This is a genomic window from Sulfurospirillum diekertiae (assembly GCF_011769985.2).
In the GTDB taxonomy this organism is placed as follows: domain Bacteria; phylum Campylobacterota; class Campylobacteria; order Campylobacterales; family Sulfurospirillaceae; genus Sulfurospirillum; species Sulfurospirillum diekertiae.
In genome coordinates, this window is record NZ_CP039734.2 from 402,240 (window position 1) to 459,910 (window position 57,671).

Sequence of the window (57,671 nt, forward strand, 5' to 3'; positions counted from 1 at the left end):
AATCAACTGCTCCTGTTACTGTTTACCCTGTTATTATTGAAAATTCAGAATGTATCGTTTTTTGGGGAGCTGATCCAATCAACACGAACCAAATTGCATGGGGTGTTCCTGATCATCAATCTTATATGTATATGAAAGAGCTTAAAGAAGCTGCTAAAAAGCGCAATATCAAGTTTTATATTATTGATCCTGTATACAACAACACAGGGTTGTATTTTGGTGCAGAGCATATTCAAATTCGTCCAACAACCGATGTTGCACTGATGCTTGGTATTGCAAATTATCTTTATACCGAAAATCTTTATGATAAAGATTTTGTCCATAAATATACCATAGGGTTTGATGAATTTGAAAAATACCTTGTAGGTGAAAGCGAAGATATGGTCGCTAAAACACCTGAGTGGGCAGCTAAAATTTGTGGCGTCAATGCCAGTGTGATTAAAATGCTTGCCAAAGAGTTTGTGAGCAAACGTACCATGCTGATGGGTGGATGGGGAACACAAAGGGCACATCATGGAGAACAACCTAATTGGATGATGATTACCTTAGCCAGTATGATTGGACAAGTGGGACTTCCTGGTGGAGGATATGGCATGAGTTATCACTATTCAGATGGGGGTGTTCCAATGCCTGCGGCCGCTTCTGGTAATGCCCTCAGCGAAAAACCTATTAATGGCTCTGTAGGTGCCGTAGCAGATACTGAGAATGTTGCTGCTTCTCCTGGACTTTCTGGTATCAGTATCAACTCCAAAATGGATGGACCATGGAAACAACGAAAAATCAATGTCATCCCTGTATCACGTATTGTTGAATGCTTGGAAAATCCGGGGAAAGAGTACAATTTTGATGGTAAAGCGTATAAATACCCCGAAATTAAAATGGCATACTGGGCAGGTGGCAATCCTTTCCATCATCACCAAGATCGTAACCGTATGGTTAAAGCATGGCAAAAACTCGATACATTTGTCGTCAATGAATGCTTTTGGACAGCAACAGCACGTATGGCAGACATCGTTCTTCCCGCAACAACTGAGCAAGAGCGCAATGACATCTCCAAATCACATTCAAACAGTTACATTTTTGCAATGAAACAAGCCGTTAAACCCGCTGGTGAAGCAATGGATGATTTCGATATTTTTGTTAATATCCTAAGACGCTTTGGTGCGAATGAAGTGCTCGCTTTTACTGAAGGAAAAACAAAGATGGAGTGGGTTGAGGCTTTCTACGCAGAATCCTACGATAAAGCCATCAAATCAGGTGTTAAAATGTTGCCATTTAAAGAGTTTTGGGAAAAAGGTTTTGTCAAATTTGAAACACCTGAGAGTGCTAAAAAATTTGTTAAACATGCTAAATTTAGGCAAAATCCTGTTATCAATCGTCTTGGAACACCTTCAGGTAAAATCGAGATTTTCTCTAAGAAAATTGCAGGTTATAACTATAAAGAGTGCAAAGGTCATCCAATGTGGTTTGAACCAATGGAGTGGTTGGGAAGTAAAGTCGCTAAAGAGTTTCCACTAAACTTGGTTTCTCCTCATCCAAAATATCGCCTTCACTCACAACTCAATAATACATGGTTACGTGATCTTGAAGAGGTTGAAGGAAGAGAGCCGATTTGGATGCACCCTAAAGATGCTGCCAAACGTGGTATTCAAAATGGCGATATTGTGAGAGTATTTAACAAACGTGGTCAAGTTCTTGCAGGAGCAGTCGTGACTGAAGCGGTCATGCAAGGGGTTGTGAGAATGCAAGAAGGTGCGTGGTATGATCCAGCAGAACCAGGAAAAGTGGGCACATTGTGTCGTCATGGGGATGTTAATGTCCTGATACCTGATGTGGGAACCTCAGAACTTGCTCAAGGTAACCAAGCAACAGCATTGGTCGAAATCGAGAAGTTTAAAGGAGAAGTTCCAGACATTGGAATTTTCAAAGCTCCAAAAATTAAAGGTGTATGATGCGTATAATGAAATTTTTAGCACCATTATGTGCTGCAACAATGATGTTTGCGGCGGGGAATTCATTTTTAAGTAAAAATGCACAACTTTTTTCAGATGCAAAAGAGGGATCAGCTCTTGGAGAGCTGGTCGTCTCCTCGGCAGTCAAAGAACTTTCAAAAAGCGGTGATTTTACCGAAGTAGAGTTTGTTGGTTTTATGCCTGAAGGGAGTACGATTGCGTATGAAAAAACAGGTGTCCTTATGATAGGTTTTGAAGCGACGAAAGCCTCTGTTTATAAAGTGATTGGTCAAACTAAAGATGAGTACGATACGGTATGGTTAAACGTTTCGGTAAAATGCTTTGTTAAAAGCGACGCACTTGGAAATGATAAATCAAAAATATTAGGCGAAGGAAAAACACTGTTTCAAGCTAAGTGTAGTACCTGCCATGCCTTGCATGCTGAAGATGAGTTTGAGCCCAATGTTTGGCCGAGCATCTTAGAAGCAATGGGTCAGCAAGCAGGTCTTTCTAAGGCTGAGAAATTTAGCATTGAAAAGTACCTTCAAAATTTTACGAAATAGTTCTTCTGACGCTTCGTTAGTCTTTTCTAGCGAAGCGTTTTTAATGGTAATCCACTCATCATGCCAAAAGACAAAATTGGCTAAAATCTTTACATGTAAAGTCATTTAAAAGGAGCGTGAATGGAACTTTGGTTGGAAAAACTCAAATCTTTACGATTGCTTTATGCGGAAGATGAAGAGGGAATTCGCAAACCTATGGCCAATACACTCTCATATTATCTAAAAGAGGTACTTGAAGCACGCAATGGTGAAGAGGGGTTGGATATTTACTATGAACAGCGCCCCGATATCATTTTAACCGATCTTAGAATGCCCAAAAAAGATGGGCTTTATATGGTCAAAGAGATCAGAAAGAGTGATAAAAAAACCCCTATTTTAATGATTACCGCACATACTGATAAAGAGTATCTCCTTAGTGCCATTGAACTCAAGATCGAAAAATATCTGATTAAACCGATTGCACTGGATGAACTTTTGGGGGCGTTGAAACTCTGCATCAGCGAGATAGAACTAGGGCGATCTCTTTTTCTTGAGTGTAAAAATTGTCAGTTTGATTTTAATAATAAGCGCATTGTTCACAGCGATGGAAGTGAAGTTGAACTGACACATAAAGAGTCTGATTTTTTAGAGCTACTGTTGCGTAAAAAAGGGATGATCGTTAGCTACGAAGAGATAGAAATGAATGTTTGGAAAGAGGAGTATATGAGTATTGCTGCCCTTCGAACATTGGTCAAGTCTCTACGTAAAAAGCTTCCCAATAGTTTTATTAGAAACCATTCTCAAACAGGGTACAGTTTTGAGGTTTAAACAGTTTTTTGCTCTCTTAATCGTACTTGGAACACTGTGTGTGTATGCCGTCGAAACGGAGTATCATGAAGATTCAAGTGCTCAAAGAGCTTTACATGTAAAAGACCCAAGATCGCACATCAAGATATTTTTACCTGCAATGCCTTACGTCAGCGTAGCACGTTTAATCAACGAAGGTTTAGTTAGGCTTGCTGATAATGAGCAAGGATGGGAGTACTCTTTAGCCACACAATGTTTAAAAAAAACGCCTCTTCTTTATGAATGTGATTTACGCCAAGGTGTGAAATTTCAAGATGGAACAGCTTTCAATGCTGATGCCGTCATCAATAACTTTCACTATTTTATGGCACAACCTATCAATTATACGGATATCAACCATCGCCTCAAAGGCGTTGAAAAACTCTCTGATTATAAGATAAAAATAGAGTTGTATAAGCCTTATGGGATGCTGTTTCGAGACCTTGCGCGTATTAATTTTTATACGGAAGCGTATTTGAAAAAATTTGCATGGAGAGGTGCAGCAACAGGTCCAAATATTGAAGAGGCAGGACCTTATGGCTTAGGACCTTATGTCTTGGTTGAAGGCGTCATCACAGGACGAAAACAAACACCCAAAGTCATTTTAAAAGCAAATCCGTACTATTGGGAAAAAGGGTTTCCTAAAATTGAAACGATTACGTTATATACACAGCTTGAAACCGATAAAGCACTTAAAATGATGACAGAGCATGAAGGGGAGCTTGATTTTATGCCCATTCCCTTTAATAAAAAAATAGAGACTATGCTTTCGGCGTATTCTAAATTGGTTATTTTGCCTTCAACCAATAATTTTGCACTTTATTTTAATTTAATTAAAAAAGATTCACCCGTATACGATAAAAAAGTACGTCAAGCCCTTAATTGTGCTTTAAATCAATATAACCTTTTAACTTTTACCTATAAACAAGAAGGTTCCTTAAATCGTGAAGCATTGCGTGTCAACGAGTGTCCTTTAAATCATGAAGAGATATCAGAAGCCCTTAATAATAAACACTTCAAGATCGTTACACAAGATTCACTTCTGTTTTTATGGAAAGGCATTGAGTACCAACTCTCTCAGTACAATGTTACATTACACTATACGATTACCTCTGATGAAAAGATGGTTTATGACTTTTTGCTTTCTAACAATGAGACTGTTCAAGATTGGGATATTTTGAGTCAAAATACCATAGATTGGTATGGTCGTCATCCTTGGTTAATATTTTTTAATTACCAAGAGGGAAACCCCTGGAGTTTTGTACGAGGAGATAAGATCATGCAATCGTATATATCCGATTTTTTTGGACTTGAGCAAAATACACCTGAATTTAATGTGTTATGTGAAAAGATACGCCAACGCGCTAAAGAAGAGGCTTATATGTTGTTTGTTCCTACACCTAACAATGTATTTGCTATGAATAAAGAGTTGGTTTTTGAGCCGTTAGGCATTGGTATGCAACCTTTTTGGAAAGCCAATATTACCGATCAACACTGGTCCATTCGTGGAGATAAGCCTTATCCCAAAGAGCTTCAAGTCCCTATCTTTCCAAAGCGACTACCATGAAAAAGATCCAGATAAAATATAAACTGTTTTTATTGTTTAGCGTTTCATTCATTGGAATGTTGATCCTTGCAGAGCGTTCGTTTAAACTTTCACAAGAGAACATCAGCAATGCTACGACCATTTTTGAAAACTCACAAAGTACACAGCATTTGCAAGAGAATTACATTGAGCCTATTAATGCTTTGCGTGAAATGAGTCTTTCCTTAGTCATGTCACCGAATGAGGATTATCGCAAAACGATTGAAGTTGATATTATGAAACAGAAAGAGCGCCTTGAAGAGAATTTTCTCAAACTTGATTCAAAAACATATGATTTTTGGAAAGTATATGCTAGCAGTGTGGAAAAAACGTGTGGTTATCTTGCCGCACATTTTGAGGAGGGTGCATTTGTCTATGTTAATTCCATTGAACGTGACCACTACTATGCACTTTTAAATCGTCTCAAGGCGCTCCAGCATGATGCTGTAAATCAAGCAGAACACAATTTTGCGGACATTCAAACCAGTGCACAGGCTTTGAAATATGAATTGGCCATCTTGATTCTTGCTCTTTCCAGTCTAGTCTTTACTGTAGGATATTTGCTCTCCAACCATATCGTCTCTTCGATTTTGAAGTTGCAAGAAGGGCTTAAAGATTTTTTTGGTTACTTGGAAACAAAAAGTGTATCACCAAAGCCGATTGAACTGACTAGTCGAGATGAGTTAGAGGATATGTCACAACTGCTCAATCGTAGTATTGCTAAAGCTTCTGCCAACATTGAACAAGACATTGTTTTTGTCGAAGATGCTATTAGTGTGGTCAATGATCTTAAAATGGGAAAACTCTCCTCACGTCTGCATGCGACAGCACAGGCTCAAGAATTGCGACTGCTCAAAGATGTCGTCAATGCCATGATCGATAATTTGGAATCTAAGATTAATGAAGAGATTTTCAAACGCAGTGAACAAGAAAAACTGCTCATTCAACAAAGTAAGCTTGCCAGTATGGGTGAGATGATTGGCAATATTGCGCATCAATGGAGGCAACCCCTTGGAGAGTTGAGTGCCCTTTTGATTAACCTTCAAGTGAAGCATGAATTCAATGATCTGGATGATGCCTATATGCTGACATCCATTCAGCAGTGTGTTAAAATCAATGCGTTCATGTCAGGAACTATTAGTGATTTTCAAAACTTTTTCAAGCCTTCTAAAGAGAAAGAGGTTTTTGAAATCAGTGAAGCATGTGAGCGAGCTATTTCTATTTTACAAGCCTCACTGAAGTACCACGGTATTGAATTTTCATTTGATATCTCCGAAAAAATGGAAGTGCTTGGTTATCCCAATGAGTTTGCTCAAGCATTGCTCAATATTCTCTCCAATTCCAAAGATGTTCTCAGTGAACGTGAGATCAGCAACCCCTTTATTCGGTTGTATCTCAAAAAAGGGTACAAATACATTTTGATTGTGATTGAAGATAATGGCGGAGGAATTGCCAGCGAACATATGGACCGCATTTTTGAGCCTTACTTTACCACCAAATATGCAAAACAAGGTACCGGTATAGGGCTTTATATGACAAAGATGATTATTGAAAATAATATGGGTGGCGTTATCAATGTTAAAAATACAGAATCAGGGGCTCTTTTTACCATTAAATTACCGAGTGTTATGGACGCGGACACTGTTGACTTAGCCTAAAACAAAGTTTACATGTAAGGAAAATCCTTACATGTAAAAAGAGTTACGCCTTAGTATTTTTTTCTGCAATCATGGCATCGAGGGTGACAAAAAGTGTTTTACTCTCATTTTCAATCTCTTTAAAGTAGTTGATAATTTGTACTTTTTCATCTAAGAGATTAGAAGAGGTAGCATGAATCAATTTAGCGACTTCGAGAACATGATTGTGGAAGTTCTGATGCGGTTTATAAAGCTCTTTAAAGCTTTTAGTTTCTCCAAAAATCTTCTCACCATCATGGTGATACCACTCGCCAAGACTGCACGTCTCATGGTTCTGGAATACCACATCTTTATCATTGACATAAACGGCACTGTAAGCATTAGATTTAAAGATAGCATGGTTCATCTTCGCCAAGGTAATGAAGATCGTTTGCTGAATGGTATTGATATTGATCGAAGTGGTATTGGAGTGGGATATAAGGCTATTGAAAGTCGTACTTAATTTATCAAGTGTTTTCGTGGAAGCATCGGCATCGCTTTTCATGGCTTCAGCATTGGTTTCAAGACCCGATGTCTCTTGTTGGAGCATCTTAATGGATACTGCAATTTCAGCCGTTGCCTTTTGTGTTGTTTCAGCCAGTTTGCGAACTTCATCCGCAACTACGGCAAAACCACGACCATGTTCTCCCGCTCGTGCTGCTTCAATGGCGGCATTGAGCGCCAATAAATTGGTTTTATCAGCAATATCGTTGATCATATCAACCACATTACTAATGTCGCGGGTACGTTGCGCAAGGACTCCAATACTCTGTTCATTTTGATTTACAAATTCAACCAATGAGGTGATTTTAGCAATCGTATCACGTAGATTTTGGTAACTGCCCTTGGTCTCATCTGCATAGATTTCACCGTCGTGTGCAATCTCTTTAAGACGCTCTACAATGGTGGATAAGTTGGATTGTACGGTCGAAAAGTCATGCGATCCACTGCTGATTTGCGCAAGTTCAGCGTTGAGGGTATTTCGTGCAATAAATTCGTGCGTTTGCTGCATAGCACGAACGGATTGATTGACCATATTGGTCTGCTCCCTAAATTCACCATGCATTCCCTTTTGTAAAATTTTACGGCTAAAATCTTCTTTGGATGCTGCTAAAATGGTAGATTTTATCTCTTTGGTAACCAGTTCAAAATTATCTAAAAGGGAGTTCATATTGGAGCAGAGAAGTTTGAGTTCGCCTCCATCATTGACATTCACAATACGACCATGCAAATTACCGTGTTCGCTCTCTTTGACAATATCGGCTAACGCATGAATGGTCTTTTGCACTTTACGAATATTGATAAACATGAACCAACCCAATCCAAAATTACAGAGATTGATAATTTGAATCCAGTGGAAGCCATTAACCGTAACCTCTAAACAGAATGCAATAAAAAAAATAACCAGCGAAATAAGGTTGGCATCTTGAATTTTGGCTAGAGAAGATCTATTCATAAGAGAGGATGAAGGCATCATAACTGACCTTTAACTGAGATAGGGTAGTGTCTAAAAGTGCGCGAGAAGCTTGTACACCACCTGTTTGTTCTGCATCAAGCATTCTTTTATATAGAGGAATAATCACTTCAAGCCCTTTTGGACTTGGTGCACGGCGTACAGAGTGATAACCAATGATTTGATTTGTTTTGGTATCGGTAACGGGAGTAATATACGCATGAACCCAATAGTAATAATTGTTTTTCGTACGATTTTTGACGTATGCAAAAACTTCATTTCCCGCTTGCACACGGTCCCATAAAAGTTTGAAAATAGCTTTAGGCATATCAGGATGGCGCAAGATATTGTGTGGCATGCCGATAAGTTCTTGTTCTTTATAACCAGAAATCTCAATAAAAAGATCGTTGGCATAAGTAATTCTACCTTTTAGGTCAGTTTTGGAGACAATAAAAAGGTTTTCGTCAAAGTAAAGTTCTTCACCTTTTTGAGTAATAGACACGGCAGTAACTCCTCTAAATCCAATTAAAATTAAAAAAACTAGTATAACCAAAAAAGGGATAACTCATCACCATCTAAATGATGAATATCTATTCACTTTTCAAAAGATTACCTTTAGTAACAAATGTAATTTTGGTATTTTATTTGTCGGTTTTAAATGAAAAAACGGCTCCCAAACTGTGCCTATTTTGATTGAGAATCACATTGGCTTGCCAGATCATATTTCCCATAATACATGTAGGAAGCATTCCCTCTCCCTCAAAGATGCCTGTAGCAGTTTTCGTGAGATTAATGGTATGCAATCCCATATTCATATTGGTTGCAAAAAGTTTTATTTCAATCGTCGGAAGATCACTTGGTGTGGTTACTTTAAAGTGCAATGGCTTCATTAAAGGGATGCTTTTAGGTTCTATATCCAAACGAAGGAGTGATCCATCGCTCAGCGTTACTTCACAGGCATTCTGATGTAGATCGCATGCTGGATCGGCACTGACAAAATTCGTTTCTCCCACCCACCATTGGTAGACATCTTTGGCATCAATCAGAACATATGCTGCAATGAGTACAACCGCTAAAATTTCTACGGCGAGAAATTTAAAAAAACGAGGGGATGGCATGTATCTATCCTTCAAAAAAAGTGAGAAGAGTTTAACATCTCTTGAGTAAATTTTGAGTAAATCTTTTTTAGGTGTGCGAGAAGTTTTGTGCCAGTATGAGAGAAAATTAAGGGCTCATTTTCTTTTCACGCGGTTGTTCTGAAATAAGTTCCGCAAGAACGCTAGTAAACTCGCTTCGACAGCTATTTTAAAGTATATGCTCGCTAGAATTGAGGCATAACGTCCAAATGAGGATAGCAATTTTATGGCGCATATTACGGTAGATGGAACGGTATTAGAGGTTAAAGAGGGTACTTTGTTGATTGAAGAACTGCTCGCAAACAAGATTAATATTCCCCATTTTTGTTACCATCCAGCTCTTGGAAAAGATGGTAATTGCCGTATGTGTATGGTCGAAATTGAAGGACAAAAACGTCCGCAAATCGCATGTGATACTCCTATTAAAGATGGCATGATTATTCGCACAAAAGGTGCTTCTATTGATCGCGTTAAACGCTCTATTTTAGAGCTTGAGCTTATCAATCATCCCATTGACTGCCCTATCTGCGACCAAGCAGGTGAATGCTCTTTACAAAATTACTATATGGACGTGGGGCTTTATGAGAGTCGTTTAAGCACCCCTAAAACGAGGGGAGAAAAGCATGTTGATTTAGGCGCTAATGTTGTGCTTGATCAAGAGCGCTGTGTGCTCTGTACACGGTGTGTTCGTTTCACTAAAAATATTACGAAAACCAATGAATTAGGTGTCCTTTCGCGTGCCGACCACTCCGTTATCACCACGTTTCCAGGCTCTAAACTTTCCAATCCGTATGCAATGAATGTGGTCGATCTCTGCCCTGTGGGTGCACTTACGAGCAAAGACTTTCGTTTCCATAAACGAGTTTGGTTTTTACACAGTGAAGAGGCGATTTGCAACCACTGTGCCAGAGGGTGTTCCATTTTTGTGGATCATCACAAAGAGAAGTACAAAGACGAGATGGTTTACCGCTATCGCCCCCGCCTAAATGAGAAGATCAATGGCTATTTTATCTGTGATGAGGGGAGACTGAGCTATACCAAAGAAAATGAAAACGCTGACTTTAATCCTTTGATTCGTGGTATGGTAAGTGAATATGAATATGCAGAAGGGAAACTGTTACGTCTGCTCAAACGTTATCTTGGTAAGATGGTTTTTGTGATCTCTTCCAATCTTTCTTTAGAAGAGATGGTCAGGGTACAGAAGCTTTCCAAGCTTTATGATGGTACGCTTTGTGCCTATGAAGAGACCCGTTTTGATACTCACTTTGGCGATGATTTCTTAAAATGCAATGACCGCTCCGCGAATGCCAGAGCATTGCCTCTTCTTGGAATTAATGATTCCAAAGGAGCACTGCAAAATGCGTTGGTTGCAGCAGAGCTTGTTGTGATGGTAGGACGTAGCGATGCACAACTCCTCAAATCCATGGAATATACCAAGAGTGTTGTTGTTCTGTGCTCTGCATGTGAGTTTACATGTAAAGAGGTTGAGCTTGTTTTACCGATTGCTTCGCATACCAAAAGAGAGGGTAGTTTCATCAATGTGGATGGCTATGTTCAGTACAGCGCTTCAGCTATTAAAAATGAGCATGGGCATAAGTCCCTGCTTGCTATTTTAGCACCTATTCTGGGGGATACACTCTTTACATGTAAAGAGGTTTGGGAAGCAGAATTGTTCTTTTATGAGGTGCTTCGTGAACTCTCTTTTGACTCCTTAAAACATACGCCAAAGATAACGTTATGAGTAATCTTAGCATCTCTATCGTCATCATCAATATTATCTTAGCACTGCTTTTCTCTTTGGGGGCTGCTCCTATTTTGGTTTGGATCGAGCGTCGTGTTGCGGGGTTGATCCAAGATAGGTTGGGACCTAACCGCTGTCATATCAATGGTATTCGCTTGGGCGGGCTTATACAGTCGTTTGCCGACATGCTCAAACTTGTTTTTAAAGAAGATTTTCAAGCTAAAGCCATCAAGGAGCGTTTTTTCTTTTCACTCGCTCCTGTGATCGTTTTTTCCTCCGCCTTTCTAAGCTTTATGGTCATGCCATTTGCAGATGACCTCGTCATTAACGGTGAGCGTTTCATTATGCAGGGTTTACCGATAGACTTGGGCATACTGTGGTTTTTAGCGTTTGCGGGGCTGAGTGTTTATGGCATTATGCTTGGCGGTTGGTCTAGTCGCAATAAATATTCCCTGTTGGGCGCGATGCGCGCAGGTGCACAGGTCATCAGCTATGAAGCAGCGATGGGACTTTCCGTGGTTTCACTGCTTATTACCTATGGGTCGGTTCATTTAGGTGACATCGTTGCATACCAAGGTGAGCTTCTTTTTGGATTTATCCCTGCATGGGGCATCCTTGTTCAGCCTCTTGCAGCGCTTATTTTTATTGTCACCGCGTTTGCGGAAGCCAATCGTACACCCTTTGATCTTGCAGAAGGTGAGAGTGAGATTGTCGGAGGGTATCACACCGAATACAGCGCGATGCGATTTGGACTCTTTTTTGTGGGTGAATATGTCGCAATGAGCGCCTCTTCTGCGTTGATCGTGACACTCTTTTTAGGCGGTTATCATCTGCCGTATCTCAATACGCAAACACTTCAATCGTTTATGCCTTGGATTTTAATGTTCGTCATCCTTGCACTTCCTGTAGCAAGTTTTTATACAATGCGTTGGATTCAGAAACACAACCGTTGGCATAAAGCGGGGGATGTGCGAAACCGCGAGAGTGCTTTTCTACAAAAAGGGCTTATAGGAGTTAATGTGCTCTTCATCGCAGGGCTTGGAGCATTGCTTTTGTTAGGACTCACTCAAACCTCGACCAATGTTGCAACAGCGGTCATCCAAATTGCCACATTTGCTCTGAAACTTCTTTTGATGAACTTTGTTTTTGTCTGGGTACGTTGGACGCTTCCTCGTTTTCGTTACGATCAGTTGCAAACACTCGGATGGAAAGTGCTGATGCCTTTGGCGATTTTTAATATCATTGTAACAGCAACTATTGTTGTGATAAAGGGGCTGTAAGATGGGCATCAAAATCGTTACACGCCACGGCAATACGTTTAAAGAGAAGCTGTATATCCCTGCCATTTTTGGTGGTATGAAAACAACCCTTTCACATTTTATTACCAATTTAAGTGATCATCCAAAGATTCAAACCATCAATTACCCTGAAGAGCTACCGCATGACATTAGCGAGCGCTATCGTGGGGTGCATCGCCTGACCAAACGAGACGATGGCAGTGTGCGCTGTGTTGCCTGTTTTATGTGTGCAACAGCGTGCCCTGCAGAGTGTATTTTTATTGAAGCGGAAGAGCGAACAGATGGTGTCGATGAGAAGATGCCCAAACGCTTTGACATTGACCTTTTAGAGTGTGTCTTTTGCGGCGCATGTGTGGAAGCGTGCCCGTGTGATGCGATTCGTATGGACAGTGGTATTTTTAGTTTTATTGGCAAAAAACGCGAAGAGTTTGTACTGACCAAAGAGCAACTTTTAGCCAATGAGGAGAAAAAGCAATGATGGATATTCTCTTTTTACTCCTAAGTTCTTTCACGATTTTAGGCGCCGTGGGCATGGTGAGTTTTCATCAACCGGTGCACAGTGCGCTCAGTCTTATCTTAACTATTATGGCGTTAGCAGGACTCTTTGCGCTTCTGAGTGCTTCATTCCTTTTTATGGTACAAATTATCATCTATGCAGGAGCGATTCTCACACTTTTTATTTTTATCATTATGTTTTTAAATGTCAAAGAAGCCAATTTACCGAAAGAGCCCAATAAGGCTATGACACTTTTTCTAGGCTCGCTTGCACTTTTACCGCTGAATTTTTTGATTTTGCGTGCTTTTTATAAAATGCCTTTACATGTAAACCCTGTTGCAAGTGATTTTGGTAAAATAAAACCCCTTGGTATGGAGCTTTTTACCCACTGGCTCTTGCCGTTTGAACTGATCTCAATTTTGCTCCTCGTCGCTCTTATTGGTGCCGTTGTCTTGGGTCGAAAGGACGAAGCATGATCGCTCATACGCTTTTTGCATATATTTTTGTTGCCATGATCCTTTTTTCCATCGGTCTTTTAGGGGTCATTAGCCGCAAAAATATCTTTGTGATATACATGTCAATCGAACTGATGCTTAATGCAATTAACCTGATGTTTGTCGCACTGAGCCATTATCATCACGATATGGGTGGGCAAGTGATGGCAATGATGGTGATCGCCATTGCCGCCGCCGAAGCGGGAGTCTTTTTATCGCTGATAGTGGTACTGTATCGTCGTAAAAAATCTCTGGATTCCGATCTGTTTAGAACCTTGTCGCAAAAGGAGGTCGCATGAGCCTTTTACTGGCCCTGATTGTTCTCATCCCTTTGCTCTCTTCCGTGCTGATTGGGTTTTTGTACCTCTATTCCATTACGCAAAAGAGACTTGCTACCCTTTGGTTTACCATCCCCGCTCTGTTAGCGCCGTGTGCAAGTTTTGTTTTGGGCGTAGTTTCCTTTGTCTATGTTGCTAAGGGCGATATCCCACTTCATTTTCAGCCCTATTTGTGGCTAGGCGTGGGCGGACATAATATCTATATGGGATTTTTAGGCGATAAGCTTTCCCTTTTTATGGTGCTTTTTATCACGTTTGTCGGGTGGTTGATTCATCTTTATGCTACATCGTATATGCGTGAAGATGAGGGCTATGGTAAATTTTTCTTTTACTTCAATCTTTTTCTAAGCTCGATGCTTCTGCTTGTCCTTGCTGATGGTCCTCTCATTATGTTTATTGGGTGGGAAGGGGTAGGACTTTGTTCGTATTTGTTGATTAGTTTTTACTTTCTGGATAACTCCAATGTCGTTGCGGGTAATAAAGCCTTTATCGTCAACCGAATAGGGGATCTTGGCTTCTTAATCGGTTTGGCGATTCTCTTTTTTTACTGTGGAGAGGCAGGATTTGATTATGCAAGCATTGCGGACAAAGTAGCCACCATGCCGGTGTGGTTGCTTCAAGTCGTGGGTATTGCACTTTTTATCGGTGCCATGGGTAAGTCCGCACAAATTCCACTCTACGTCTGGTTGCCTGATGCGATGGCAGGTCCAACCCCTGTTTCGGCACTCATTCATGCCGCAACAATGGTGACAGCGGGTGTTTACATGGTAGCACGCTTCTCCTTTTTATATGAATTAATCCCGCATGTCGGACTTTTTATTGCGTATATTGGTGCCTTTAGTGCCCTGTTTGCGGCAGTCATTGCGACCAAACAGAGCGATATTAAAAAAATACTGGCATATTCAACGATGTCGCAACTCGGCTATATGTTTATTGCCGTTGGGCTGGGTGCGTATAGCAGTGCACTTTTCCATGTATTCACTCATGCTTTTTTCAAAGCACTTCTCTTTATGGGGGCTGGCGCTGTCATTATTGCACTACATCATGAACAAAATATCTTTAAAATGGGTGGGATGAAGCGAGTCACACCAGTGGTTTATATCACGATGTTGATGGCAACATTAGCGATCAGTGGTATTCCGCCTTTTGCTGGATTTTTTAGTAAAGATGAGATTTTATTGACAGCTTTTGCGAGTGGGGAATATCTTATTTGGGGCATTGCCGTGTGTAGCGCCGTTTTGACTGCTTACTACATGTTCCGACTCTTTTTTGTTGTTTTTGAGGGTAAAAATGCTTTACATGTAAACCATCCCCATGATGTCTCTTGGGTGATGAAAGCCCCTTTAGTTGTGTTAGCGTTTGGCTCACTTTTCGCCGGTTTTATGGGCTTACCTTCCCTTTTAGGTGGAAGCCATCTTATCGGGACGTGGTTGGGCGAATGGGGAAGTAGAGCTTTACATGTAAGCCATGAAACGGAGTGGATGCTGCTAGGCCTGAACATCGCTGTTTCCCTTTTGGGTATAGGTATCGCCTATAAGAAGTTTCGTTTTTATGATCTTTCAAAACACAAAGAGTCGACGCAAGGGATTGTGTACAATAAATTTTATGTGGATGAACTTTACCATCTGCTCTTTGTTCGCTCCATTCAAAAATTGAGTGAATTTATTGCTGTTAACTTAGATGTCAATCTGGTTGATCGTTTCATCATGGGACTCAGTCATGGATTTATTAAATTGGGAAATGTGGTTGGTGTTGTTCAAAATGCGAATGTGCGTTTTTACGCACTGATCATGATGCTCGGCATTAGTGCGGCATCGTGCTATTTGATCTTTACATTAGGGTAGATGATGAGCATAGGAATTCTTTCAATTATTATTTTTTTACCAATGCTAACCGCTTTACTGTTGATGGTAGTGCCTTTGCATTCTCGCGCTACACGCAATGTTGCTTTTGGCGTATCGCTCTGCATTTTTGCATTGGCACTCTATGTGTATACTCATTTTGACCTGACCGGAGCACTTCAGTTTAAAGAGAGTTATGTCTGGATTAAAAGTTATGGTATTACGTACAGTGTAGGTATAGATGGTTTTTCACTGATTATTTTGATGCTGATTGCAACACTGATTCCCAGTGCGTATCTTCTTTTGTGGAATAATTCTCGCTCCAAAAGTTACTGGATCAATATGCTATTCATCCAAGCGGGTGTGAGTGGAACACTCTTCTCGCTCGATCTATTTTTATTCTACTTTTTTTGGGAAGCGATGTTATTGCCAGTGTTTATGATTATCGGACTGTTTGGCTCAGGCAATCGTGTCTTTTCAACGCTGAAAATCACGATTTACACCATCATGGGTTCACTTTTTATGTTTGTCAGTATTCTCTATTTGGGTGTGGCGCATTACTATGAATTTGGAGTATGGAGTTTCGCTCTCTCTGATTTAGTCAATATCAGCACCCTCGCACGTGAGCAAAAAATACTTCTCTTTTTTGGCTTTATGCTTGCTTTTGCGATTAAAATTCCGCTTTTTCCTTTTCATTCATGGTTATTGCAAACCTATTCAAATTCGCCAACGGGTGGTGTTTTTTTGCTCTCTTCCATCATGGCAAAACTGGGAGTGTATGCGCTGGTGCGCTTTATGATGCCACTTTTCCCTGATTTATTTGTTGAATTTTCCATCTATTTTGTAGCCCTTGGTATTTTTGGATTGGTCTATTTTGGTATCGCCGCAATCAGTCAACTCAACATCAAAAAGATGTTTGCTTACTCGTCAGCTTCGCACTTAGGGTTTATTACCGCGGGAGTGTTTGCGCTCAATATTCAAGGTATGATGGGAAGTGCCTTTTTGATCGTAGCACACGCCATTGCAACCGGTGGACTTTTCTTGCTTGTCGGTGTAATGGAGCGACATCTGGGCATTCGCTCCTTAAATGGGTTGGGTGGCATTGCGACCAAAGCCCCTTGGTTTACACTCTTTTTTGCGATTATGCTCTTTTGTACAGTGGGAATTCCAGGAACAAACGGCTTTGTCGCCGAGCTTTTGATCGTGCTGGGTATTTTTCATTACAATCCTTATTTAGGTATGCTTTCGGCTCTTACCGTTTTAGTTGCAGCAAGTTATATGTTTTGGGTGTTTCAAAAGGCCGTTTTGGTTAAAAGTGATAACGATGTCTCCAATATGAAAGATTTAAGACTTCATGAGATTCTAGGACTGGCGCCTTTAGCGGTACTGATTCTTGCGATGGGTGTTTACCCCGATCTCTTTTTATATAAAATTGAGCCAACGTTGCAGCACTATCTCATCGATATTTTACATGTAGGAGTAAAGTGATGCATTGGATAGAACTGAGTTATCTTTTGCCCTTGATTATCATTGCAAGTGGAGCCGTTGTGTTGATGCTTCTCTCTCCGCTTGAACGATTTTCGATGGAGCGTTTTTCACTCTTTACTTTTCTCATTTTGCTTGTGGCATTGAGTACTGATTTATACTATTTTGGAGATCTCTTTACCGCTTTTCCACTACAAGATATTTTTTCTAAAATGCTGATTGTCGATAGCTATTCAGTCTATTTTGATGCACTTATCCTCAGTGGTGCTCTGGTGACTTCTTTGATTGGAACACACTATTTCCAAGCGAAGCGTTATTTTAAAAAAGAGTTCTTTTCCCTTTTTCTTTTTTCTGTTTTTGGCATGATGCTATTGGTACACGCCAATGAGCTTATAACGGCGTTTATCGCCCTTGAGATTGCGTCACTTTCTCTTTATGTCATGATAGGTTTTCAAAAAATACATGACAAACGTGTGGAAGCCAGTTACCAATACTTAGTGCTTGGCTCTATCTCTGGCGCATTTTTCCTCTTAGGTTCTGTATTGATTTATGCAGGGCTTGGTACAACCATTTTAGGTGATCTTGGAAAAGCCTTGGATATCCTGATGGGTAAAGATGTTTCCCTTATTGTCATTGGGGGCACATTTATTCTCGTGACATTTTTGTTTAAAATTTCCGCATTTCCCTTTCAAAACTGGACGATTGATGTCTATGATGGCTCACCACTACCTGTTACAGCGTTTATGGCGGCAACGTTTAAAGTGGCTATTTTTGGCTTTGTACTTCGCTTAATGCTCATTGACCTTGACCCGATTCGTGACATGTGGGATACACTCTTTGTCGTGGTTATTTTAGCGACGTTGCTTTACGGAACATTTTTAGCGATCATTCAAGAGAGCTTGAAGCGAATGCTTGCCGCTTCGAGCATTGTGCATACAGGCTATTTGCTCATCGCTTTTGTCTCCATTGGCTACGCGGGCGAGAGCGCTTCTTCATCTATCATCTTCTATCTCGTAGCTTATTTTCTCTCCGCAATGGGTGCGTTTGGACTCATTTCGTACATTGCCGCTGATGAGCATGTCCGTGTTACGTATGAGGATTTTCGTGGCTTTGCGCATGTGCATCCTTATATGGCGGCAATGCTCAGTATTTTTATGCTCTCTTTAGCAGGAATTCCCAGTACCATTGGCTTTGTGGGTAAGTTTTACATCTTTACCGGGGCGATTGAAGCTGGGTATACCTTTCTTGCTGTGTGCGGTATCATCGCCACATTCATTTCCATCTACTACTATTTTAAGCTCATTGCGCTCATGTACTTTTACCCCGCATGTGAAAAAGAGGGAGCTCAGATTCCAACGCTTAGCGGCATTACGCCTATTACCATTGGAGTGATTGCCATAGCCGTTATTTGGGGCGGTATCGGTAACACCTTCATCGCTTATTTCCCAGGCGTGGACTTCTTAATCGATACGGCGAGACTTTCATATATGTCGTTGTTTATCAAGTGATTTATTATGTGTTCTCATTGTAAAAACAGCTTTTATGACGTCCGGTTTGTTTTGCTTCATATAAGGCACTATCCGCATTTTTGAGAATAATCTTAGCATCTTGAGTCCCTGTAAAGAGTATGCCACCTAAAGAGATACTCAGTGAATAACTTTTTTCATTATAGATAAAAGGATCGATAAAGGCATCTTGAACTTTTTGTGCCAAAGCTTTCATATACTGAGTTGCAAACGTTTTCGTGTCTCCAAGATCTTCGAGCAGGATAACAAACTCATCCCCACCGAGCCTTGCGATACTATCGCCTTGTCGTAAAGAGTTTTGAAGCCTTCTTGCCATATCTTGTAGCAGTAAATCTCCCACATCGTGCCCTAATTCGTCATTAATACGTTTGAAATAATCTAAATCTAAAAAGAAAATGGCACCAAAGGTTTGATAGCGTTTAGCACTAACGATAGCCCGTTCAATTCTATCCATAAGGAGTCTTCTGTTGGGAAGGTCGGTTAATGGGTCATAAAAGGCAAGATGTTCCATCTCTTCTTCGGCACGTTTACGATCACTAATGTCTTCCTTAATCGCAATGAAATGTGTAATATTTCCATGATCATCGCTAACAGGGGTAATCTGTAATGATTCATAGTACAGTTGCCCATTTTTTCGTTTATTGATTACTTCTCCATGCCATGGTTGATTGGAAAGAATCGTTTCCCACATATGGGTATAAAATATTTTTTCTTGCTTTCCTGAGCCAACAAGTTCATGGGGCGTGTGACCAAGCGCTTCCCCTAAATGATAACCTGTAATTTCCTCAAAACCTTTACTGACCCATTCTATAATGGCATCTTTATTGGTGATAACCACCGCATTGGTTGTCGCCTCTAAGGCAGTTGATAAGAGTTTCATCTTCTCTTCCAATGCTTTTCTCTCTCCAATATCTCTAAAGGCAAAAACCATGCCGAGTGCTTGATTCTCATAAACAATGCTATTGCCAAAAATTTCCACTGGAATCATTCGAGAATCTTTACATGTAAAATATTCCGTATCATTTTTCCAGGCACTTTTGGTTACAAGCGCTTTATACATAGGGCACTCTTCTAGAGGGATAATAGCTCCATTAAGAGTGTGTGAATGGAAAAGCCTATGCGCTTGTTTTCCTATCATCTCTTCTTCGGTATAACCAAGAATAGAGCATGCCTTAGCGTTGACTAGTAAAATAATTCCCTCTAAATCAACAGCATAAACACCTTCATCTAAAGAGTTGATGATCGTCTCAATCCAGTGTTTCCTTTGTTTCATTTCATCTGATGTGTCTTGCAACTCTTTTTGTGTTGTTTTGACTTTTTCGATCATGAGATTAAAAGCATTCACAACTTTTGCTGTTTCCCTGAGCCCACCTTGAAGTTGGATAGGTGCAAAATAGCCATTACCAAGGTCTATCGTTGATTGCTCTAGAGCACTTAATTGTTCTAAACTACGGTAGAGTGTTAGCCAAAGCCCTAAAAAATCCAAAAGAATAATGGCAAACATAACACCAAAATGGACTCTAAAATCATTCCATATGCGATTGCTAAAGCTTTGGATACTGAGTCTCACCGCAATGGAACCATAGTCAATCCCGCCTATTGAAATGTGGGTTTGTCCATAACTATCACAAAGTCCAAACAGAGTTTCAAACCATTGTGGGGTATCTTTTGGCTCATCAGCATCACTGCTTTGAAGTGATTTCCCCTTTGCATCATAAAATACAATATTTTGCACATAAGGAGAAGTGACGTAACCATTGAGTTGTTGTTGGATAGTTTCATAATCGCCAATAACGATTGATTCAGATAAGAAAATAGGAAGCATTTTTAACGTTTGTTCTTTTTGCATCTCTAAATCATGAAGAGCATCTTTTGCATCTTGCTTGGTTAACATAATTAAGATAAGTCCACCTGCAAAAAGAAGCGAAAAACTGATTGCAATAAAGATACGATGGGCAAAAGATAAATGAGCCCATATAGATATGAAAATTCTTTTCATGGCTTCTTCTTTATGAAGGAATGAGCATAAAAATCACGGTAACTTTGGTATTCATTAGTAGAAGAATATGTAAAGCCAAAAGGTGAATCTTGTGTAATGAGCCTAGCAGACGCTTCAAGAATTTTGATTCCTTCTGGGTCGCTATTCATTTGCTCGAAAGCATTTTGAATCGCCTGAATGACATCCTGAGGTATGCGAGGATGTGCTGAAATTGGGATATTGAGAAATTTTTGGGATTCCCATAAAACGCGATACGATATATTTTCACGACGGGCATAAGCACTCATCACTTGACTGTTAACAGCCGCAACCATTACTTTTCCTACTTTAAGTTGTGCCATAATGCCCTCTTGATTGCCTCCGAAAAGGGGATGACATTAATCCCTTGATGTCTTAAATAGTCCGTAGGAACGGCATATCCGACAAAAGCAGTTAAGGAAGGGAATCCTACTTCTTTGCCTTCAAGATCCTGAAGTGCAGATAAAGAAGAGTTGGTTAACGTGACAATTTGCCCTGTGATTGCTTGGTCTCTTGGGCGTAAAATGACTTGATAATTTGCCTCTGCCATTTTAGGGCTAAAGATGGTATTGGAGTAAACAAAGTCATAGGTACCTTTTTGGATTGCCAAATTTGACTCAGGGGCTGTGCGTGCAACTTTGAGAACAAGGAGTACACCACTTTTAGATGAGACGTAGGTCAAAATAGGGTTCCAATATTGTGCTGTTAACAGAGCATTCCGTTGAGCAAGAACCCCAAAGGTATAAGGAGTATTTTCAGCAGCGACTAAGAAGAAGAAACTGAAACAATATAAAATCATTGTTATGCGTTTTAAAAACATCTGTATGTCCCCTCTCCAAGAGGCTCAGATTCATCTTTTACAAATGAATGAACCATTTACATGAATACAAGCGTAACAATAATTAGCTTAATATTGTCAAAATCAAGGGGTGTTTCAATGGAGCAGCGCCTCAAACTCCTCACGAAATTTTTTAAGATAACTCTGCGCGATAAAAGCTACCGATGGGGCAAAAACACAGATGGTTTTACCATTGAGCATATCGCACGCATCAAGAATGGTATCGAAGTCTTCTTTAGTTCCTTTGCCAGCCAAAATTTTGGCTAAAATACGATCCACCCAGCCTGTACCTTCACGACAAGGAGTGCATTGACCACAAGATTCATGGTGGTAAAACTCAAAAAGATTTTTCATCACTTCAGGGATGCTGACATCTTCATCCATCACTATGATTCCGCCTGTACCTAAAGCTGAGCCGTGGGCTTTAAGGTTTTCGTAATCAAGCGTTATATCGTCGATCTCATCAGCTTTTAAAATTTGTACCGACGAGCCACCAGGAATAATAGCTTTGAGTTTCTTGCCATTTTTAATACCACCACACAGATCGTAAATGACCTCTTTCATTGAAGTGCCATACGGCAGTTCATAAACTCCCGGGTGCTCTACATGCCCACTGACGCCAAAGAGCATCGTGCCGGGGGATTCTTTGGTGCCATACATTTGGTACGCACCATAGCCTTCATTGATGATGTACGGCACACTCGCAATGGTTTCAACATTGTTCACGACCGTTGGATTGCCAAAAAACCACTCAGGCTCTTTACCTTTGGGCTTAAGCCTAGGATGTCCGCGTTTGCCCTCAAGAGATTCTAAAAGGGCTGTTTTTTCACCACAGATGTACGCACCTGCCCCTTTGTGAATCGTTACATGTAAAGCATAATTGTTCCCGAGAATGGTCTCACCCAAAATGCCTGCCTCATATGCTTCGTTAATCGCTTCTTGCAGACGATTCATCCAAAAGACGTATTCACCACGAATATAAACATACGCATGATGCGCGCCAATGGCATAGCTTGAGCAGATGATGCCCTCAATGAGAAGATGCGGGTCAAACTCTAAAATCTGACGGTCTTTAAATGTACCAGGTTCTCCTTCATCGGCATTGATCACCAAATAAACAGGTTTATCACCGTTTTTAGGAATCAGCCGCCATTTATCACCGGTATGCGCTCCACCACCGCCTTTGCCACGGAGTCCACTTTTTTCGACTTCTGTCGTGACTTCATCGGGGCTCATTTTAAAAAGTTTTTCTAAAGAGGCGTATCTTCCATTTTCTCTAGCAACGCAGAGTGTGTATGCTTCAGGAATATCAAAATTTTTACTGACCAATTTCACCATCATTTTGAGAGTTCCTCCAAAAGCGCATCGAGCTTTTCAATCGTGAGGTTTTCAATGTAATCATCATTGAGGCGCATGCAAGGGCTCGTACCACATGAGCCTAGACACTCGACTAAAGAGAGGGTAAATTTGCCATCTTTACTTGTTTCACCAGCTCGTATACCAAGACGTTCTTGCAAATGTTCTTGCAATGTTTTAGAGCCTGCAAGCATACAAGAGAGTGTTTTGCACAGTTGCAAATGGTATGTTCCGATAGGTTGGAGGTTGAACATCGTGTAAAAAGAGGCAACGGAGTAAACATCCATCGCGGAACATTCCAGTTTTTTAGCAATATATTGCATGGCATCCAAACTGATCCACCCTTCTTGGTACTGAACCATCCATAAAGAGGGAAGCATAAGGGAGTTTTTATCGGGGTAACGCTCTAAGAGGTCACTGAATTTTTCCTCATTTGCGTGATTGAATGAAAACGTATTCATCGATCTAACTCCCCTGCAATGATATTAAGACTTCCTAAGGTTAAAACGGCATCTGCAATCATAGATCCTTCGATAATGCGAGGATACGCAGCCATCGCGTAAAAACAAGGAGGTCTGACTTTGACTTTATAAGGTGTGCCACTGCCATCACTGACAATAAAAAAGCCAAGCTCTCCGTTTGCTCCTTCTATCGCTCGATAATACTCGGAAGCAGGTACTTTAACACCTTCATAAATGAGCTTAAACTGGTTCATTAAGCCTTCAATGTTGGTGTAAACCTCTTTTTTAGGCGGTAAAGAGATCGCATGGTCTTGCACGCAAATAGCACCCTCTGGCAATCTTTGCATCGCTTGATGAATGATGCGTGTACTCTGTTTGATCTCTTCAAAACGTACCATCATGCGGTCATACACATCTCCAACACTACCCAGTGCGATGTCAAAATCAAACGTCTCATAATGATAATAAGGAGCTGTGACACGAAGATCGTAAGCAACACCACTGGCTCTAAGATTGGGCCCGCTAAGTCCTCGATTGATGGCATCCTCTTTACTGATAATGCCTACATTTTGTGTGCGATCATGAAAAATACGGTTGTGTTCAATAAGTTTTAGCGTTTCACCCACACCTTGTTCGATCTCTTTAAGGCAGACGTTTAAGTCATTTTCAAAACCGTCATACAAGTCATGACTCATTCCTCCAATGCGCATATAAGAGTTCGTAAGGCGCGCTCCTGTCAGTTTTGAGAGAAGATCATACACTTTTTCACGGGGATTATAGAGGTACCAGTAATTGGTAAGTGCTCCCATATCGACTAAGATAGCCGCCAAACAGACCAAATGGTCGATGATGCGAGAAAGCTCTCCAATGATAACGCGAATAAATTTAGCACGCTCTGGTAAATCTACCCCTAAAATGCCCTCAACCGCGTGTGCATAAGCGATGTTGTTCAAAATGGCGGAACAGTAATTGAGCCTATCGGTATAGGGAATGATTTGGTTGTAGGTATGGTTTTCGCATGATTTCTCAAAGCCTCGATGCAAGTAACCGATCTCACTCACCGCACAGGTGATGTTTTCGCCATCCAGTGCCACAAAGGTACGAATGGTTCCATGACTCGCAGGGTGCGCAGGACCTAGGTTCAGAAACATCAACTCATCTTGTGGAGTGAAGCCTTTGGTTTTCAAACAAGGGGTCATTTCATCCATAAGATCATCGCTTTGATGACAGAGTTGCCCTTGTGTAATAGGATAGTCTTTACGTAATGGATGTCCCTTAAATTCTTTGTGATTTAAAATGCGTTTGAGATTCGGATGGTTTTTAAAATGAATGCCGTATTGATCCCAAATCTCTCGCTCTGCCCAGTTGGCACTTTTAAATAAAGAGGTAATACTCTGCGTGGCAAGCGAACTATCGATATACGTTTTAAGGGTAATGAGGTTGTTAAAATTTTGATCGCGCAAAATATAAACAATGGCAAAACGCTCCGATTGATTCTTTACATGTAAATAATCAATGGCGGTCATATCAACTAAAAAGGTGTATTTATCTTCCTCAAATAGCGTTTGCAATGCTTTTAAAATAAGCTCTTTATCTAAGACAAATGCGCCATGTCTATCTATTGTATAAGCGTCCGCAAACGTTTCTTTAAAAGTTTTAGGCATCCAGTGCTCCTTTAAAGACGCGTTTGGCACGATCTTCTAAAAGACTTTGTGAGGCTTGTATTTTTTGAATTTCCAAGAGAGCATCTAAAAACGCCTCTGGTCGAGGAGGGCAGCCTGCGACATAGACATCCACAGGAATGATGCTATCAATACCTTGAAGAGTGGTATAGTTGTCATAAAAGCCTCCACTGCACGCACAAGCTCCCGCACTGATAACCCATTTAGGTTCGCTCATTTGGTCGTAAATCTTTTTTAGAATAGGTGCTTGTTTGTAGCTAATTGTTCCCGCAATAATAAGCAGGTCAGCTTGACGAGGGGAAAACCGTACCACTTCTGCCCCAAAACGTGAAATGTCATATTTGCTACTGGCAACACTCATAAATTCAATGGCACAACACGCCGTTCCAAAAATGTAAGGCCACATAGAGGATTCTCGCGCCCAAGAAATAGCACTATCAAGTTTGGTGGTAATGAGGCTTTCGCCAAAAATTGCTTCTGCGCCTACTGCCATGAGAGTGCCTTTATACGATAAATGTAAATAAGTCCAAACAGAAGAAGCCCTATAAAGGTAAACATCTCAAAAAGTCCGAAAAGACTGAGTTCTCGAACATTGACGGCCCACGGAAACATAAAGATAATTTCGACATCAAAGAGAACAAACAAAATAGCGACTAAATAAAATTTGGCGCTAAAGCGACTTTCACTGGAACCAATCGGTGAACTGATGCCGCTTTCATACAGACTATTTTTGGCTTTATCGCCTGTGTTGAAGGGACCCAATTTTTGACTGAGTAAAAAAAGTGTGGGAAGAAGAATGACCAGTAGAGCGACGAGTGAAGAAGCTAAAATAAGTTCTAATGACATAGGCGCATCTTTTGTTGAAGTTAGATAATTTCATGATAGCCAAAGATTTTTAAAACTTACGTAAAAAAAGAAAATCAATTTATATTTGTCAAAAGAGGAGCTCTTAAGTCATTTTTTTATAGAATAGCCTCCAAAAATTGTATTAGGCTAATACTCGTTTGTGGTCACAGTCTATTTGAGAGGGGATGTATGCGCTATCTGGTCTTTTTATCTCTTTTTGCACTTGCTTTATATGCAGCAACGGCTGAAGATATTTATAAAATTTACAAAACGAAAGGCATTAACGCTGTTGAGGATTTTCTTAAAAAAGAGTTTGAATCCAAAGAGGTTAAAGAAGTACCGGTAAAAGAGGCTAAGAAAGAGCTTGTTAAAGATAAAGAGGTTATTAAAGAACCAACGGTTAAATTGGGACAAAGACTTTTTGTCAAACCTAAAACACCGACTGAAAAAGAGTCAGTTTCTCGTGACTATTGGTTACGACATCTTAAAAATATGGATGTAAGTTACGGCTATTATGAAGATGTTGAATCGCTCATTGTATGTGAAAAAGAGAAAAAACGTTGTGAGATTTTCCATATCGAAGAGGACGGTTTAAAACTTGTTCGTGGCCATGATGATGTTATTATGGGTAAAAGTGGCGATAAAGTGAAACGAGGTGATCTTAAGACACCAGTGGGTGTGTATGAAATCACGAAACGCTTTAAACCAACCAATCAATTTTACGGACCACTGGCATTTGCACTTTCATACCCAAATCTTTTTGATGTCTTAAGAAATAAAAGTGGCGATGGTATTTGGATACATGGTATGCCAATCGATGGTAAAGATAGAGATGATTTAAGTAAAGGGTGTGTGGTAATGGAAAATAACGCCATTTTAAACCTTGACACTGAAATTAATGCACAAAGTGCCGTTGTTATTATTGGAGAATCTAAAGTTCCTAAAATGACACGTGAACAAATCGCAACGATTTTAAGTGAAGTCTACAAATGGCAACGTGCTTGGAAAGTCAATGATATTAATGCGTATTTAAATTTTTACTCCAATGATTTTAAAAAATCAGATGGATCAGGCAAGGTACAATTTTCAAATATGAAAAAACAGATTTTTTCACGTAAAGAGAACAAAATGATTCTTTTTGAAAATATGAGTGTTGTACCTTATCCAACCATTGATGATCGAAAACTTTATAAAATTTCATTTTTACAAACCTATAAAAGCCCTTCATTTGCCTCTAAAGGTGATAAAGAGCTTTACATAGAACTTGTTGGTGATAAAATGCAGGTTCTGGCTGAAAAATAAGGATAGAACATGAATGAAAATGAAATAGATATTACTAAAGAGCTTGCTAAACTTATCGAGGCAAGGGATGCCTTTATGACGTATATCGATGCGAATGTTCCTAAAGACAGTAAAGGAATTGCCTTTGATTTTTCCAACCATCCAACCTTGGATGCACAAGCCGTGTATGAGCATTTTTATAAACTGGATTATCAAGCTCGCAAAATCCGTGGGTTTGTCATCCGTAATTTTGAGGTGAAAGCGTAACTAAAATGGCATTTATTACAATTAACAAAGCGCACTTTTTTCATAATCTTGATATTTTGTGTGCTAAGGCTGGGGGCAAAGCAAAGCTCATGGCGGTTTTAAAAGATAACGCCTATGGGCATGATTTACGACTTATGGCTGAACTGGCTTCTGAGTATGGTCTTATTCGCGCTGCCGTAAAAAATATTGAAGAGGCAGAGTCTATTGCTGATCTTTTTGAAGAAGTTTTGGTATTAGTTGATCATCCTACCTCTCGTAAACTCTCTTCTTTTATTTCACTTGCAGCACACTCTTTGGAAGCACTTCAAGCTCTTCCTACGGGAACTTCGATTCATTTAAGCCTTGATACAGGCATGCACCGTAATGGTATTAAAGAAGAGCAAATTGAAGAGGCATTAGCGCTTATTCATGCCAAAAAATTGCAACTAAAAGGTGTTTTTACGCATTTTAGAGGTGCAGATGAACTCAGTAGTGAATTTTTCTGGCAGAGAGCTAATTTTGAGCGAGGTAAAAAACGCATTAAAGCCTTAGAGGCTCACTATGGTTTGCCTCATGTTGCTTTTCATTGCTGTAACTCTGCAGGACTACTTCGTACGCACTCTTTGGGCGATGATGACTATGCGCGCCCAGGTATTGCCATGTATGGCTATACAACGCTCAATCCTTTCATTGCAACCTATAATCTAAAACCGGTTCTCTCTCTTTGGGCTGAAAAACTCAGTACCCGCGTGCTTAAAAAAGGTGAGCGTGTTGGCTATGGTAGTGTTTATGAAGCACATGAAGATGAAATTATTTCAACGTATGATATTGGCTATGGCGATGGTTTTTTCCGTTTCGATGGTTTTAAGCCTGTAAAAATGGCGGATGGAAGTTTTACAAAAGGTCGCATGTCTATGGATAGTTTTTGTTTAGGCGGTGACGCCCAAAACGTCTGCATGTTTGATGATGCAAATCCTTTGGCAGAACAGTTCAATACGATTAGCTATGAGATTATAACAAAGCTCTATCCTGCATTAAAGCATGTCATTATTTAAAGATCAGGTGTCATTTGAAGTTTGACTTCGATGGCATTTCCTTCTTTGAGAGAGGCTGCTACAAGTGCCCCTTCTACTCTTGCCTTAAAGCTACCCATGGTATCTTTAGGCGCAAGTGATGTAATGCCATAACTGCAACTTATTTTCCCAACACGTGCAAACTTTGTCTCTTCAAAAATGGCTTGAAGTTTTTGGGCTACTTTTTGACCGGCTCGAAAATCAACATCGGGTAGCAACAGCGCAAATTGATCGTTTGTCCATTTTCCCAAAATATCGACTTCACGCGTATTTGTTTTGACCAGTTGAATAAAATCTTTTTTGAATGCGGTAATGACCTCGGCAGGGAAAATTTTAGTGAGATTTTTAAGCATTGTAATATCGATTAAAACCAGTGTCAATTCGGTATGGTAACGTTTGTGACGTTTAAACTCATGTTCAATATATTCTTGTACTTTTGTAAAATTAATAATATTTAATACTTTGTCAAAATGACTAATTGTATCACTTGAATATTGGGTATTGATACTTTGTAAGAGCTCTTTTTTGGCCGCTAAAGAGAGTGCGAAGGTGAGCATTTGCACATATTTTTGAATCATTGGGATAGCGTGTTCAATAAAATGAGCATCATGAGAGGCGAGCATCAAATTACCCAAAGGAAATTCACTGCGATCTTCTTTAAGCATAAAATTAAAGAGTGTAAACGGTTTCGTATCAACTTTCACAGGGTCCTGTGAAAAAGCCCGTTTTTCTATAAAGCATCTAATGGCAACCTCTTCAACGGCACTTCTTGAAGCATTCGTACGAAATGGAAGAATCTCTTTTGAACGAAACGTTGCTTTAATAAACTCATTTTCGTTGTAAAGCGTTAGTGACTCTTTGTTGTAAATAAAAAGCAGGCTTGATTCAAGGTGTAAAATCTCTTGTAGAATTTCAAGCGATTTGATCACATTTATTTTGGTAGAAAGTGAAGAAAAAAGAATATCAGCGACACGTTGGAGTTCACCAAATTCATTGATAGCCTCTTTTGGGGTTTTTTGAAAAGTATTTGGTTTAAAAAAGAGAGGTGTGAGGCTTACAATGAACAAAAGTCCTGCGGTAAGAAGCTTAACAGAAACAAGGCTATGGGGCGTCGTAAGAAGCAGTTCATCGCTCAATGCTAAGTTGTACAATGAGGCATTGGCATAGGCATCAAGAATCCAGTAGAGTATTGTAATCGTAAAAGCTAAGAAGATAAAGTGTTTTTTTTGCATTTAATTAACTCAATGAAGACGTAATAGCCGATTCGAAAAGAATTCCATCAATCGTATGAGATGCCGCAAATTCAATATCATTGTCATCGTTACTGAGCAGGAGCACTTTGCCTTCAAAGAGGTAGTCATCTGCAACTTTTTGTGCATGAAGTGCCAATGTTTTATCGACAACAAAGTAGGAAGCACCTAAAGCATTGGCTAAAACAAGCTCTTTAATCTGCTTTACATGTAAAGCAAACGAGAGCTTTTGTGTAGAGCAATACGCAATTAATGTAGGATCAAAATTGAACAGTATGGTTGCATTGGAGGGTGTTTTAGCAATCTGTTCCACCGAGTCAACACGATAAAAAGGCGCACTCGAGATAAGTTCATGTCCAATCAGTAACATTAGGGTAACCTCGCACACTCTTTTGAGCAGTAGAAAAGGCCATCTTTAATGATTGCCTCTTTGTGGCTAATAAAAGTTGAACACGCTTGGCACTCGACCATCGTTTCTCCCTCTAAAACTTTTTTAGAAGATTTTTTTTGAATATCTTCTTTACGGCTATTTTTAAAGAAAAAGAGATAAATTAAAAAAATAACAGCAATAAACAGAGCAATTTTAAGCAACATCAACATCCTTCATCACTAAGTAGTGGCGTTTGTCACGTTGGTAAACCTGACAATTTCGTAGCCCTTTGATTTCCTCTTCAACCAATTCCCCTTTGTAAAAAAGCAATGTGGTATCTGGAGTAATAAAATTTTTACACAACTTGATCAACATTTTAGTATTCGTCACAGCGCGAGAGCTGATGAGATCGACGTTAAAAGGAACAACCTTTTCAACTCTGTTGGTAGATATATCGACATTTTTGAGTTCAAGCGTTGTTTTGGCTAAATGCAAAAAGGCACTTTTTTTCGCGATAGGCTCAAAAAGTGTAAAATGCACCTGTGGCAGCGCAAGGGCAAGTAATAATCCTGGAAAACCAGCCCCTGTCCCAATATCAATCGCATGCTTCAACTCGTTTACATGTAAAAATTGTAATGGATAAATACTATCGTCAATATTTTTAAGAACAGCTTCTTTTGTTTTTGCCCCCGATATATTATGTGTTAGGTTGTATTTTAAAAGAAGTTCAATGAGTATTTCAACGTTGCTCCAAAAAGATTGAGGAAGATCATAATGGGTATTCATCATAATAAAGTAACCTTTTTGTCATGACTTTGGTCAAGGTGAACGTTATAGTTTCTTAATATAATACTGTATATGTCATTAAGAGCCTATTAATAAAGAAAAATAGATACACTTTTAAATGGTAAATACAACCGAAGAAGGGGGCATTATGAGTATTAAGAAAAAACTTCTTTTTGTTTTAGCGATAGTGATGGCTTATCTTTTCTTGAATATTTTTCAAGTGATGAATGAATCATTGAATCAAAAAAAGAAATTGTCTGAAGCAGCAACCCTCAATACGCTTTCTTCAAAACTCAGTCTTTTTATTCATGAGACACAAAAAGAAAGAGGCATGAGCGCAGGTTTTATAGGATCTGAAGGCAAAAAATTTGGTGATGTTTTACCAAAACAGAGAGTTCTAACAGATGAGAGTTTGGTCAAACTCAAAGAATATGTAGTACAAATAGATCTTTCGAAATTTCCAGAAGAGTTACAAAAAGAACTCTCCTCCCTTCAAGAAGATGCCGGCAAAATCTCTTCCATACGAGCGCAAGTGGATGGTCTTAAAATCAGTATGCAAGATAGCGTCGCTTTTTATACCAAGATGAACACAAAAATTTTACATGTAACGGACAGTGTGGCAAAAGTTTCTGAAGTGGCTGACCTTGTCAAAGTGCTTTCTTCTTATTCACATTTCTTGAAACTTAAAGAGCTTGTAGGTATCGAGCGTGCGGTGATGAGTGGAACGTTTGCGAGTAATGCATTTGCACCGGGTATTTTTGCGAAATGGAATGGACTTATGTCATCACAAGTAGCCTACACAGAAGCTTTTTTAGCCTTTGCTACGGATGATATTAAGCAACTTTATGCTCAAAAAATGAACGATAACTCCATCAATGAAGTCGAAAAATTTCGTTCTATTGCCTTAGCAAAAGTGAACGAGGGCAACTTTGGTGTAGATCCACAGGTATGGTTTAATACCATAACCCAAAAGATAGAAATCTTGAAAACAATTGATGATGGTATTTCTAAAAGCAGTAGTGAATTGATTCAAAAACTTGATCATGATGCTACGAATGAGATGATAATATCAATTCTTATCAGCGGTGTATTTGGAATCGTATTGCTTGCGATTCTTTTTTTTACACAAAAGGGTATTATTGAAAGTGTGTATAGTAGCCATGTTCAAATAAGCACTATGGCGAAAGAGAAAGATTTAACACAGCGTATTGTTCTTAAAAATACAACGGATGAGCTGGCACAAATATCGGATGATATTAATGACATGGTGACCTCTTTTGCCACAACCTTAACCCATACGCTTCAAACGTTAGATGTGACCAATGTACAAAGCCAAAAGCTTGATCACGTCATTGTCTCTTTAGGCGAAAGTATCGAACATCAGGAAAAAAATATTGTTGATATGAATCTTTTGGTCTCAGATGTGGGGATGGAATTAGATGGAATCGAAAAAGCCTCAAATGCCACGACCGATGATTTACATATTACGGCAAATACCTTGGATGAATTTATTCAAAGCCTGAATCAGTCAGTGCAAAGTATCGAAAATGGTTCGGAACGCCAAAATGATTTAGCACAAAAAGTGCATACACTGAGCGATCAAGCGCGAAGTATTCGCGAAATTCTGAGTATTATTGGCGATATTGCCGATCAAACTAATCTTCTTGCCCTCAATGCTGCCATAGAAGCTGCTAGGGCAGGTGAACATGGGCGTGGTTTTGCCGTCGTTGCGGATGAAGTACGAAAACTAGCTGAACGAACACAAAAGAGTCTTTTGGAAATCAGTGCCAATGTTAATGTCATTACTCAAAGTGTCAATGATATAGCAGAAGATACAAAACAAACAACCGAAGAGATGCTTGAATCATCACAATTAGCCAAAGAGCTTATCTTACATGTTGAAGGAACAAAAGAGAAACTTTCCAGTACGTATATCAAGTCAACGGATGTTCGCAATAAAACGACATACGTTGCTACCCGTACTAAAAACCTCGTCGGTTTGATGGCCAGTATTGTAAACGGTACAACACTCAATAAAAAATTAAGCCATGAGGTAGGAGAAGTTTCTGTATCTCTCTCTAATGGAGCAAATGAATTAGAAAAAACACTCAAGCAGTTTAAAGTATAAAAGAAAAGAGCCTTTTGGCTCTTTTCTTAAAGTTTTATTGAAGCGCTGTACTCACCGTGAAGGTTACAATAAGCTATGGCAGAAAGCATTTTGACATCTTTGGTGTTAATACGTGCTGCAAGAAAACCTCTTGATGTTGTTGGCTCAAGTGAGACATCTGCCACTTTTTTACCATCGGCTAAAAGTTCGATTTCGTAAATCCAATGGTTATCAACGCTTGGGTGAATGACTCCTTTTTGTCCGATATTGACTTCAACCAACGAAAATCCTTGTGCATCTGCTGCACCTACTTTAATTTCAGGTGAGTGTTTGAGTTCAAGCTCTGTCATATTCGCAGGGTCTTTGATTTCCATTTTCTTTTTGTTGACAATCAATTTCTCATCATAAGCCGAAGCATAGGTGGTAGCAAGTGCTGCTACGGCAGCTAGTTTAAGGGCATCTCTTCGTAACATATAGAACTCCTTTTAAATTAAGTTTGGTGTTGAAAATTACTTCAAATTAGCGTTTGCAAAATCCCAATTAATCAGATGATTAAAGAAAATATCTAAGTAATCTGCACGTTTGTTTTGATAATCCAGATAATAAGCGTGTTCCCACACATCAACGGTCAGGATTGGCTTAATGCCATGTGCAATGGGGGTATCAGCATTGGCGGTTTTCATGATCTCTAAAGTACCATTTTTAATTACGAGCCATGCCCATCCACTACCAAATTGTGTTAATCCTGCATTTTTAAATGCTTGAATAAACGCATCGTAACTTCCAAAGGCAGCATTAATTTTAGCAGCAATGTCTCCACTAGGGGCTCCACCACCTTTTGGTTTCATAGAGTTCCAGTAGAAGGTGTGATTCCACACTTGCGCGGCATTGTTAAAGATACCGACACGATCAGGATTGTTGACTGATTTTAAAATGAGACCCTCAAGAGGCTCATTGGCTAAGTCGGTTCCTTCAATCAATTTAAGGAGGTTGGTCACATAGGTTTGATGATGTTTGCCATGATGGATTTCTAATGTTTTTGCACCAATATAAGGCTCAAGTGCCTCATGAGCATAAGGAAGATTGGGTAATACAATTGCCATACTAAATCCTTTCAAATAAGCTTTAGCCTTAAGAGATATTTAAGCTATTCTTAAGGCTTGTTCTCATTCTATATTAAAACGACTTTAGAGTCAAGAGTATTTTTTTTAAGTTAAAAATCTTTACATGTAAACGTGTTCTTATGCTTGTAGTGTTGCGCAATAAGGACATTTTTTAGCGGCAACGGGAATAGCCATCGCACACTCTGGACATGCTTTTGTAATTGCCTCAGGAGCTTTTTTAGGCGCGATTTTTCCATAACCCTTGATCATCATAAACATGACAAAGCCCAAAATAACAAAGGAAGTTAAGTCATTGAAAAAGACACCTAGTTTTATGGCAGGTGCTCCTGCTTTTTCCAAATCAGCTAATGAAGCATACGTTTTACCATCAAGTGCGATAAACAGTGAGGAAAAATCAACATTGCCTAAGAGTAGACCAATAGGAGGCATAATGACATTGGTAACAAGCGATTTGACAATGGTCGCAAAGGCTGCACCAAAGATAAAACCAACGGCCATATCAACAACATTGCCTTTAAGCAAAAAATCGCGAAACTCTTTTAACATGAAAACTCCTTTAATAGGTGATTTGTTTGATAAAATATTTAGGGGATTCAACATAGCCATGTCGTTCGTAAAAACGATGCGCCTCTTTGCGCCTTTCATGACAATGTACTTCAATGCGATCGCATCCTCTCTCTTTGGCAATGTATGTGGCGTAAGCTTCGAGTTCTGATCCAATGTGATGAGAGCGCATTGTTTCATCCACGATAAAATAACTGATACGTAAAAACGAGCCTAAAAGGGCAATTTGAGGAATTACATGTAAAGAGAGAAGGGCGATTACACTGCCTTCTATTTCATAGCAAAAGAGCATTGCATCAGGGTTGGCTAAAAGCTCTTGAATGCGTTCTTTACAGAAAGAGTGTGTATTGGCATAGCCCAGCTGAGCCAGAAGTTCAACAATACGATCACTGTCTTCCGCCGTGGCATTACGTATCATACTCTCTCCTAAAGAAGATGTCCCATCTGTTCTTTTTTGGTTTTCAAATAACCTGCATTGAACTTATTGGAAGGAATAATCACAGGAATTCGCTCTACAATGTCGATATGTTTCAAGCTCTCAATTTTCTTAGGATTGTTGGTTAAAAGCTTAATTTTTGTGATCTTAAAATAGTCCAAAATAAATTCGACCATCTCATAAGTGCGTTCATCATCTAAGAAACCTAGTTGATGATTAGCTTCGATGGTGTTCAAGCCTTTATCTTGCAAAGCGTACGCATTGACTTTATTGAGCAGTCCAATATTTCTACCTTCCTGACGTAAATAAATAACCATTCCGCCGTTTTGTTCGACTGTTTTCAGCGCGAATTCAAGCTGATCTCGACAGTCACATTTAAGACTTCCTATGCTGTCTCCTGTTAAACATTCACTGTGAACGCGTACCAACGGAATCTCACCCAAAGGCTCTTTAAAAATGACTAAATGCTCTTTAATGCCTTCTTTAAATGATTGGATTTTGAATGTCCCAAAGCGTGATGGGAGGTTCGCAACCTCGGAAATTTCTATTTTCATTTTCTTTTATATCCAGTTATGCTAAAATCACTACTTTTTATAACGAGGTCTAATTTTAACCAAGATAAGGCAAAAAAATGTTTAAAAGATTTAGAAGACTTAGAATGAATGCAACACTTCGCTCACTCGTGCGCGAAACAACCTTGAGTATGGACGATTTTATTTATCCGTTGTTTGCTAAAAGTGGCGAAGGATTTAAAAAAGAGATCAGTTCGATGCCAGGTGTGTATCAGATGAGCATTGATGAAATCGTCAAAGAGTGTGGCAGTTTGCAAGAACTGGGTATCAACTCTATTATTTTATTTGGTATTCCTGAGGTAAAAGACAGCGTAGGAAGTGACGCACTCTGTGAACATGGCATTATTGCCAGTGCGATTAAAGCGGTTAAAAAAGCGTATCCCTCTATGTTTGTGGTCACCGATCTTTGTTTTTGCGAATTTACCGATCACGGACATTGTGGTATCTTAGATATGGAACACGAGAGTGTTGACAACGATGCAACTTTGGAGATTTTAGCTAAACAAGCACTTGTGCATGCGCATGCGGGAGCGGATATGATCGCCCCTTCAGGTATGATGGATGGTATGATCGAAGCATTGCGTGAAGCATTGGATGGCGAAGGGTTTATCAACCTTCCGATTATGAGTTATTCGACTAAATTTGCAAGTGCTTATTATGGACCATTCCGTGATGTAGCAGAATCTGCTCCTTCTTTTGGAGATCGCAAAACCTACCAAATGGATCCAGCAAACAGAAGAGAAGCGATCGCCGAATCTGTTGAAGATGAGATGCAAGGAGCAGACATTTTAATGGTCAAACCAGCCCTCGCGTACCTTGACATCGTTCGTGATGTACGCAATGCCACGAGTACGCCATTGTGTGTTTACAACGTGAGTGGCGAGTATGCACTTTTAAAAGCGGCTGCAAAAGCAGGTGTGATTGATTACGAGCGTGTCATGATGGAAACCATGATTGCGTTTAAACGTGCTGGAGCTGACATTATCATCAGTTACCACGCGAAAGAAGTCGCTGAGATTTTAAGGAGAAAGTAAATTCTACGCAAAGCGTAAGCTTGAGTGCGGGGAATTTTATGTGGGCTTTGCCCAAATAAAAGGAGACATTGAATATGAGACATTTTTTAACACTGAAAGATTATAGCAAGGCAGAGATTTTAGAGATCATTGACTTGGCGATTAAAATTAAAAAACAAGCCAAAAAAGGCAAATATAAGCCTTACCTTGAAAATCAAACCTTAGGGATGATTTTTGAAAAAAGCAGTACACGTACACGCGTCAGTTTTGAAGTAGGCATTCATCAGCTCGGAGGCGTGGGTCTGTTCCTCTCTTCCAATGACTTGCAACTAGGACGTGGTGAGCCGATGAAAGACACGGCACGTGTGATTAGCCGTATGGTTGACATGGTGATGATCCGAACCTTTGCGCAAAGTACACTCGAAGAGTTTGCGGCGTATTCACGAGTTCCTGTCATTAGTGGGCTGAGTGATTCGTACCATCCTGTACAACTGATGGCAGATTACCTCACGATGGTGGAGTATAAAAAAGATCAAAACCCTATCGTCGCTTACGTAGGAGATGGCAACAATATGACCCATTCCTGGCTTATGCTCGCTTCCAAACTGGGTTTTGAGCTTCGTATCGCTACCCCTAAAGGGTATGAAGTGGATGCTAAAATTTTAGAAGATGCGCTTGCTTTTGCACAAGAGAGTGGGGCGGTCATTCACATTGGCAACGACCCGAAAGAGGCGATCAAAGGTGCTACGGTTGTCACCACAGACACATGGGTTTCCATGGGGCAAGAGAGTGAAAAAGCAGCACGTGTATCAGCATTCCAAGGCTACATGGTGGATGATGCGATGATGAGCTTAGCGCAGGACGATGCGATGTTTTTACACTGTTTGCCAGCGTACCGTGATTATGAAGTGAGTGAGAGTGTCTTTGAAGCGCACGCGGATGAGATTTTTGATGAGGCAGAAAACAGACTTCATGCCCAAAAAGCCGTCATGGTATGGCTTGATAGGCACAGAAACAGCTAATGGAATTTAAACGAAAAAAAGAGTTCAAGATGATAGAAAAAATTTCTAAAGGTTTGAGCGTCAGCAAACAAAAAGAACAGACAGTTTTAGAGATCGTGCCAAGTGAGGCAGAAGAAACAAAGCTTTTACGCCTTAAAAATGGCTCGTGGGACAATGCGAAAGAACCATGGTTAGTGTATGATGAAAATCAAAAACTTCATGCACTGCTTTCGATTGATACCCTCAGTAAAATGATAGAGCATTTTAAAAAAGCGGAGCAAGAAGCTCTTTTTCTCAAATTGGAAAAAAGTATTTTGCAACAATTGCCACTGGACTTTCAAGACGTTTGGGCGGTAGCAACCGAAGAGATCAAAAAGAGTAAAAAAAGTGAAATTGATTTTGATAAATTGGTCAAAAAGATCAAGAAAGATCACCCCAATCTCTTTTTAGACCTGAAAGACCTCTATTTGCCTGAAGGGGCGAGTATTATCAACGCGACAACGCGTTAGGATGAAGTATGATTGATTTTGATAAATTTGCTAAATATTCTAAACCAGGGCCAAGGTATACCAGTTACCCAACAGCACCTGAATTTCATGAGGGATTTACGCACCAAAGTTATGAGAGCATTTTAGCTACGCAAGATAAAAGTCGTAAACTCTCGCTCTATTTTCATCTTCCATTTTGCCGAAGTGCCTGTTACTTCTGTGGATGTAATGTTGTTTATACGAGCAAGGAAGATAAAAAAGAGCGTTACATTAGCTATCTTGAACGAGAGCTTGAATTGCTCTCTAAACATCTCGATACTTCGCGTGAAGTGATTCAGATGCACTTTGGTGGTGGTACACCAACATTTTTTAGCGCACCGCAATTGAAGCGCATTATTAGTGCTATCAGAAGCCACTTCAAAAACTTTGCCAAAGATGCTGAGATCAGCTGTGAGATCGACCCTCGCTATCTCACTAAAGAGCAGTTGGATGTGCTTACATGTAACGGATTTAACCGTGTCAGTTATGGCGTGCAAGACTTCAACGATGAGGTTCAAAAAGCGATCCACCGCATCCAACCTTATGAGGTAACCAACAATGTCGTTAAAATGGCAAAAAGCTCAGGTATTAAGTCGATCAATATGGACTTAATCTATGGGCTTCCGTATCAAACGTTTGAGACATTTCAAGAGACTCTTCGTTTAGCGGTATCGCTTGATCCGAGTCGTTTGGCAGTGTTTAATTATGCCCATGTGCCGTGGATGAAAAAATCCATGCGTAAAATTGATGAGACAACACTACCTCATCCAAGCGTCAAGCTTGCTATTATGCGCTATACGATTGATTATTTAGAGTCAAATGGCTATAAAATGATCGGCATGGATCACTTTGCAAAGCCTGATGATGAGCTTTTCTTGGCGATTGAAAAAGGGGAGCTACACCGCAACTTCCAAGGATATACCACTAAAGGCGGCGCGGACTTAATCGGTATTGGTTTAACAAGTATTGGTGAGGGTTTGAAACACTATGTTCAAAACTTCAAAGAGATGGACGCTTATGAAAAAGCGATTGATGCGGGTGTATTGCCGGTGCATCGTGGTCTGACTCTCAATGATGATGATGTGCTTAGGAAAAGCTGTCATTATGGAGATGATGAGCAACTTCAAACTCTGAATATCGCTGGTATTGAAGCTCAGTTTGGCATCGACTTTTTTGATTATTTTGCCGATGCAGTAGCTGCCCTTGCACCGTTTGAGCAAGAAGAGTTGGTAATCGTTGATAGAGTTGCTAAAAAGATTTTAGTCAACACGACAGGCACACTGCTTATTCGCAATATTGTGATGCCTTTTGATGCATATCTCCAAAAAATCCCTGAAGATAAACGACGCTTCAGTAAAACGGTGTAACAGATGTTTAAATTTGATGTAACAAGCGATGCCTGTGTCAAGTGTGGTAAGTGTATACCTGTTTGTACAATTCACGAAGTCAACCGTGATGAAGTTACCAGTCCCAGAGGTTTTCTTGACCTTCTAGGTGCCTATCAACGAGGTGAACTTGAACTGGACAAAAATGCTAAAAGTATTTTTGAAAGCTGTTTTTTGTGCACCAACTGCGTAAGTGTCTGTCCGAACGATTTGCCAGTCGATATGTTGATAGAACAAGCGCGTAACGACATTCGCAAAAAATTTGGGCTTGCATGGTACAAAAAACTCGCCTTTTTCTTGCTTCGCAATCGTAACATCATGGATGTTCTTGCACGCTTTGGCTTTATGTTCCAAACCTGTGGTTTTAAAATAGTGGAGAAAAAAAGCTCCATGTATCTGCGAAACTTTCCCATTATCAAGATGGACAGACTTTTCCCAAGTCTCGCAAAAAAAACCTTCTTAAACTCCCATCCCGATGTCATCCATAATGGTGGCAAAGGCAAAGTGGGCATTTTCATCGGCTGTTTAGCCAATTACATGTATACCGACATCGGCAAGTCACTTTTAGAGATTTTGAAAGAGTTGCAGATAGACGCGTATCTCATAAAACAACAAAAATGCTGTGGTGCACCTCAATACTTTACAGGCGATTTTGATAGCGTGGATTATTTGGCAAAATTTAACATTGAGTACATCGAAGGCTTTGTAAATGAACTTGATGCCATCATTATTCCTGAAGCAACGTGTAGTGCGATGATCAAAGAGGACTACGCGCATTTTTTCCATGACCAACCTGAATGGAAAGCACGTGCCATTGCCATCAAACCTCACATTTTTATGGCAACCGAATACCTAGAGAAAAAGACAAATTTGGCTGAAATCTTGGCTACCAAAGCTCGTAAAAGTGAAGTAGTCACCTACCATGACCCATGCCATGCGCGCAAAATGCAAGGCGTTTGGAAAGAGCCACGTAACCTCATTTCTCAAAACTACGTCATTAAAGAGATGAGCGACCCGAACCGCTGTTGTGGTTTTGGAGGCGTTACGATGCAAACAGGAAATTACCGCTTTGCCAAAGCCGCAGGACTTCCAAAAGCCGCGATGATCAAAGAGACGGGCGCAGAGTATGTGAGTGCCGAGTGTAGTGCGTGTCGCATGCAACTAGGCGATGCCATGCATGGGCAAAAAGTGGACACTATCTTTAAAAATCCAATCGAATTGATTGCTAAAGCACTTCGAGAGGGTTAAGTTAAACGTTTACATGTAAAGCTTTTCAACTTTACATGTAAACAGAATACTTCTTAAAACAGAAAACTTTTGAGTCAATACTTCAGAGCAATCTAGAATAATTTGAGTATACTAAATCGCAGAACACTTTCTTTAGATGAGGTACATCATGAAAGCGGTAATTTCTCTTCTTTTTATACTGATATCTTTTATGAGTTATTCACAGGCATCCAGTATTGATATTACGCCAAGTGAGCAAGCGTGGCTGGATAAAACTAAAATACTCAAAGTGCGCATCACCAAAGACCTTCCTCCGTATCAATTTATCCAAGATGGCGAATATGTTGGCATTAGTGTTGAATATATCAAATTTTTTGCAGCTATGTTTAATCTCAAAATAGAATATGTTACCGATGGTAGCTGGACGGAAGCACTAAGACGTGTCCAAACACATGATGGTATCGATGTCATTTTGAGAGTCACTCCTAATTCGGAGCTAAAACAAACGATGCTTTTTAGCAAATCTTATTGTTCCTTTCCATTTGCTCTCCTCACCCCAAGTACACTTAAAGCAGAAAATTTTTTCGATTCAAACCCCAAAAAAATAGCCATAGTGCCAAGTTATGTCATTAACGAGAACTTAAAACAGGATTATCCTCATTTCCTTTACATGACGTATCCCAATTCACTCGAAGCAATGAGGGCAGTCAATGCACACAGTGTAGATGGGTTTATTGGCGATATTGCTATTATGAGTATGTTTGTTCAGGCTTATCATTTAGATAATGTTCGAATTTCTAATATTCCCCGTTACACGACAGAGGAGCAATCGGTTGCAACTGCAAAAGATTGGCCAGAATTTATCTCTTTATTTAACAAAATGCTCGATTCTATGCCTACGGATTTACATGTAAAAATCAAACGAAAATATTTACCTTTCGCAACATCGGAACGACCTTCTCCCATTGTTCCCGAAATCGAATTAACCGAGAGTGAAAAAGCGTATCTTCAAAAGCACCCTGTTATTAGCGTGACTAATGAGCTTAGTTGGTATCCGTATGATTTTAATGAAGATGGAGAAGCTAAAGGGTATTCTGTTGATTATATGAGACTTCTAGCCGATAAAATTGGTATCCGTTTAAATTTTATCAGTGGCACATGGCCTAATGTGTATGAAAAATTTAAAAACAGAGAGATTAGCGTAGCGCAACCACTCATTCCCTCAGATGAGCGACATCAGAAATTTCTGTATAGCACTAAATTTATTACCATGGATCTGGCACTTGTTAGCCAAACAAAGCGTCACGATATTAACACTATTGATGATTTAAAGGGTAAAACCGTTGGTGCAGGGAGAGCGTGGCCCACAACAAAGTATCTTAAAGAGGAGTACCCTGAGCTTACAGTTGTAGAGTATGAGACAACGAAAGAGATGTTAGAAGCGGTTGCATTTGGGCTGATTGATGCAGGAGTAGATGATGCTTTATCGGTACAATACGTCATCAGTAAAGAGATGCTTTCCAATCTTCATATTGTCTCCAAACTTGATTTACAAAATTTAAGAGATAAAAATCTTTACATTATGATGCATCCAGAAGATGAACCCTTACAGAGTATTATTAACAAAGCTCTCAATAACGTAACGCAAGAAGAGCTTTCTACCCTTAAATCCAAATGGTCTAAAAGTATTCTTCCTAAAGAGACGAGACTTGCTTTTTCACTGGATGAGCAAATTTATTTGGCACAAAAAAAGCGTATTACGATGTGTATTGACCCTGATTGGATGCCTTTAGAGATGAACCAAAAGGGTAAGCATGTAGGAATGGCTGCAGATTATATGCATGAGATGGAACAATTTATTGGTTTGCCTATCGAGCTTGTTAATACTCAAACATGGTTAGAATCTTTAGAATATGCCAAAGAACGTAAGTGTGATATTTTTTCTCTTGCCATGCCTACACCCGAACGCAGACTGTATATGAATTTTACCCATCCTTATATGCAAATACCCATCGTACTTATTTCCAATATTGATAAAGTTTTTTACACGGACATTGATATGCTGACTGGAAAATCCATTGGCATTGCAAAAGGGTATGCGTATGGTGAAATTTTAAAAGTACGATACCCCAATATGCACTTTGTGGAAGTTGCAAGTGATGCAGATGGTCTAAAGCACGTGGAGCAGAAAAAGCTTTTTGGCTATATCGGAACACTGGCTACGGTGGCATATCAAATTCAAAAAGATTACTATGGATCACTGAAAATTGTGGGTAAATTTGATGATAAATGGGAGCTTGGTGTTGCAACGCGCAATGACGAACCTCTTTTGCTCTCTATTTTCGAAAAAGCGATTGAATCGATTGATCCAACCAAAAATCAATCGATCTTAAATAAATGGATATCGGTTAATTATGAAGAGCGTATGAATTACACCTACATCTATTTGTTAGCCGTGATCACGGTGGTGATTATTTTAATTGTTTTGATACGACAGTATCAACTCAAAAAGTATAATGCACAACTTGAAATTCTCTCCAATACGGATAAATTAACAGGCATTCATAACCGTTTAAAATTGGATGATATTTTAGAGTATGAAAAAAAGATATTTGATCGCGATCAGTCACCTCTTTCGATTATTATATTTGATTTGGATTATTTTAAAAATGTGAATGATAACTATGGACACAAACGAGGCGATGAGGTTCTCCAAAGTATTGCCAAAATTGTGACAAACGTTAAACGCGAAACGGATATATTTGGGCGCTGGGGTGGCGAAGAGTTTTTGCTTATCTGCCGTGATACCAACATTAAAGGTGCAAGACATTTAGCTGAAAAAATAAGAGCAGCTATTGAGGCATATGAATTTCCTGAAATTATCTCGGTAACCGCTAGTTTTGGAACAGCACAATTTGAAAAGTATGACAGTATTATCAAAATTTTTGACAAAGCAGATAAAGCACTTTACGAAGCCAAAGAACATGGGCGTAACCGAGTCGTTTAATCTTTACATGTAAAGTGCTAGGAACGTTTTAAAAGATAGGTTTTCCAAATCCAAATAGCTAATAAAAGTGCCGTACATCCAAACAATGCACCTATGATTCCGACATAAGCCATTGAACTGTGCAAGATAACAAGACTACCAACAAAAGCACCTCCACCGATACCAATATTATAAATACCGGAGTAAAGTGACATCGCAACATCAGTTGCATCAGGCGTGAGCTCTAAAACCGTCACCTGAAGAATGAGGCTAATGAGACAAATTGCAATACCCCACCCCAGACATACACAACTTAATAAAAATTGATACGGTGCAAGAGGGCGCATTAAAAGCAGCGCTACAATGAGCAATCCTAGTGAACATACAATGATCGTGAAAGGGTATTTATGTTTGAAATAAGCAAAAATAGCACTTCCTATAAATCCTGCTATACCAAAAATAAAGAGAGTTAGTGTTGCAAAATGAGCACTTAAATGTGCGATTTGTTGCACAAAAGGTTCAATGTAAGAGTAGGCTGTAAAATGTGCCGTGATCGCTAAAGCGGTTAAAAGATAAACCCCCATAAGGGCAGGGCGTTTTACTAAAAGGGGTAAGCTTTTGAGTGAGCCTGCATTGACGCTAGGAAGCAGTGGCAAGACTTTCATCAAGACAAAAAGCATTAAAAATGCCAAAATGGCGATGCAGCCAAAGGTGGCTCTCCACCCTAAACTTTGCCCTATGATACGACCCAGTGGTAAGCCCAAAACGATGGCAAGTGATGTGCCTGTCGCTAGGATACCAAGGGCGCGTGTCTTTTTCCCTTCAGGGGCTAAACGATAGGTCAGTGAGGCAGTAATCGACCAAAAAACGGCGTGTGAGAAAGCAATGCCAATGCGAGAGATCATTAAAATCCAAAAGCTCCATGCGATAGCGGAGAGAAGATGGCTCGCAATAAACAGAGCAAATAACAGCAAAAGCAAGCGACGTCGCTCCATATCTTTGGTGAGGAGCATCAATGGTAAGGAGAGGCTTGCAACCACCCACGCATAAACGGTCATCATGAGTCCTGCATGTGCTTCACTAATGTTAAAATCGTTTGCAATATCCGTCAGTAGGCTAATAGGCGCAAATTCGGTGGTGTTAAAAATAAACGCAGAAATGGTTAATCCAACTACAGGAAACCAGGGTTTCCATGACAAGAAAATCGAAGAATACATTACAAAAAGCCTTATGATAATTAGGCGATTATTGTAACTAAAGAAGTAATAGAAGCAGTTGAATTCACCTGTTGTGGAAGAGGAGATTTAATGAAATGCGTGTATAATAATTGACTCAATATGATTCAAAGAGGAAGAATGAAAGAAGCAAATCTCTGTCCATGCGGTAGTGGTAAAATGTATGCACAGTGTTGCGAGCTATACCACAAAAACTATAACGCTCCTACATGTGAAACACTGATGCGTTCACGCTACAGCGCATTTGTCTTTGGATTGATCGATTACCTCTATGAAACGACGCATCCAAGCCATCGTACAAAGAAATTGAAAGAAGAAATTACCTTTACATGTAAAGGTTTGGCGTGGACAAAACTCGAAGTTTTGGAGACATGGCAAGGCGGTGAAAATGACAAAGTGGGCAAAGTCTCTTTTCGAGCTTCGTATGTGCAAGATGGGCATGAAGGTTTACATGGTGAACATTCACGTTTTAAACGCTATGGTAAGGCGTGGATGTATGTTGATGGAGAAGTAAAGGGCGAATAATGTACGCATTGGACGTGATACAGCAAGAACTTAAAGAAGATATTGCACGTTTTGGGCGTGTTGTTTATGTTAACAAAGGTAAAATCCTGATGCGCCCTGAAGAGTGCATGGAGCACTTTTTTGTCATCTTGGAAGGGCGTGTCAAAATTTCGCAAATCAACTTTGAAACAGGAAAAGAGCAAATTCTTTATCTCCTTTCCAACGGCGATATGTATGACATCATTACGCTTTTAGATGCCAAAGTACATGAAAATGTAGCAATGGCGCTGGATAATGTAAAACTCTTGGTCTTTCCCATTGAGCTTTTTCGCGAGTGGATTGAAACAAAACCTTCTTTCAATAAGCTTTTTTTACCTTATGTGGCTAAACAACTTCGAGAGGTTGAAACGTTAGCAAGTGATCTCTCACTTTACGATACTACAACGCGTTTAGTCAAATTAATTGCTAAAAACATTGAAACTCAAGGGGATAAACAAACCCTAAAACTCATTAATAACCTCTCCCATGAAGAGCTTGCAAGTCTTGTCGGTACGGTACGAAAAGTGCTCAATCGCAACCTTCAGTCGCTTAAAAAACAAGGACTTATTGATATCAAACGCAAAGAGATTTTCATCAAAGACTCTCAAAATCTGCTTGAACATCTTCCTGAAGAATAAACATCATACAACCCCCCCCCATTCTGCCTCGTGTGAGGCAAGCTTTAGCACCACAGCAGCTTAGCATAGGCTTTTGTGTGTTGCCTAAAAGCCATGAAAAAATGATTTTTTGTGCTACTTAAGTGGCAGACAAAACGCTTTATATGTACTAAACTTCTTCCAAAAAATAAAGGAGTTTTACCATGTTAGTCACACGATTTAATCCATACAAAGAGCTTAAAGCGTTGGAGAGTCGGTTGTTTAACTACTATCCAATCGAAACTGAAGAGAGTGACATCTCTGCTTTTAAACCCACAGTCAGTACAAGGGAAGGTGAGTTTGCTTACCATGTCGAAATTGATCTTCCAGGGGTTAAAAAAGAAGACATTCACATTGACCTCAAAGACAATCAAATCGTCATCTCCGGAGAGCGAAGCTTCAAAGAAGAGCGCCAAGAAAAAGACTACTACAAAGTCGAAAGTAGTTACGGCAAGTTCCAACGAAGTTTTGCATTGCCTGAAAACGTCGATGTGGAAAATATTGAAGCAAGTAGTGAAAACGGTGTCCTCGAAGTTGTGCTTCCAAAACTCAAAGTTGAAAAAGCCGAAGTGAAAAAAATTCAAGTCAAATAGTGACTTTAGGCAAGAGTTTTTCTCTTGCCTAAAGCACGATTATGACTATTGTACTGTAACTTTCTTACATTATTATTTCCAAGTCCTTCTAAATATTCTATCCTCTTTAAATCTTATAACAAATATAATTCATAAAGCATCTCTTTATTTATGCTACAATTGCTGTACTCATGATGAGAGGAAAATGCATGGCGCGATTGAAATTGTTATCTAAGTCATTTCTTTTTGCATTATTAATTTTAGTATGTGGAGTAAGTTTTTCTGGCTATTTAGCATGGAAAAGTGCAACATGGATCCAAACATTAGAAAATGAACGATTTACAACAGCTACAAAACAAACTGCTCTTTTAATCCGCAATAAGCTTAATGAAAATATCCAACTGCTTCATAGTGCTGTAGCATTTATCACGGCTTCTGATAATGTTACTAGAGAAGAGTGGTATTTTTTTACAAAAGAGCATACCCTTGAAACAAGTTTTATAGGACAAGAAGGGTTAGTGTATGCGCCACGTATAAAAATCAATGAGCGTACTCAACATGAAGAACTTATGCACGCAGAGGGATTAACACATTATCAGATTCATCCTAAAACATCTAATGCAGATGCGTATCCTATTGTTTTGATTGAACCGTTTAATGAACGCAATAAAAAGGCACTTGGGTTTGATCTATTTTCTGAGACAACACGCCAAAATGCTATAAAAGAAGCAATACAAAAAAGAGATATCGCTATCTCTTCCAAAATACAATTGATTCAAAGAGCAGATTCTGAACTAAATGCAGGTTTTATTATTGTTCATCCCATTTACACTAAAGATATATTGATTAAAACACCTGAAAAGCAAGATGATGCATTCATAGGAATAGTCAGTATTGCCATCAATGCTCAAAAATTGTTTATGGATGTTTTAGGCGCTAGGTATATTACTTTGGATTTTGAAATCTATGATGGGGATACTCTGCTTGAAACAGAAAAATTGTATGATTCCAACCCTTCAATGAAAACAGCACGTTTAGAGCATAATTTACTGATAGATATTTATGGGAAACACTGGACGCTTCATTTTAAAACAAATGAAGCACTGGATCTTGGCATAAGTCAGTATTTACCATGGATTGAACTTTTTTTTGGGATAGCATTTTCATTTATACTCGCTGGATGGATTTATGCGCTTCAACAAACACAAAAAAAAGCATACGCTATAGCTGCTGATAAGACAAAACTCCTTGCTAAGTCCGAATCAAAGATACGCACTATTTTTCAAACAATGCAAGAAGGTATTATTGTTTTGGATAAAGAACGGATTATTATAGAGTGTAATTTAGCCGCGCAAGGGATGTTAGGGTTTTCCAAAAGTGAGATTGTTGGTAAATCGAGTAATGATTTGAATTGGAATTTCATCCATGAAGATGGCTCTGCATTTCATATGGAAGATCGTCCATATTATAAAGTCTTTATGACAGGTGTACCACAAAGCAATATTATGATTGGCATGAAACGACAAGATAGTTTGGTTTTATGGCTAAAAATGAATGCACAGCCTCTTTACTCTGATGATTTTAAAGATGTTAATTCAGTGCTTATTACGTTTAGTGATATTACGGAGTATCAAAAATCCAAACGCGAGCTTGAAAAATATCTTCAAATTATTGATGCACATGTGATTATTTCAAGTACCGATTTACATGGGATTATCACCGAAGTGAGTGAGGCATTTTGTAAAATTTCGGGGTATAGCCAAGAAGAACTTATTGGCAGAAGTCATAATATCGTGAGACATCCCGATATGCCTACGACACTGTATAAAGAGATGTGGAGTGCTTTAAAAAAAGGTATTTCATGGTCTGGTGAGATTAAAAATAGACGCAAAGATGGATCTGATTATTGGATAGAGACGATTATTGAACCTCGGTATGATGAGGAGTATTCCCTAGTGGGGTTCACTGCAATTCGTCATGATATTACGGATAAAAAAAGAGTTGAAGAGCTCTCCATTACCGATCGTTTGACGGGGCTGTATAATCGCCTTAAACTTGATGAACTTTTTGCATCGTATCTTAGTATTACCAAACGGCATCAAACGCCTTTTTCAATCGTTCTTCTAGATATTGATAAATTCAAATCGGTGAATGATACGTATGGGCATCAAGTAGGAGATAGCTTGCTGCAAGAGATAGCAAAACTTTTAAAAACCAATGTTCGTTTTGAAGATGCTGTAGGAAGATGGGGAGGGGAAGAATTTTTGATTCTTCTCCCCAATAGTAATAGTGAAGATGCACGGCTATTGGCAGAAAAGCTTCGTGGTGTCATTGAAGCAGAAGATTTTGCGTACGTAGGAAGTCGTACAGCCAGTTTTGGCGTGGCAACATATCATCAAAATGATGATGAAAAAAGTATGACTGCACGAGCCGATGAGGCGCTCTACCTTGCAAAAGAGAATGGTCGTAACCGTGTTGAAGTGGAAATACATACGTGTAATTTGCCATCTTCCTCAACTCCCTCTTAATCTAAATACAGTAAAATATTTTTTTACATGTAAGGATTTAAATGCATTTTTGGAACAACATTTACAGCCAGTTTGACCCTGTCGCTTTCAAGCTAGGACCCATTGCTGTGCATTGGTATGGCATTATGTATATATGTGCTCTTTTGGGTGCCCTTTATGCCGCTAAATGGTTTGTCAAAAAAGATAATTTAGGCTTCAGCAACCAAACGTTAGAGAGCTATTTTATTTGGATTGAGATTGGCATTATTTTAGGTGCGCGTATTGGTTATATTCTCTTTTACGATCCGCATGTGGATTATTATCTTGCGCATCCATGGCAAATGTTCAATCCTTTCATCGATGGTACATTTGTTGGAATTAGAGGCATGAGTTATCATGGAGCTATCGTTGGATTTTTTATTGGCACTTGGTTCTTTTATCTCAAACATAAAATCAATGTATGGAGGCTTTTGGATGTAGTAGCCTTGAGTGTTCCCGTGGGGTATATTTTTGGACGTATTGGCAATTTTCTCAACCAAGAACTCTTTGGTCGTCCTACGGATGTTCCATGGGGCATTTATGTCGATGGTGTTCTTCGTCACCCTTCTCAACTCTATGAAGCGTTCCTTGAGGGTTTTATGGTTTTTGTGGTGCTTTACGTGTATCGAAATTTCAAAAAATACGATGGTGAGCTCATCGCCCTTTATGGATTTTTGTACTCTCTTGGACGATTTATTGCAGAGTTTTGGAGAGAGCCAGATTTCCAAATTGGTTTTGTCTATGGCGACTGGATGAGTAAGGGACAAGCCCTTTCAATTTTGATGATAATTGCTTCTTTATTATTATATGGTGTAATAATCAAACGAGGAAAAAGGGGATAAAAAAATCCCTTTTAAATCCCCTTTCGTGTATTATAATTTCAACTAGTATGTACAAAATGACATAATCATTGATTGTTCAAACTTGTTGCAATTTCCCTAAATAGGGTATTTTGTAAGAGATTGACATTCATAAGTGTGTTGTTCTGCACATTTATGAGCGTTTATCAAACTTCACAAAAAGGATGAGATGTGAGTGACCTACTTGAAGGGTTTTTAGGTACGAGCGTTGAGGGGAAAAAGAGTAGAGTTCCAGCCAAACTTGATTATATTCAAAGTGCGACTGGTCTATTCTTAGGTTTGTTTATGTGGGGACATATGTTCTTTGTATCAACGATTTTGATCAGCAAAGACTTTATGTACACCATAACCAAAATGTTTGAAGGCAGTATGTTCCTAAGCGAACCACAGCCTATAATCGTTTCTGGGATTGTCTTGTTTGTATTTGCAGTCTTTATTGTACATGCGATGCTTGGTATGAGAAAATTGCCTATCAATTTTAGACAATATCAAGCATATAAAACACATATGGGTATGATGAAACACGATGATACAACGATGTGGTTTACACAAGCATTCACCGGTTTTGCAATGTTCTTCTTAGGTTCTGCGCACCTCTTTACCATGGCAACCCAAGCAGATAAAATTGGACCATTTGGTTCATCAGATAGAATGTACAGCGAATTTATGTGGCCATTTTATCTTCTTCTTCTTCTTGCTGTTGAGTTCCACGGTGGTATTGGTCTTTATCGCCTCTGTGTTAAATGGGGTTGGTTTGAAGGAGCAGATGCAAAATCTTCTCGTAAAAATCTCAAAAAAGCTAAATGGGCTATTACAACATTTTTCTTAGCACTTGGTCTTTTAACACTTGCAGCATACGTAAAAATCGGTTATGAACACAGAAATAACGTAGGTGAGAAATACAAACCAACGGCACAACTAGAAGTAAGATATGATGTGAAGGTTAGGGCGTAAAAATGAACGTAAAATATTGTGATGCACTGGTTATCGGTGGTGGTTTAGCAGGTCTTAGAGCGGCGATTGCAACGCAATCTAAAGGTCTTAGTACAACAGTTTTAAGTCTTTGTCCAGTTAAGAGATCTCACTCTGCTGCGGCACAAGGTGGTATGCAAGCAAGTCTTGGTAACTCAAAAATGAGTCGTGGTGACAACGAAGATGTTCACTTTGCCGATACTGTAAAAGGTAGTGACTGGGGTTGTGACCAAGAAGTTGCACGTATGTTCGTTACCGTTGCTCCTAAAGCGATTCGTGAATTAGCGGGCTGGGGCGTACCTTGGACTAGAATTGCTAAAGGTGGTAGAGAAGCTATCATCAATGCTGAGAGAACAACGATCGTGGAAGACGATGAAGTACATGGTTATATCCACTCTCGTGACTTTGGTGGTACTAAAAAATGGAGAACCTGTTATACAGCAGATGCTACAGGTCATACCATGCTTTTTGGTGTTGCGAATGAAGCTCTTAAACATAATGTCAATATTGAAGATAGAAAAGAAGCGATTGCTTTAATTCATGAAAATAACCGTTGTTACGGTGCGATTGTAAGAGACCTTGTAACGGGTGAGCTTTGGGCTTATGTTGCTAAAGGTACTTTGATCGCAACGGGGGGTTACGGAAGACTTTACAAACAAACAACTAATGCGGTTATTTGTGATGGTATTGGTGCTGCTATTGCTCTAGAAACGGGTGTTGCAACACTGGGTAACATGGAAGCAGTACAATTCCACCCAACCCCAATCGTTCCTTCAGGTATTCTTTTAACAGAAGGCTGTAGAGGTGATGGTGGTTTACTCCGAGACGTTGATGGTCATAGATTTATGCCTGACTACGAGCCAGAGAAAAAAGAATTGGCTAGCCGTGACGTTGTAAGTCGTCGTATGATGGAACACATCCGTAAAGGTAAAGGTGTTAAATCTCCATATGGCGAGCACTTGTGGTTAGATATTTCTATCCTTGGTCGTGCGCACATTGAGAGAAACCTAAGAGATGTACAAGAAATTTGTCAAATCTTTAACGGTATCGATCCTGCGGATGAAGGTCCAAAAGGCTGGGCACCCGTTCTTCCAATGCAACATTACTCAATGGGTGGTATTAGAACCAAACCAACCGGTGAGTCTCCAACACTTTCAGGTCTTTTTTCTGCGGGTGAAGCTGCTTGTTGGGATATGCACGGATTTAACCGCCTTGGTGGTAACTCAGTCAGTGAAACCGTTGTTGCAGGTATGATTGTTGGTGATTATTTTGCGGATTATTGTTTATCAAATGAAGTCAATGTTAATACAGCAACGATTGAAAAAGCATTGAAAAAACAATCTGATTTCATCAACCACTTGTTAACCAACAAAGGTAAATTTAATATCTTTGAAATCAAAAACAGAATGAGAGATATTATGTGGGAAAAAGTTGCGATTTTCCGTGATGGCAAAGGTCTTGCTGAAGCAGTTAACGAGCTTGAAGAACTTCTCAAAAAATCTCATGATGTTACGATTAAATCTAAAACAACTTCTGCTAACCCAGAGCTTGAAGAGGCATACCGTGTTCCAATGATGCTTAAACTTGCTCTTTGTGTTGCTGCAGGTGCACGTGATAGAACAGAGAGTCGTGGTGCGCATTACCGTGAAGACTTCTTGAAACGTGATGATGCGAACTGGTTGAAACGTACCCTTACTTCATGGAAAGAGGGCGCTACCCTTCCAACGGTAAGTTACGAAGACCTCGATATTATGAAAATGGAAATTCCACCAGCGTTCCGCGGATACGGTGCAAAGGGCATGATTATTGAAAATGAGTTAAGCCTTAAACGCCAAGAAGAAGTGGATAAACTCCGTGAAGAGATGGAAGCCGCAGGCAAAGACAGATATATGATTCAAGATGCGCTTATGCCATTTGAGCTTCAACCATACTATAAAGCTAAAAATGAGAGATTTGGAGATGCAAAATGAGTAGAACTATTACCATAAGGGCTATGAAATATAACCCACAATCAAAACTTTCAAAAGCACATTTTGCAGAGTACAAACTTGAAGAAACTGATGGTATGACACTGTTTATTGCGCTTACGAAAATTCGCGAAACAATGGATGCTGACCTTTCTTTTGACTTTGTATGCCGTGCAGGTATCTGTGGAAGTTGCGGTATGATGGTTAATGGTAAACCTGCCCTTGCATGTAGAACATTGACAAAAAATTTCCCAGGCGGCGTGATTCAATTGATGCCAATGCCAGCATTTAAACTCATTAAAGACCTTTCAGTTGATACAGGTAACTGGATGAACGGTATGAGTAAACGTGTTGAGAGTTGGATTCATACGAACCATAAACCAGATATTTCTAAACTTGAAGCACCGATGGATCCAAAACTCGCAGATGAGACGTTTGAGCTTGATCGTTGTATTGAGTGCGGTATCTGTGTTGCGGCATGTGGTACAAAATTGATGAGACCAAACTTTATTGGTGCCGTTGGTTTGAACCGTGTTGCACGTTTTGCAATGGATCCACACGATGAAAGAACCGATGAAGACTTCTATGAGCTTGTTGGCGATGATGATGGAATCTTTGGATGTATGAGTCTCGTTGCGTGCGAAGACAACTGTCCAAAACACTTACCACTTCAATCAAAAATTGCTTATATGAGACGAAAACTCGTCGCTCTCAAATAAAAAATTGCCTTCTTTTAAGGGATAAGATACTTTGTCTTATCCCTTGCCTTAATCTTGACATTTAGTCTCACAATTTTGTTTCTCTTATAAGAAATACTGATATAATCAAAAAAACTTTAAAGATAGTATCTCATGCATATCATCAATGATTTTTTCTTACTCATCTGGGGTGAGAGGTTAAACCAAGAAGTTGTTTTCGATGAAAAACATACTACAGAGTTCGATCAATACAGATTAACTTCTTTCGATAATTTTTGCGACAGTGTCGCTATCTTATTGATCATGAGTCCTCAGAATTTTACCAATATGGCAATCTTAGAAGAACCCAAAACAGTTTTAAATACACTTTTTCAACATGCAACATTTAGCAAAGAAAACATCCAATATGCGCAATCTCAACTGCTGGGTTATCTGGTTACTTTGGGTAATTTGCAAGTCAACCATGCTATCACAAAGCGCTTAGAGCTTTTAAAAAAAGAGGGGATTATCTCTTATGATGCTGTGCGTTCTTTAGGCAGTATCATCTCTCTTATCGAAGAGAAAAAAATCGAAGTAACCTCTTTACATGTAAAGCGTGCAACAAGCCAAGAAAACTACTATAAAACCAAACTCAATCTTCTGCTTACTGCCATTGAAAATCTGAAACAAGCGGTTGAAACACCTCGTTTGCATGATCGTTTGAGTGCCATACCCGAACGTCTTGAAAATCAGCGTTTTTCCATTGGAATTACAGGTGTTATGAATGCGGGTAAATCGACGATGCTCAATGCACTTTTAGGTCAAGAGGTGCTAGGAACATCTGTTGTCCCTGAAACGGCGAACCTAACCCTCATTAAATACGCCAAAAACCCTTACGCCATTGTCAATTTTTGGAATACCAAAGAGTGGAGCAAGATCGAAGAGGGTGCCAAAAGTCTTAAAAGTTTAGAAGCATTTGTTAAAGAGAGCAAAGCGCATTTTGGTGACACCTTTAATGCACTCGTAACGCCAAAAGGGCAGAGTGAGTCTATCTCTGTCGAAGATTTGGCCCTTTACACTTCGGCAAAACACTCTGATAAAAAATGCAATCTTGTTAAAAGTGTTGAACTTTATACTGATTTGAAGTTTGTCCAAGATGGTGTTCAAATCGTTGATACTCCGGGTCTTGATGATCCTGTCGTGCAACGTGAAGAGATTACGTTGGAATACCTCAGTGAATGTGATTTGATGATTCATCTTATGAATGCAGCGCAAGCAGCGACCCAAAAAGATATCGATTTTATCATTGACGCACTTTTGTATCGTAATGTGGCACAGTTGCTGATTGTGATTACACGTATTGATGCGATTGCCGAGAAAGAGCTTCAAGAAGTAATTGCCTATACCAAACGCAGCATCGAAGCAAGGCTTAACGAGCAAAACAAAGGCGCAAAACTCGATGAAGTGATCGCTAAAATCGTCTTTATCCCCATTGCTGGGAAACTTGCCTTAATGCATAAATTAGGGCAAGAAAAAGATGCCCTCGCACTTGGATATGATATGGAACGTACTGGCTTACCTCTGGTGGAAGCCTATTTGGAAGATGTTCTTTTTGGAAGTAATAGCCAAAAAGCCAATCTTATTATCTCCGCCAATCGAAAAGAGATTGAGTCTGTCATTACTGAGTCGATGAATACCTTCGAGCAAGAGCTCCACTACTTAAGTATCTCGAATGAAGAGATTGAACACGCCTACGCGAAACACCAAGAAGAAAAAGCGGTCATGGCAGACTTTTTGGAGCAGATCAAAACCAGCGTGGCGCAGAGCAAAGAGGAGATGGAACACTACTTTGGCACCCTTTCCAAATTTGCAAGCAACCAACTCAATAAACTTCAAGATATTGTTAAGCGCCGTATTACAGACGATGTAAGTTATGAGTTTAGCAAAAACAAAAAAGCGCCCAAAGAGGAGCGCATTGGCTCGATCATAGAAACGGCGATCAAAGATGGTATGGTCGATTTGGTGCGCGATTATCGCTATGAGTTTCAAAAAAAGATGCAAAGTTCCTTAGAGTACATGGATGCAAAATACGGTGAATTTAAGACAGAGGGCACAGCCCCAATGTTTGATGCCAAAGCCTTTTGTGAAGAGCATTTAGGTTCACTCCTGATTTTCAAAAACAGTACCATTGTGATAGCGGCAACCAATGATGCGATCGCAAAGTATGGCAAGAATGATCCTAGTGCACTTTCTATGAGCTTTGAGACGATTTTTGGAACGGAATTCTCCCACATCAAAGAGATGCTTGAGGAGAAACTCCACAACGTTAATCAAGAACTTTTAGGTTCATTTGTCAATCTCTGTGAAGCACCTGCACGTGTCATTGAAGAGCGTTTTAGCACAGAAGGTGTATTGATCGAACATGCGATGCGCCAGATGAAAGATCAATCGCTCAACCGTGAAGCACGCATTTTAGAGATTAAAGAAAAAGAGCGTGTAATGGGCATCGTCTTAAATGACTTAAACGTACAAAAGGAGTCAAAATGAGTCTGCTCGAGAGTTTTGTCACTTCTTATAAAGAACATTTTCTAAAAGTTGTTCCAACCTTTGATGCTACGCTTTTGGGAGCTCTCAAAAAAGTGCAATATGTACTTCTTGAAGAGCAGCAACTCCCTTCTATCCAACTCAAAAAAGCGTTAGATCGTCTTCAAATGCGCTCCGAAGAGCCGATGAAAGTTGCTATAACAGGGCAGTTTTCCAGTGGAAAATCAACGTTTCTCAATGCACTTTTAGCCAAAAATATTCTTCCCACAGGCATCACGCCCGTGACGTCCAAAGTCAATTATATTCGTTATGGTGAAGAGTTTAAAATCCGTGTGCGCTATAAAGACGGGCGTGATGAATACCATGACATCAACACGATTGCGCATTTTACAGACCAACGTGAGCATGTTGAAGACATCGCTTATCTTGTGCTTTATGCGCCACTCAACATCCTCAAAGATGTTGTATTTGTAGATACTCCAGGTCTTAACTCTCAAGCGGCGAGTGATACGCAAACGACTGAGAAAGTGCTCAAAGAAGTCGATGGCATTATCTGGTTGACACTCATCGATAATGCGGGAAAAATGAGTGAACTTCAAGTTTTGGAAGAGTACCTTGGCAAGTACCAAAACAAATCTCTTTGTGTTCTAAACCAAAAAGACAAATTTACGCCACAACAGATCGAAGAGACAACGAATTACGTGAAGACGGCTTTTAAAGAGTTTTTTAGTGATGTCATTCCTATCTCGGCACGTCAAGCGTTAGAGTCACGTAGTCACGACAAAAAAGTGATGATGGAAGAGACGCTTGAAACGTTTATGCATGATTTACATGTAAAGCTTGAAAACGGTGGTGAGAAGCTTGACTTTGCACAAGTTGAGCATGATTTTAAAGCGTATCAAACGACACTGGATTCGATCTTACAAAGTGATTTGGGTGCTAATCTTAAACTTTTGGAAGAGTCCAATATCGATAAAGTCTTGGATTTTATTCGCAACGAAATTCAACCCAAATCGACCCAATCCAAAGAGTTTGCTATTACCAAAGAGATTAAAGATATTACAGCCAAATTGATTGCGCAACACCAACTCTTTCTCTCTATTTACGATGAACTTTTAGGCGAAATTATCCGTTTTGAAGCTGAGGCAAAAGGTTTATTTACTGAACTAAAAGGTAAATTCTCACATGATCTGAAAAGTGCGTTTATGCGCATTGAGCAGATCATTGAGACCATTGCTGATGCCATTTACAATCAAATCACCACGGTAACACAAATACGTTATGAAGCGCAAAAAACAGGGCTTTTCAGTAAACACCAATCGTATCTGCCTTTTGAGTACCAAGCGCCGAAAATTAACTCTGATCTCATCTATAAAAGTCTTTTTTACGAAGAGAATTTGATTGGCAAAATGTTCAAACAGTACGTAAAAAATCTAGGCGCTATTCAAAATGAAGTCAACGATAAAAACCGTTTGGTGTACCGTTCATTAGAGCAGGGTATTTTGAAATGGCAAGCACCGTATGAGGTGATTCGTAAAAGTG

General features: G+C 39.6%; 52 protein-coding genes and 3 pseudogenes (2 of these 55 cut by a window edge). 34 read left to right on the top strand and 21 right to left on the bottom strand.

The window, feature by feature from the left end:
* From FA584_RS02135 to FA584_RS02155, 5 genes are all read left to right on the top strand, one after another.
* On the top strand, window positions 1-1,952 hold the 3' portion of the coding sequence (locus FA584_RS02135; RefSeq protein WP_228448581.1) for a molybdopterin-dependent oxidoreductase. 322 nt of this gene lie to the left of the window's left edge; the window shows 1,952 of its 2,274 coding nt (coding positions 323-2,274); its start codon lies off the left edge, out of view; the stop codon is at window positions 1,950-1,952.
* Window positions 1,952-2,515: a c-type cytochrome gene (locus tag FA584_RS02140; RefSeq protein WP_167750109.1), complete on the top strand. Its 564-nt coding sequence runs from the start codon at window positions 1,952-1,954 to the stop codon at window positions 2,513-2,515. Before FA584_RS02135 ends, FA584_RS02140 begins: the two co-directional genes overlap by 1 nt.
* Window positions 2,516-2,635: 120 nt before the next feature.
* Entirely contained in the window at window positions 2,636-3,322 is a 687-nt protein-coding gene (locus FA584_RS02145; RefSeq protein ID WP_167750110.1) for a response regulator transcription factor, read from the top strand.
* Window positions 3,312-4,907: an ABC transporter substrate-binding protein gene (locus tag FA584_RS02150; RefSeq protein WP_096045781.1), complete on the top strand. Its 1,596-nt coding sequence runs from the start codon at window positions 3,312-3,314 to the stop codon at window positions 4,905-4,907. Before FA584_RS02145 ends, FA584_RS02150 begins: the two co-directional genes overlap by 11 nt.
* On the top strand, window positions 4,904-6,583 hold the full coding sequence (locus FA584_RS02155) for an ATP-binding protein (RefSeq protein WP_167750111.1): 1,680 nt from the start codon (window positions 4,904-4,906) through the stop codon (window positions 6,581-6,583). The genes FA584_RS02150 and FA584_RS02155 overlap by 4 nt, the downstream gene beginning before the upstream one ends.
* Window positions 6,584-6,626: 43 nt before the next feature.
* Here FA584_RS02155 and FA584_RS14845 read toward each other — a convergent pair whose 3' ends face one another.
* From FA584_RS14845 to FA584_RS02170, 4 genes and pseudogenes are all read right to left on the bottom strand, one after another.
* On the bottom strand, window positions 6,627-6,968 hold the full coding sequence (locus FA584_RS14845; RefSeq protein ID WP_228448193.1) for a CZB domain-containing protein: 342 nt from the start codon (window positions 6,966-6,968) through the stop codon (window positions 6,627-6,629).
* An 81-nt stretch (window positions 6,969-7,049) separates the two neighbouring features.
* A pseudogene (locus FA584_RS14965) lies at window positions 7,050-8,078 on the bottom strand (methyl-accepting chemotaxis protein); the annotation flags it as partial.
* Window positions 8,050-8,556 (bottom strand): PAS domain-containing protein, encoded by a 507-nt coding sequence (locus tag FA584_RS02165; protein WP_167750113.1) that lies wholly within the window; start codon window positions 8,554-8,556, stop codon window positions 8,050-8,052. The gene FA584_RS02165 and the pseudogene FA584_RS14965, both read right to left, overlap by 29 nt.
* A 139-nt stretch (window positions 8,557-8,695) precedes the next feature.
* Window positions 8,696-9,172, bottom strand: coding sequence for a hypothetical protein (locus FA584_RS02170; RefSeq protein WP_167750114.1), 477 nt, complete (start codon window positions 9,170-9,172; stop codon window positions 8,696-8,698).
* Between the two features lie 244 nt (window positions 9,173-9,416).
* Here FA584_RS02170 and FA584_RS02175 point away from each other — a divergent pair, with 244 nt between their 5' ends.
* The 8 genes from FA584_RS02175 to FA584_RS02210 are packed head-to-tail and all read left to right on the top strand — an operon-like array spanning window position 9,417 to window position 18,391.
* Window positions 9,417-10,931 (top strand): NADH-quinone oxidoreductase subunit G, encoded by a 1,515-nt coding sequence (locus FA584_RS02175; RefSeq protein WP_167750115.1) that lies wholly within the window; start codon window positions 9,417-9,419, stop codon window positions 10,929-10,931.
* Window positions 10,928-12,211 (top strand): complex I subunit 1/NuoH family protein, encoded by a 1,284-nt coding sequence (locus FA584_RS02180; RefSeq protein WP_167750116.1) that lies wholly within the window; start codon window positions 10,928-10,930, stop codon window positions 12,209-12,211. The genes FA584_RS02175 and FA584_RS02180 overlap by 4 nt, the downstream gene beginning before the upstream one ends.
* A 1-nt stretch (window position 12,212) precedes the next feature.
* Window positions 12,213-12,707, top strand: a complete 495-nt coding sequence (locus FA584_RS02185) for a NuoI/complex I 23 kDa subunit family protein (RefSeq protein ID WP_167750117.1) — start codon at window positions 12,213-12,215, stop codon at window positions 12,705-12,707.
* On the top strand, window positions 12,704-13,201 hold the full coding sequence (locus FA584_RS02190) for an NADH-quinone oxidoreductase subunit J (RefSeq protein WP_167750118.1): 498 nt from the start codon (window positions 12,704-12,706) through the stop codon (window positions 13,199-13,201). Before FA584_RS02185 ends, FA584_RS02190 begins: the two co-directional genes overlap by 4 nt.
* On the top strand, window positions 13,198-13,518 hold the full coding sequence (nuoK, locus tag FA584_RS02195; RefSeq protein WP_087437710.1) for an NADH-quinone oxidoreductase subunit NuoK: 321 nt from the start codon (window positions 13,198-13,200) through the stop codon (window positions 13,516-13,518). The genes FA584_RS02190 and nuoK overlap by 4 nt, the downstream gene beginning before the upstream one ends.
* Complete coding sequence (gene nuoL, locus FA584_RS02200; RefSeq protein WP_167750119.1) at window positions 13,515-15,401, top strand: NADH-quinone oxidoreductase subunit L; 1,887 nt, start codon at window positions 13,515-13,517, stop codon at window positions 15,399-15,401. The genes nuoK and nuoL overlap by 4 nt, the downstream gene beginning before the upstream one ends.
* Window positions 15,402-15,404: 3 nt before the next feature.
* Window positions 15,405-16,886 (top strand): complex I subunit 4 family protein, encoded by a 1,482-nt coding sequence (locus FA584_RS02205; RefSeq protein WP_167750120.1) that lies wholly within the window; start codon window positions 15,405-15,407, stop codon window positions 16,884-16,886.
* Window positions 16,886-18,391 (top strand): NADH-quinone oxidoreductase subunit N, encoded by a 1,506-nt coding sequence (locus FA584_RS02210; RefSeq protein ID WP_167750678.1) that lies wholly within the window; start codon window positions 16,886-16,888, stop codon window positions 18,389-18,391. The genes FA584_RS02205 and FA584_RS02210 overlap by 1 nt, the downstream gene beginning before the upstream one ends.
* A gap of 4 nt (window positions 18,392-18,395) precedes the next feature.
* Here FA584_RS02210 and FA584_RS02215 read toward each other — a convergent pair whose 3' ends face one another.
* From FA584_RS02215 to FA584_RS02250, 7 genes and pseudogenes are all read right to left on the bottom strand, one after another.
* On the bottom strand, window positions 18,396-20,408 hold the full coding sequence (locus FA584_RS02215; protein WP_167750121.1) for a diguanylate cyclase domain-containing protein: 2,013 nt from the start codon (window positions 20,406-20,408) through the stop codon (window positions 18,396-18,398).
* Window positions 20,405-21,246: pseudogene (locus FA584_RS14350) on the bottom strand (phosphate/phosphite/phosphonate ABC transporter substrate-binding protein). The gene FA584_RS02215 and the pseudogene FA584_RS14350 overlap by 4 nt, the downstream one beginning before the upstream one ends.
* 114 nt (window positions 21,247-21,360) lie before the next feature.
* A complete protein-coding gene (nuoF, locus tag FA584_RS02230; protein WP_096045797.1) occupies window positions 21,361-22,605 on the bottom strand; it encodes an NADH-quinone oxidoreductase subunit NuoF in 1,245 nt (414 codons plus the stop codon).
* Window positions 22,602-23,081 carry an NADH-quinone oxidoreductase subunit NuoE family protein gene (locus tag FA584_RS02235; RefSeq protein WP_096045798.1) on the bottom strand — a complete coding sequence of 160 codons (480 nt, stop codon included), beginning with the start codon at window positions 23,079-23,081 and terminating at the stop codon, window positions 22,602-22,604. Before FA584_RS02235 ends, nuoF begins: the two co-directional genes overlap by 4 nt.
* A complete protein-coding gene (gene nuoD / locus FA584_RS02240) occupies window positions 23,078-24,745 on the bottom strand; it encodes an NADH dehydrogenase (quinone) subunit D (RefSeq protein WP_096045799.1) in 1,668 nt (555 codons plus the stop codon). Before nuoD ends, FA584_RS02235 begins: the two co-directional genes overlap by 4 nt.
* Window positions 24,738-25,256 carry an NADH-quinone oxidoreductase subunit B gene (locus FA584_RS02245; RefSeq protein ID WP_096045800.1) on the bottom strand — a complete coding sequence of 173 codons (519 nt, stop codon included), beginning with the start codon at window positions 25,254-25,256 and terminating at the stop codon, window positions 24,738-24,740. The genes nuoD and FA584_RS02245 overlap by 8 nt, the downstream gene beginning before the upstream one ends.
* Window positions 25,247-25,609, bottom strand: coding sequence for an NADH-quinone oxidoreductase subunit A (locus FA584_RS02250; RefSeq protein WP_167750122.1), 363 nt, complete (start codon window positions 25,607-25,609; stop codon window positions 25,247-25,249). The genes FA584_RS02245 and FA584_RS02250 overlap by 10 nt, the downstream gene beginning before the upstream one ends.
* A 189-nt stretch (window positions 25,610-25,798) precedes the next feature.
* Between FA584_RS02250 and FA584_RS02255 the strand changes: the two genes are divergently transcribed.
* Genes FA584_RS02255 through FA584_RS02265 form a run of 3 tightly spaced genes read left to right on the top strand, consistent with a single transcriptional unit; the run spans window position 25,799 to window position 28,191 of the window.
* On the top strand, window positions 25,799-26,911 hold the full coding sequence (locus FA584_RS02255; protein WP_096045802.1) for a L,D-transpeptidase family protein: 1,113 nt from the start codon (window positions 25,799-25,801) through the stop codon (window positions 26,909-26,911).
* Between the two features lie 9 nt (window positions 26,912-26,920).
* Entirely contained in the window at window positions 26,921-27,157 is a 237-nt protein-coding gene (locus tag FA584_RS02260; RefSeq protein ID WP_096045803.1) for a hypothetical protein, read from the top strand.
* 5 nt (window positions 27,158-27,162) lie between these two features.
* Complete coding sequence (locus FA584_RS02265; protein WP_167750123.1) at window positions 27,163-28,191, top strand: alanine racemase; 1,029 nt, start codon at window positions 27,163-27,165, stop codon at window positions 28,189-28,191.
* Here the strand turns inward: FA584_RS02265 and FA584_RS02270 are convergent.
* Genes FA584_RS02270 through rsmG form a run of 4 tightly spaced genes read right to left on the bottom strand, consistent with a single transcriptional unit; the run spans window position 28,188 to window position 30,618 of the window.
* The gene (locus FA584_RS02270) at window positions 28,188-29,441 is read right to left on the bottom strand and encodes a GGDEF domain-containing protein (RefSeq protein ID WP_167750124.1); all 1,254 of its coding nucleotides are present in this window, start codon (window positions 29,439-29,441) and stop codon (window positions 28,188-28,190) included. The genes FA584_RS02265 and FA584_RS02270 overlap by 4 nt on opposite strands.
* A gap of 4 nt (window positions 29,442-29,445) precedes the next feature.
* On the bottom strand, window positions 29,446-29,829 hold the full coding sequence (locus FA584_RS02275; protein WP_096045806.1) for a hypothetical protein: 384 nt from the start codon (window positions 29,827-29,829) through the stop codon (window positions 29,446-29,448).
* Window positions 29,829-30,053: a PP0621 family protein gene (locus FA584_RS02280; protein ID WP_087437725.1), complete on the bottom strand. Its 225-nt coding sequence runs from the start codon at window positions 30,051-30,053 to the stop codon at window positions 29,829-29,831. Before FA584_RS02280 ends, FA584_RS02275 begins: the two co-directional genes overlap by 1 nt.
* Window positions 30,043-30,618 (bottom strand): 16S rRNA (guanine(527)-N(7))-methyltransferase RsmG, encoded by a 576-nt coding sequence (rsmG, locus tag FA584_RS02285; protein WP_228448082.1) that lies wholly within the window; start codon window positions 30,616-30,618, stop codon window positions 30,043-30,045. Before rsmG ends, FA584_RS02280 begins: the two co-directional genes overlap by 11 nt.
* A 328-nt stretch (window positions 30,619-30,946) precedes the next feature.
* Between rsmG and FA584_RS14855 the strand changes: the two are divergent.
* Together FA584_RS14855 and FA584_RS14860 are read left to right on the top strand one after the other, a co-directional pair.
* A pseudogene (locus FA584_RS14855) lies at window positions 30,947-31,567 on the top strand (nitrate- and nitrite sensing domain-containing protein); the annotation flags it as partial.
* A 477-nt stretch (window positions 31,568-32,044) separates the two neighbouring features.
* A complete protein-coding gene (locus FA584_RS14860; RefSeq protein WP_228448195.1) occupies window positions 32,045-32,743 on the top strand; it encodes a methyl-accepting chemotaxis protein in 699 nt (232 codons plus the stop codon).
* A gap of 26 nt (window positions 32,744-32,769) precedes the next feature.
* On the opposite strand, the gene FA584_RS02295 is transcribed toward FA584_RS14860, so the two are convergent.
* From FA584_RS02295 to ribA, 5 genes are all read right to left on the bottom strand, one after another.
* A complete protein-coding gene (locus FA584_RS02295) occupies window positions 32,770-33,195 on the bottom strand; it encodes a desulfoferrodoxin family protein (protein WP_096045809.1) in 426 nt (141 codons plus the stop codon).
* A 36-nt stretch (window positions 33,196-33,231) separates the two neighbouring features.
* Window positions 33,232-33,825, bottom strand: a complete 594-nt coding sequence (locus FA584_RS02300) for a superoxide dismutase (RefSeq protein ID WP_096045810.1) — start codon at window positions 33,823-33,825, stop codon at window positions 33,232-33,234.
* 138 nt (window positions 33,826-33,963) lie between these two features.
* Window positions 33,964-34,392: a large conductance mechanosensitive channel protein MscL gene (gene mscL / locus FA584_RS02305; protein ID WP_096045811.1), complete on the bottom strand. Its 429-nt coding sequence runs from the start codon at window positions 34,390-34,392 to the stop codon at window positions 33,964-33,966.
* Between the two features lie 10 nt (window positions 34,393-34,402).
* Complete coding sequence (locus FA584_RS02310) at window positions 34,403-34,828, bottom strand: GNAT family N-acetyltransferase (protein ID WP_096045812.1); 426 nt, start codon at window positions 34,826-34,828, stop codon at window positions 34,403-34,405.
* Between the two features lie 8 nt (window positions 34,829-34,836).
* Window positions 34,837-35,400, bottom strand: a complete 564-nt coding sequence (gene ribA, locus FA584_RS02315; protein ID WP_096045813.1) for a GTP cyclohydrolase II — start codon at window positions 35,398-35,400, stop codon at window positions 34,837-34,839.
* A 77-nt stretch (window positions 35,401-35,477) separates the two neighbouring features.
* Between ribA and hemB the strand changes: the two genes are divergently transcribed.
* From hemB to FA584_RS02345, 6 genes are all read left to right on the top strand, one after another.
* A complete protein-coding gene (gene hemB, locus FA584_RS02320; RefSeq protein ID WP_167750126.1) occupies window positions 35,478-36,452 on the top strand; it encodes a porphobilinogen synthase in 975 nt (324 codons plus the stop codon).
* Window positions 36,453-36,526: 74 nt separating this feature from the next.
* The gene (gene argF, locus FA584_RS02325) at window positions 36,527-37,453 is read left to right on the top strand and encodes an ornithine carbamoyltransferase (RefSeq protein ID WP_167750127.1); all 927 of its coding nucleotides are present in this window, start codon (window positions 36,527-36,529) and stop codon (window positions 37,451-37,453) included.
* A 29-nt stretch (window positions 37,454-37,482) separates the two neighbouring features.
* A complete protein-coding gene (locus tag FA584_RS02330; protein WP_228448084.1) occupies window positions 37,483-37,941 on the top strand; it encodes a DUF2603 domain-containing protein in 459 nt (152 codons plus the stop codon).
* A gap of 8 nt (window positions 37,942-37,949) precedes the next feature.
* Window positions 37,950-39,326 (top strand): oxygen-independent coproporphyrinogen III oxidase, encoded by a 1,377-nt coding sequence (hemN, locus tag FA584_RS02335; protein ID WP_228448582.1) that lies wholly within the window; start codon window positions 37,950-37,952, stop codon window positions 39,324-39,326.
* Between the two features lie 3 nt (window positions 39,327-39,329).
* Window positions 39,330-40,592: a (Fe-S)-binding protein gene (locus FA584_RS02340; protein ID WP_167750128.1), complete on the top strand. Its 1,263-nt coding sequence runs from the start codon at window positions 39,330-39,332 to the stop codon at window positions 40,590-40,592.
* Between the two features lie 148 nt (window positions 40,593-40,740).
* Window positions 40,741-43,578 carry a transporter substrate-binding domain-containing diguanylate cyclase gene (locus FA584_RS02345; RefSeq protein WP_191342074.1) on the top strand — a complete coding sequence of 946 codons (2,838 nt, stop codon included), beginning with the start codon at window positions 40,741-40,743 and terminating at the stop codon, window positions 43,576-43,578.
* A gap of 17 nt (window positions 43,579-43,595) precedes the next feature.
* Here FA584_RS02345 and FA584_RS02350 read toward each other — a convergent pair whose 3' ends face one another.
* The gene (locus FA584_RS02350; protein WP_096045820.1) at window positions 43,596-44,774 is read right to left on the bottom strand and encodes a sugar transporter; all 1,179 of its coding nucleotides are present in this window, start codon (window positions 44,772-44,774) and stop codon (window positions 43,596-43,598) included.
* A gap of 138 nt (window positions 44,775-44,912) precedes the next feature.
* Here FA584_RS02350 and FA584_RS02355 point away from each other — a divergent pair, with 138 nt between their 5' ends.
* The 10 genes from FA584_RS02355 to FA584_RS02400 all read left to right on the top strand — a co-directional run.
* Window positions 44,913-45,317, top strand: coding sequence for a YchJ family protein (locus FA584_RS02355; protein ID WP_087437743.1), 405 nt, complete (start codon window positions 44,913-44,915; stop codon window positions 45,315-45,317).
* A complete protein-coding gene (locus tag FA584_RS02360; RefSeq protein ID WP_167750130.1) occupies window positions 45,317-45,973 on the top strand; it encodes a Crp/Fnr family transcriptional regulator in 657 nt (218 codons plus the stop codon). Before FA584_RS02355 ends, FA584_RS02360 begins: the two co-directional genes overlap by 1 nt.
* A gap of 182 nt (window positions 45,974-46,155) precedes the next feature.
* Complete coding sequence (locus FA584_RS02365; protein WP_096045822.1) at window positions 46,156-46,584, top strand: Hsp20/alpha crystallin family protein; 429 nt, start codon at window positions 46,156-46,158, stop codon at window positions 46,582-46,584.
* Window positions 46,585-46,772: 188 nt separating this feature from the next.
* On the top strand, window positions 46,773-49,091 hold the full coding sequence (locus FA584_RS02370) for a diguanylate cyclase (protein ID WP_167750131.1): 2,319 nt from the start codon (window positions 46,773-46,775) through the stop codon (window positions 49,089-49,091).
* 41 nt (window positions 49,092-49,132) lie between these two features.
* Window positions 49,133-49,951 carry a prolipoprotein diacylglyceryl transferase gene (gene lgt, locus FA584_RS02375; RefSeq protein ID WP_167750132.1) on the top strand — a complete coding sequence of 273 codons (819 nt, stop codon included), beginning with the start codon at window positions 49,133-49,135 and terminating at the stop codon, window positions 49,949-49,951.
* Between the two features lie 189 nt (window positions 49,952-50,140).
* Window positions 50,141-50,923 carry a fumarate reductase cytochrome b subunit gene (locus FA584_RS02380; RefSeq protein ID WP_096045825.1) on the top strand — a complete coding sequence of 261 codons (783 nt, stop codon included), beginning with the start codon at window positions 50,141-50,143 and terminating at the stop codon, window positions 50,921-50,923.
* A gap of 2 nt (window positions 50,924-50,925) precedes the next feature.
* Window positions 50,926-52,911 (top strand): fumarate reductase flavoprotein subunit, encoded by a 1,986-nt coding sequence (locus FA584_RS02385; RefSeq protein ID WP_096045826.1) that lies wholly within the window; start codon window positions 50,926-50,928, stop codon window positions 52,909-52,911.
* Window positions 52,908-53,627, top strand: coding sequence for a fumarate reductase iron-sulfur subunit (locus tag FA584_RS02390; RefSeq protein WP_096045827.1), 720 nt, complete (start codon window positions 52,908-52,910; stop codon window positions 53,625-53,627). Before FA584_RS02385 ends, FA584_RS02390 begins: the two co-directional genes overlap by 4 nt.
* 132 nt (window positions 53,628-53,759) lie before the next feature.
* A complete protein-coding gene (locus FA584_RS02395; protein ID WP_096045828.1) occupies window positions 53,760-56,132 on the top strand; it encodes a dynamin family protein in 2,373 nt (790 codons plus the stop codon).
* Window positions 56,129-57,671, top strand: the 5' portion of a protein-coding gene (locus FA584_RS02400) for a dynamin family protein (RefSeq protein ID WP_167750133.1). 482 nt of this gene lie beyond the right edge of the window; only the first 1,543 of its 2,025 coding nucleotides appear in the window; the start codon lies at window positions 56,129-56,131; its stop codon lies beyond the right edge, outside the window. Before FA584_RS02395 ends, FA584_RS02400 begins: the two co-directional genes overlap by 4 nt.

Excerpts from the sequence above, each read along its gene's own strand:
- hemN (WP_228448582.1), top strand. The coding sequence starts at position 37,950 with ATGATTGATTTTGATAAATTTGCTAAATATTCTAAACCAGGGCCAAGG.
- hemB (WP_167750126.1), top strand. The coding sequence starts at position 35,478 with ATGTTTAAAAGATTTAGAAGACTTAGAATGAATGCAACACTTCGCTCA.
- FA584_RS02185 (WP_167750117.1), top strand. The coding sequence starts at position 12,213 with ATGGGCATCAAAATCGTTACACGCCACGGCAATACGTTTAAAGAGAAG.
- mscL (WP_096045811.1), bottom strand. The coding sequence starts at position 34,392 with ATGTTAAAAGAGTTTCGCGATTTTTTGCTTAAAGGCAATGTTGTTGAT.
- FA584_RS02215 (WP_167750121.1), bottom strand. The coding sequence starts at position 20,408 with ATGAAAAGAATTTTCATATCTATATGGGCTCATTTATCTTTTGCCCAT.
- FA584_RS14860 (WP_228448195.1), top strand. The coding sequence starts at position 32,045 with ATGGAATTAGATGGAATCGAAAAAGCCTCAAATGCCACGACCGATGAT.
- lgt (WP_167750132.1), top strand. The coding sequence starts at position 49,133 with ATGCATTTTTGGAACAACATTTACAGCCAGTTTGACCCTGTCGCTTTC.
- nuoL (WP_167750119.1), top strand. The coding sequence starts at position 13,515 with ATGAGCCTTTTACTGGCCCTGATTGTTCTCATCCCTTTGCTCTCTTCC.
- FA584_RS02310 (WP_096045812.1), bottom strand. The coding sequence starts at position 34,828 with ATGATACGTAATGCCACGGCGGAAGACAGTGATCGTATTGTTGAACTT.
- FA584_RS02350 (WP_096045820.1), bottom strand. The coding sequence starts at position 44,774 with ATGTATTCTTCGATTTTCTTGTCATGGAAACCCTGGTTTCCTGTAGTT.
- FA584_RS14845 (WP_228448193.1), bottom strand. The coding sequence starts at position 6,968 with ATGAACCATGCTATCTTTAAATCTAATGCTTACAGTGCCGTTTATGTC.
- FA584_RS02345 (WP_191342074.1), top strand. The coding sequence starts at position 40,741 with ATGAAAGCGGTAATTTCTCTTCTTTTTATACTGATATCTTTTATGAGT.
- FA584_RS02255 (WP_096045802.1), top strand. The coding sequence starts at position 25,799 with ATGCGCTATCTGGTCTTTTTATCTCTTTTTGCACTTGCTTTATATGCA.
- FA584_RS02340 (WP_167750128.1), top strand. The coding sequence starts at position 39,330 with ATGTTTAAATTTGATGTAACAAGCGATGCCTGTGTCAAGTGTGGTAAG.
- ribA (WP_096045813.1), bottom strand. The coding sequence starts at position 35,400 with ATGAAAATAGAAATTTCCGAGGTTGCGAACCTCCCATCACGCTTTGGG.
- FA584_RS02265 (WP_167750123.1), top strand. The coding sequence starts at position 27,163 with ATGGCATTTATTACAATTAACAAAGCGCACTTTTTTCATAATCTTGAT.
- FA584_RS02365 (WP_096045822.1), top strand. The coding sequence starts at position 46,156 with ATGTTAGTCACACGATTTAATCCATACAAAGAGCTTAAAGCGTTGGAG.
- FA584_RS02360 (WP_167750130.1), top strand. The coding sequence starts at position 45,317 with ATGTACGCATTGGACGTGATACAGCAAGAACTTAAAGAAGATATTGCA.
- argF (WP_167750127.1), top strand. The coding sequence starts at position 36,527 with ATGAGACATTTTTTAACACTGAAAGATTATAGCAAGGCAGAGATTTTA.
- FA584_RS02210 (WP_167750678.1), top strand. The coding sequence starts at position 16,886 with ATGCATTGGATAGAACTGAGTTATCTTTTGCCCTTGATTATCATTGCA.
- FA584_RS02180 (WP_167750116.1), top strand. The coding sequence starts at position 10,928 with ATGAGTAATCTTAGCATCTCTATCGTCATCATCAATATTATCTTAGCA.
- FA584_RS02385 (WP_096045826.1), top strand. The coding sequence starts at position 50,926 with ATGAACGTAAAATATTGTGATGCACTGGTTATCGGTGGTGGTTTAGCA.
- FA584_RS02140 (WP_167750109.1), top strand. The coding sequence starts at position 1,952 with ATGCGTATAATGAAATTTTTAGCACCATTATGTGCTGCAACAATGATG.
- FA584_RS02355 (WP_087437743.1), top strand. The coding sequence starts at position 44,913 with ATGAAAGAAGCAAATCTCTGTCCATGCGGTAGTGGTAAAATGTATGCA.
- FA584_RS02190 (WP_167750118.1), top strand. The coding sequence starts at position 12,704 with ATGATGGATATTCTCTTTTTACTCCTAAGTTCTTTCACGATTTTAGGC.
- FA584_RS02330 (WP_228448084.1), top strand. The coding sequence starts at position 37,483 with ATGATAGAAAAAATTTCTAAAGGTTTGAGCGTCAGCAAACAAAAAGAA.
- nuoK (WP_087437710.1), top strand. The coding sequence starts at position 13,198 with ATGATCGCTCATACGCTTTTTGCATATATTTTTGTTGCCATGATCCTT.
- FA584_RS02300 (WP_096045810.1), bottom strand. The coding sequence starts at position 33,825 with ATGGCAATTGTATTACCCAATCTTCCTTATGCTCATGAGGCACTTGAG.
- FA584_RS02155 (WP_167750111.1), top strand. The coding sequence starts at position 4,904 with ATGAAAAAGATCCAGATAAAATATAAACTGTTTTTATTGTTTAGCGTT.
- FA584_RS02295 (WP_096045809.1), bottom strand. The coding sequence starts at position 33,195 with ATGTTACGAAGAGATGCCCTTAAACTAGCTGCCGTAGCAGCACTTGCT.
- rsmG (WP_228448082.1), bottom strand. The coding sequence starts at position 30,618 with ATGATGAATACCCATTATGATCTTCCTCAATCTTTTTGGAGCAACGTT.
- FA584_RS02280 (WP_087437725.1), bottom strand. The coding sequence starts at position 30,053 with ATGTTGCTTAAAATTGCTCTGTTTATTGCTGTTATTTTTTTAATTTAT.
- FA584_RS02260 (WP_096045803.1), top strand. The coding sequence starts at position 26,921 with ATGAATGAAAATGAAATAGATATTACTAAAGAGCTTGCTAAACTTATC.
- FA584_RS02175 (WP_167750115.1), top strand. The coding sequence starts at position 9,417 with ATGGCGCATATTACGGTAGATGGAACGGTATTAGAGGTTAAAGAGGGT.
- nuoD (WP_096045799.1), bottom strand. The coding sequence starts at position 24,745 with ATGCCTAAAACTTTTAAAGAAACGTTTGCGGACGCTTATACAATAGAT.
- FA584_RS02395 (WP_096045828.1), top strand. The coding sequence starts at position 53,760 with ATGCATATCATCAATGATTTTTTCTTACTCATCTGGGGTGAGAGGTTA.
- FA584_RS02370 (WP_167750131.1), top strand. The coding sequence starts at position 46,773 with ATGGCGCGATTGAAATTGTTATCTAAGTCATTTCTTTTTGCATTATTA.
- FA584_RS02275 (WP_096045806.1), bottom strand. The coding sequence starts at position 29,829 with ATGTTACTGATTGGACATGAACTTATCTCGAGTGCGCCTTTTTATCGT.
- FA584_RS02270 (WP_167750124.1), bottom strand. The coding sequence starts at position 29,441 with ATGCAAAAAAAACACTTTATCTTCTTAGCTTTTACGATTACAATACTC.
- FA584_RS02170 (WP_167750114.1), bottom strand. The coding sequence starts at position 9,172 with ATGCCATCCCCTCGTTTTTTTAAATTTCTCGCCGTAGAAATTTTAGCG.
- nuoF (WP_096045797.1), bottom strand. The coding sequence starts at position 22,605 with ATGATGGTGAAATTGGTCAGTAAAAATTTTGATATTCCTGAAGCATAC.
- FA584_RS02145 (WP_167750110.1), top strand. The coding sequence starts at position 2,636 with ATGGAACTTTGGTTGGAAAAACTCAAATCTTTACGATTGCTTTATGCG.
- FA584_RS02245 (WP_096045800.1), bottom strand. The coding sequence starts at position 25,256 with ATGGCAGTAGGCGCAGAAGCAATTTTTGGCGAAAGCCTCATTACCACC.
- FA584_RS02390 (WP_096045827.1), top strand. The coding sequence starts at position 52,908 with ATGAGTAGAACTATTACCATAAGGGCTATGAAATATAACCCACAATCA.
- FA584_RS02205 (WP_167750120.1), top strand. The coding sequence starts at position 15,405 with ATGAGCATAGGAATTCTTTCAATTATTATTTTTTTACCAATGCTAACC.
- FA584_RS02250 (WP_167750122.1), bottom strand. The coding sequence starts at position 25,609 with ATGTCATTAGAACTTATTTTAGCTTCTTCACTCGTCGCTCTACTGGTC.
- FA584_RS02235 (WP_096045798.1), bottom strand. The coding sequence starts at position 23,081 with ATGAATACGTTTTCATTCAATCACGCAAATGAGGAAAAATTCAGTGAC.